The sequence below is a fragment of the Serratia liquefaciens genome, from assembly GCF_027594825.1.
In the GTDB taxonomy this organism is placed as follows: Bacteria; Pseudomonadota; Gammaproteobacteria; order Enterobacterales; family Enterobacteriaceae; genus Serratia; species Serratia liquefaciens_A.
The window spans coordinates 1,498,112-1,555,053 of record NZ_CP088930.1; the positions used below are offsets into that span (position 1 = coordinate 1,498,112).

General features: G+C 56.7%; 54 protein-coding genes (2 of these 54 running past the window's edge). 25 read left to right on the forward strand and 29 right to left on the reverse strand.

The genetic code is table 11. The features are described from left to right. The 6 genes from nudK to napF form a co-directional block, all read right to left on the reverse strand. Positions 1-149: the beginning of a GDP-mannose pyrophosphatase NudK gene (gene nudK / locus LQ945_RS06835; RefSeq protein ID WP_044554682.1), read on the reverse strand. It extends 427 nt beyond the left edge of the window; only the first 149 of its 576 coding nucleotides appear in the window; it begins with the start codon at positions 147-149; its stop codon lies beyond the left edge, outside the window. Positions 150-279: 130 nt separating this feature from the next. Further along, positions 280-897, reverse strand: coding sequence for a cytochrome c-type protein NapC (gene napC, locus LQ945_RS06840; RefSeq protein ID WP_020828029.1), 618 nt, complete (start codon positions 895-897; stop codon positions 280-282). 11 nt (positions 898-908) lie between these two features. Further along, positions 909-1,358: a nitrate reductase cytochrome c-type subunit gene (gene napB, locus LQ945_RS06845; protein ID WP_041414810.1), complete on the reverse strand. Its 450-nt coding sequence runs from the start codon at positions 1,356-1,358 to the stop codon at positions 909-911. Between the two features lie 54 nt (positions 1,359-1,412). Then, complete coding sequence (gene napA, locus LQ945_RS06850) at positions 1,413-3,899, reverse strand: nitrate reductase catalytic subunit NapA (protein WP_270102561.1); 2,487 nt, start codon at positions 3,897-3,899, stop codon at positions 1,413-1,415. Then, entirely contained in the window at positions 3,896-4,162 is a 267-nt protein-coding gene (gene napD, locus LQ945_RS06855) for a chaperone NapD (protein WP_044554680.1), read from the reverse strand. Before napD ends, napA begins: the two co-directional genes overlap by 4 nt. Next, a complete protein-coding gene (napF, locus tag LQ945_RS06860; RefSeq protein WP_270102562.1) occupies positions 4,152-4,652 on the reverse strand; it encodes a ferredoxin-type protein NapF in 501 nt (166 codons plus the stop codon). Before napF ends, napD begins: the two co-directional genes overlap by 11 nt. Positions 4,653-5,054: 402 nt before the next feature. Between napF and narQ the strand changes: the two genes are divergently transcribed. Beyond that, entirely contained in the window at positions 5,055-6,737 is a 1,683-nt protein-coding gene (gene narQ, locus LQ945_RS06865) for a nitrate/nitrite two-component system sensor histidine kinase NarQ (RefSeq protein WP_270102563.1), read from the forward strand. 161 nt (positions 6,738-6,898) lie between these two features. Further along, positions 6,899-7,531, forward strand: a complete 633-nt coding sequence (gene narL / locus LQ945_RS06870) for a two-component system response regulator NarL (RefSeq protein WP_044554677.1) — start codon at positions 6,899-6,901, stop codon at positions 7,529-7,531. 26 nt (positions 7,532-7,557) lie between these two features. On the opposite strand, the gene LQ945_RS06875 is transcribed toward narL, so the two are convergent. Continuing rightward, complete coding sequence (locus tag LQ945_RS06875) at positions 7,558-7,836, reverse strand: winged helix-turn-helix domain-containing protein (RefSeq protein ID WP_269935476.1); 279 nt, start codon at positions 7,834-7,836, stop codon at positions 7,558-7,560. A 280-nt stretch (positions 7,837-8,116) separates the two neighbouring features. Here LQ945_RS06875 and acrD point away from each other — a divergent pair, with 280 nt between their 5' ends. Continuing rightward, entirely contained in the window at positions 8,117-11,254 is a 3,138-nt protein-coding gene (gene acrD, locus LQ945_RS06880) for a multidrug efflux RND transporter permease AcrD (RefSeq protein WP_044554676.1), read from the forward strand. Between the two features lie 120 nt (positions 11,255-11,374). On the opposite strand, the gene ypfM is transcribed toward acrD, so the two are convergent. Both ypfM and LQ945_RS06885 read right to left on the reverse strand, forming a co-directional pair. Then, on the reverse strand, positions 11,375-11,434 hold the full coding sequence (gene ypfM / locus LQ945_RS24890; RefSeq protein WP_100396732.1) for a protein YpfM: 60 nt from the start codon (positions 11,432-11,434) through the stop codon (positions 11,375-11,377). A gap of 237 nt (positions 11,435-11,671) precedes the next feature. After that, on the reverse strand, positions 11,672-13,711 hold the full coding sequence (locus LQ945_RS06885) for a TonB-dependent receptor domain-containing protein (protein WP_269935475.1): 2,040 nt from the start codon (positions 13,709-13,711) through the stop codon (positions 11,672-11,674). Positions 13,712-14,107: 396 nt separating this feature from the next. Between LQ945_RS06885 and LQ945_RS06890 the strand changes: the two genes are divergently transcribed. From LQ945_RS06890 to LQ945_RS06905, 4 genes are all read left to right on the forward strand, one after another. Then, complete coding sequence (locus tag LQ945_RS06890; protein ID WP_269935474.1) at positions 14,108-15,178, forward strand: YncE family protein; 1,071 nt, start codon at positions 14,108-14,110, stop codon at positions 15,176-15,178. 9 nt (positions 15,179-15,187) lie between these two features. After that, positions 15,188-17,359, forward strand: coding sequence for a TonB-dependent siderophore receptor (locus LQ945_RS06895; RefSeq protein ID WP_270102564.1), 2,172 nt, complete (start codon positions 15,188-15,190; stop codon positions 17,357-17,359). Positions 17,360-17,492: 133 nt separating this feature from the next. Beyond that, positions 17,493-17,972, forward strand: coding sequence for a tetratricopeptide repeat protein (locus LQ945_RS06900; RefSeq protein WP_182825685.1), 480 nt, complete (start codon positions 17,493-17,495; stop codon positions 17,970-17,972). 9 nt (positions 17,973-17,981) lie between these two features. Then, positions 17,982-18,422, forward strand: a complete 441-nt coding sequence (locus LQ945_RS06905) for a GNAT family N-acetyltransferase (protein WP_270102565.1) — start codon at positions 17,982-17,984, stop codon at positions 18,420-18,422. A 131-nt stretch (positions 18,423-18,553) separates the two neighbouring features. Here the strand turns inward: LQ945_RS06905 and LQ945_RS06910 are convergent, their stop codons facing one another. Then, positions 18,554-18,979, reverse strand: a complete 426-nt coding sequence (locus tag LQ945_RS06910; protein ID WP_041415576.1) for a GNAT family N-acetyltransferase — start codon at positions 18,977-18,979, stop codon at positions 18,554-18,556. 232 nt (positions 18,980-19,211) lie between these two features. On the opposite strand from LQ945_RS06910, the gene LQ945_RS06915 reads away from it, so the two are divergent. From LQ945_RS06915 to LQ945_RS06930, 4 genes are read left to right on the forward strand one after another with little or no spacing between them, the layout of a single operon-like run. Continuing rightward, positions 19,212-19,577, forward strand: a complete 366-nt coding sequence (locus tag LQ945_RS06915; RefSeq protein WP_044554670.1) for an ArsC family reductase — start codon at positions 19,212-19,214, stop codon at positions 19,575-19,577. Continuing rightward, on the forward strand, positions 19,574-20,701 hold the full coding sequence (gene dapE, locus LQ945_RS06920) for a succinyl-diaminopimelate desuccinylase (protein ID WP_269935469.1): 1,128 nt from the start codon (positions 19,574-19,576) through the stop codon (positions 20,699-20,701). Before LQ945_RS06915 ends, dapE begins: the two co-directional genes overlap by 4 nt. Continuing rightward, complete coding sequence (locus LQ945_RS06925) at positions 20,698-21,372, forward strand: M15 family metallopeptidase (RefSeq protein WP_270102566.1); 675 nt, start codon at positions 20,698-20,700, stop codon at positions 21,370-21,372. Before dapE ends, LQ945_RS06925 begins: the two co-directional genes overlap by 4 nt. A gap of 2 nt (positions 21,373-21,374) precedes the next feature. Next, positions 21,375-21,560 carry a YpfN family protein gene (locus LQ945_RS06930; RefSeq protein ID WP_020828048.1) on the forward strand — a complete coding sequence of 62 codons (186 nt, stop codon included), beginning with the start codon at positions 21,375-21,377 and terminating at the stop codon, positions 21,558-21,560. 28 nt (positions 21,561-21,588) lie between these two features. Here LQ945_RS06930 and ypfH read toward each other — a convergent pair whose 3' ends face one another. The 6 genes from ypfH to dapA all read right to left on the reverse strand — a co-directional run bounded on the left by ypfH (position 21,589) and on the right by dapA (position 28,338). Beyond that, complete coding sequence (gene ypfH, locus LQ945_RS06935) at positions 21,589-22,278, reverse strand: esterase (RefSeq protein WP_269935467.1); 690 nt, start codon at positions 22,276-22,278, stop codon at positions 21,589-21,591. Positions 22,279-22,395: 117 nt separating this feature from the next. Further along, entirely contained in the window at positions 22,396-24,408 is a 2,013-nt protein-coding gene (locus LQ945_RS06940; protein ID WP_270102567.1) for a tRNA(Met) cytidine acetyltransferase TmcA, read from the reverse strand. A gap of 54 nt (positions 24,409-24,462) precedes the next feature. Then, on the reverse strand, positions 24,463-25,329 hold the full coding sequence (locus LQ945_RS06945; RefSeq protein ID WP_012146218.1) for a neutral zinc metallopeptidase: 867 nt from the start codon (positions 25,327-25,329) through the stop codon (positions 24,463-24,465). Positions 25,330-25,482: 153 nt separating this feature from the next. Then, on the reverse strand, positions 25,483-26,196 hold the full coding sequence (gene purC / locus LQ945_RS06950) for a phosphoribosylaminoimidazolesuccinocarboxamide synthase (RefSeq protein ID WP_020828051.1): 714 nt from the start codon (positions 26,194-26,196) through the stop codon (positions 25,483-25,485). Positions 26,197-26,387: 191 nt separating this feature from the next. Next, the gene (gene bamC, locus LQ945_RS06955; RefSeq protein WP_020828052.1) at positions 26,388-27,440 is read right to left on the reverse strand and encodes an outer membrane protein assembly factor BamC; all 1,053 of its coding nucleotides are present in this window, start codon (positions 27,438-27,440) and stop codon (positions 26,388-26,390) included. A gap of 16 nt (positions 27,441-27,456) precedes the next feature. Beyond that, complete coding sequence (gene dapA / locus LQ945_RS06960; protein WP_020828053.1) at positions 27,457-28,338, reverse strand: 4-hydroxy-tetrahydrodipicolinate synthase; 882 nt, start codon at positions 28,336-28,338, stop codon at positions 27,457-27,459. A 110-nt stretch (positions 28,339-28,448) separates the two neighbouring features. Between dapA and LQ945_RS06965 the strand changes: the two genes are divergently transcribed. Both LQ945_RS06965 and bcp read left to right on the forward strand, forming a co-directional pair. Beyond that, on the forward strand, positions 28,449-29,054 hold the full coding sequence (locus LQ945_RS06965) for a glycine cleavage system transcriptional repressor (RefSeq protein ID WP_270102967.1): 606 nt from the start codon (positions 28,449-28,451) through the stop codon (positions 29,052-29,054). Between the two features lie 2 nt (positions 29,055-29,056). Beyond that, positions 29,057-29,521, forward strand: a complete 465-nt coding sequence (gene bcp / locus LQ945_RS06970; RefSeq protein WP_044554664.1) for a thioredoxin-dependent thiol peroxidase — start codon at positions 29,057-29,059, stop codon at positions 29,519-29,521. 43 nt (positions 29,522-29,564) lie between these two features. Here the strand turns inward: bcp and LQ945_RS06975 are convergent, their stop codons facing one another. From LQ945_RS06975 to LQ945_RS06985, 3 genes are all read right to left on the reverse strand, one after another. Next, positions 29,565-30,635 (reverse strand): AI-2E family transporter, encoded by a 1,071-nt coding sequence (locus tag LQ945_RS06975; RefSeq protein ID WP_044554663.1) that lies wholly within the window; start codon positions 30,633-30,635, stop codon positions 29,565-29,567. A gap of 259 nt (positions 30,636-30,894) precedes the next feature. Then, complete coding sequence (locus LQ945_RS06980; protein ID WP_270102568.1) at positions 30,895-33,093, reverse strand: TonB-dependent receptor; 2,199 nt, start codon at positions 33,091-33,093, stop codon at positions 30,895-30,897. Between the two features lie 60 nt (positions 33,094-33,153). Beyond that, complete coding sequence (locus LQ945_RS06985; RefSeq protein WP_270102569.1) at positions 33,154-34,239, reverse strand: YncE family protein; 1,086 nt, start codon at positions 34,237-34,239, stop codon at positions 33,154-33,156. A gap of 350 nt (positions 34,240-34,589) precedes the next feature. Between LQ945_RS06985 and LQ945_RS06990 the strand changes: the two genes are divergently transcribed. Further along, positions 34,590-35,018: a TOBE domain-containing protein gene (locus LQ945_RS06990; RefSeq protein ID WP_270102570.1), complete on the forward strand. Its 429-nt coding sequence runs from the start codon at positions 34,590-34,592 to the stop codon at positions 35,016-35,018. 59 nt (positions 35,019-35,077) lie between these two features. On the opposite strand, the gene LQ945_RS06995 is transcribed toward LQ945_RS06990, so the two are convergent. Further along, positions 35,078-35,695, reverse strand: coding sequence for a LysE family translocator (locus LQ945_RS06995; protein WP_182824636.1), 618 nt, complete (start codon positions 35,693-35,695; stop codon positions 35,078-35,080). Between the two features lie 200 nt (positions 35,696-35,895). Here LQ945_RS06995 and LQ945_RS07000 point away from each other — a divergent pair, with 200 nt between their 5' ends. Together LQ945_RS07000 and LQ945_RS07005 are read left to right on the forward strand one after the other, a co-directional pair. Further along, positions 35,896-36,351 (forward strand): Lrp/AsnC family transcriptional regulator, encoded by a 456-nt coding sequence (locus tag LQ945_RS07000; RefSeq protein ID WP_020828061.1) that lies wholly within the window; start codon positions 35,896-35,898, stop codon positions 36,349-36,351. 29 nt (positions 36,352-36,380) lie between these two features. Further along, on the forward strand, positions 36,381-36,587 hold the full coding sequence (locus LQ945_RS07005; protein ID WP_020828062.1) for a DUF2767 family protein: 207 nt from the start codon (positions 36,381-36,383) through the stop codon (positions 36,585-36,587). A gap of 106 nt (positions 36,588-36,693) precedes the next feature. On the opposite strand, the gene LQ945_RS07010 is transcribed toward LQ945_RS07005, so the two are convergent. After that, positions 36,694-37,902: an NAD(P)/FAD-dependent oxidoreductase gene (locus LQ945_RS07010; RefSeq protein ID WP_270102571.1), complete on the reverse strand. Its 1,209-nt coding sequence runs from the start codon at positions 37,900-37,902 to the stop codon at positions 36,694-36,696. Between the two features lie 145 nt (positions 37,903-38,047). After that, on the reverse strand, positions 38,048-38,590 hold the full coding sequence (locus LQ945_RS07015) for an RrF2 family transcriptional regulator (RefSeq protein ID WP_044554708.1): 543 nt from the start codon (positions 38,588-38,590) through the stop codon (positions 38,048-38,050). Positions 38,591-38,973: 383 nt separating this feature from the next. Here LQ945_RS07015 and LQ945_RS07020 point away from each other — a divergent pair, with 383 nt between their 5' ends. Both LQ945_RS07020 and arsC read left to right on the forward strand, forming a co-directional pair. Then, on the forward strand, positions 38,974-40,443 hold the full coding sequence (locus LQ945_RS07020) for a M48 family metalloprotease (protein ID WP_420136151.1): 1,470 nt from the start codon (positions 38,974-38,976) through the stop codon (positions 40,441-40,443). Positions 40,444-40,465: 22 nt separating this feature from the next. Continuing rightward, positions 40,466-40,819 carry an arsenate reductase (glutaredoxin) gene (arsC, locus tag LQ945_RS07025; protein ID WP_270102572.1) on the forward strand — a complete coding sequence of 118 codons (354 nt, stop codon included), beginning with the start codon at positions 40,466-40,468 and terminating at the stop codon, positions 40,817-40,819. Between the two features lie 42 nt (positions 40,820-40,861). Here arsC and hda read toward each other — a convergent pair whose 3' ends face one another. Beyond that, the gene (gene hda / locus LQ945_RS07030; protein WP_044554653.1) at positions 40,862-41,563 is read right to left on the reverse strand and encodes a DnaA inactivator Hda; all 702 of its coding nucleotides are present in this window, start codon (positions 41,561-41,563) and stop codon (positions 40,862-40,864) included. A 229-nt stretch (positions 41,564-41,792) separates the two neighbouring features. On the opposite strand from hda, the gene LQ945_RS07035 reads away from it, so the two are divergent. Both LQ945_RS07035 and LQ945_RS07040 read left to right on the forward strand, forming a co-directional pair. Then, the gene (locus LQ945_RS07035; RefSeq protein ID WP_270102573.1) at positions 41,793-42,308 is read left to right on the forward strand and encodes an E3 ubiquitin--protein ligase; all 516 of its coding nucleotides are present in this window, start codon (positions 41,793-41,795) and stop codon (positions 42,306-42,308) included. 29 nt (positions 42,309-42,337) lie between these two features. After that, a complete protein-coding gene (locus LQ945_RS07040) occupies positions 42,338-42,586 on the forward strand; it encodes a GlsB/YeaQ/YmgE family stress response membrane protein (protein WP_002487967.1) in 249 nt (82 codons plus the stop codon). A 62-nt stretch (positions 42,587-42,648) separates the two neighbouring features. On the opposite strand, the gene uraA is transcribed toward LQ945_RS07040, so the two are convergent. After that, complete coding sequence (gene uraA, locus LQ945_RS07045; protein ID WP_262240870.1) at positions 42,649-43,938, reverse strand: uracil permease; 1,290 nt, start codon at positions 43,936-43,938, stop codon at positions 42,649-42,651. Positions 43,939-44,175: 237 nt separating this feature from the next. Next, positions 44,176-44,802 (reverse strand): uracil phosphoribosyltransferase, encoded by a 627-nt coding sequence (upp, locus tag LQ945_RS07050; protein ID WP_020828072.1) that lies wholly within the window; start codon positions 44,800-44,802, stop codon positions 44,176-44,178. A 255-nt stretch (positions 44,803-45,057) separates the two neighbouring features. Here upp and purM point away from each other — a divergent pair, with 255 nt between their 5' ends. The 3 genes from purM (at position 45,058) to speG (ending at position 47,420) form a co-directional block, all read left to right on the forward strand. Then, positions 45,058-46,098: a phosphoribosylformylglycinamidine cyclo-ligase gene (gene purM, locus LQ945_RS07055; protein ID WP_270102574.1), complete on the forward strand. Its 1,041-nt coding sequence runs from the start codon at positions 45,058-45,060 to the stop codon at positions 46,096-46,098. After that, positions 46,095-46,733: a phosphoribosylglycinamide formyltransferase gene (gene purN / locus LQ945_RS07060; RefSeq protein ID WP_270102575.1), complete on the forward strand. Its 639-nt coding sequence runs from the start codon at positions 46,095-46,097 to the stop codon at positions 46,731-46,733. The genes purM and purN overlap by 4 nt, the downstream gene beginning before the upstream one ends. A gap of 132 nt (positions 46,734-46,865) precedes the next feature. Beyond that, positions 46,866-47,420 (forward strand): spermidine N1-acetyltransferase, encoded by a 555-nt coding sequence (gene speG, locus LQ945_RS07065; protein ID WP_044554649.1) that lies wholly within the window; start codon positions 46,866-46,868, stop codon positions 47,418-47,420. Positions 47,421-47,501: 81 nt separating this feature from the next. On the opposite strand, the gene pstB is transcribed toward speG, so the two are convergent. The 3 genes from pstB to LQ945_RS07080 are packed head-to-tail and all read right to left on the reverse strand — an operon-like array spanning position 47,502 to position 52,154. After that, positions 47,502-48,314: a phosphate ABC transporter ATP-binding protein PstB gene (pstB, locus tag LQ945_RS07070; RefSeq protein WP_044554648.1), complete on the reverse strand. Its 813-nt coding sequence runs from the start codon at positions 48,312-48,314 to the stop codon at positions 47,502-47,504. A gap of 28 nt (positions 48,315-48,342) precedes the next feature. Beyond that, a complete protein-coding gene (gene pstA / locus LQ945_RS07075; protein ID WP_270102576.1) occupies positions 48,343-49,995 on the reverse strand; it encodes a phosphate ABC transporter permease PstA in 1,653 nt (550 codons plus the stop codon). Further along, positions 49,992-52,154 carry an ABC transporter permease subunit gene (locus LQ945_RS07080; protein WP_270102577.1) on the reverse strand — a complete coding sequence of 721 codons (2,163 nt, stop codon included), beginning with the start codon at positions 52,152-52,154 and terminating at the stop codon, positions 49,992-49,994. The genes pstA and LQ945_RS07080 overlap by 4 nt, the downstream gene beginning before the upstream one ends. Positions 52,155-52,550: 396 nt before the next feature. On the opposite strand from LQ945_RS07080, the gene ppk1 reads away from it, so the two are divergent. Then, the gene (gene ppk1, locus LQ945_RS07085) at positions 52,551-54,614 is read left to right on the forward strand and encodes a polyphosphate kinase 1 (protein ID WP_020828079.1); all 2,064 of its coding nucleotides are present in this window, start codon (positions 52,551-52,553) and stop codon (positions 54,612-54,614) included. Between the two features lie 10 nt (positions 54,615-54,624). Further along, a complete protein-coding gene (gene ppx / locus LQ945_RS07090; protein ID WP_269935450.1) occupies positions 54,625-56,175 on the forward strand; it encodes an exopolyphosphatase in 1,551 nt (516 codons plus the stop codon). A 31-nt stretch (positions 56,176-56,206) separates the two neighbouring features. Here the strand turns inward: ppx and LQ945_RS07095 are convergent, their stop codons facing one another. Next, on the reverse strand, positions 56,207-56,942 hold the final stretch of the coding sequence (locus LQ945_RS07095) for an EAL domain-containing protein (RefSeq protein ID WP_269935449.1). It continues 1,412 nt past the right edge of the window; 736 of the gene's 2,148 nt are visible here — the last part of the coding sequence; its start codon lies off the right edge, out of view; it ends in the stop codon at positions 56,207-56,209.

The following is a 56,942-nucleotide window of genomic DNA, read 5'->3' on the forward strand; positions in this document are numbered from 1 at the left end:
ATGGTTGCGCCATTGCCACGATCGTAGACTTCGCGCATCTGCTGAACGGAGCCGCCATCCTTACGCTTCAGATCAAAAGTATATTTGTGCAGGACATACCAGTTATCCGAAAGCAGCTCTTTCTTCACATTCTCAATTTTCGCCGACATGAACCCTTCTTCTTTTCCGTTAGCTGAAACGCAAAAATGATACCGCGATTAAACGCCAAAGGGGCAATGGATTTGCAACAAAAAGCCCCGTGACTCATGGAGAGAAACGGGGCTTTTGGCCGCAAAGGGTTTAGAACCCGTTAGGAACGTCGCGCATGTCCGGCAGCTTGTGCGCAATCCCCTTGTGGCAATCGATACAGGTCTTGCCTTCCGTTACCGCCTTGTCGTGCATCTTCGCCGCCACGGTTTTCTGTGCGGTAAAGTCCATATATTCGAAGTTGTGACAGTTACGGCACTCCTGCGAATCGTTGGCCTTCATTCGCGCCCATTCGTTGCTCGCCATCGCCAGCCGATGCTGGTCAAACTTCTGCGGCGTGTCGATCAGGCCGAACGCCTTGGCGTACAGCTCCTTGCTGGCCTTTATCTTGCGCAGCATTTTCGGCGCCCATTCATGAGGCACATGGCAATCAGGACAGGTCGCACGCACGCCGCTGCGGTTGTTGTAATGAACCGTGCCCATGTACTCCTCGTAGACGTTTTCACGCATTTCATGGCAGCCGATACAGAACTGTTCGGTATTTGCCGCCTCCATGCCGGTATTGAAACCGCCCCAGAAGATAATCCCGGCGCCAAAGCCCAGCAACAGCAGCGTGCCCAACGCCAGGCGGCTCGGCCTGCGCCACCAGCGCCATAGCCGCAACAGCAGGCCGGGCTTTTTCTCAGTCGTGGTGTGTTTGCGTTCGCTCATAGCTCCCCCGCTTAGCGCCCAAAGCCCGGCATGGGCTGGAAGTCATTGCCGACAATCGGCGCCGCGTCGGTTTGCGGTACGTGGCACTGCAGGCAGAAGTAGCGACGCGGCGCGACATCGCTCAGCACCTTGCCGTCCCGATCCATAAAGTGCGTCGGGCTGATGCGTGGTGCGCCGGTGGTGCGGTAGTGCTCCACCCCGTGGCACTGCAGGCAACGGTTGGTGTTCTTGCTGATCTGGTAACCGTCAACGCTGTGCGGGATCATCGGCGGCTGATTGACGTAGTTCAGCGCCATACGTTCCTGCTGTTTCGGCATCGAAATCGGCCCGCCGACCGAGGCGGACACTTCCGGGGACTTGCTGAGATCAACATCACCCGCGGCAAACGCCAGACCGGCGAACGCCAGCGACAATAAGGTCACCCACAGGGCAAGCGTCTTTTTCATAACAGGGCTTTTCATTTTTATTTGGCTCCCGGGTAATAAAATGGGGTCTTCATTGGCCATGGGTCAGCCTCACACCTTCTGCAACTTCACGGCACATTTCTTGAAGTCGACTTCTTTAGAAAGCGGATCGGTGGCGTCCAGCGTCAGGTTGTTCACCAACTGTGCCGCATCGAAGAACGGCATGTACACCAGCCCTCTTGGCGGGCGGTTACGGCCGCGGGTTTCGACAGAGCTGAGCACTTCACCACGACGCGACAGCACCTTGACCTTGTCGCCACGTCGCAGGCCACGGCTTTTGGCATCGAGCGGATGGATGAACAGCACCGCCTGCGGGAAGGCGCGATGCAGTTCCGGTACCCGTCGGGTCATGGTGCCGGTGTGCCAATGTTCCAGCACCCGGCCAGTGGAAAGCCAAAGATCGTATTCGCCGTCCGGACTTTCCGCCGCCGGTTCAAACGGCAGCGCAAAGATCACCGCCTTGCCGTCAGGTTTACCGTAGAAACGCACCGCTTCGCCCGCTTTCACGTACGGATCCGTTCCTTCGCGGTAGCGCCACAGCGTTTCTTTGCCGTCCACCACCGGCCAACGCAGACCACGCGCCTGGTGGTAGCTGTCGAACGGCGCCAAATCGTGACCGTGACCACGCCCGAAACCGGCATATTCCTCAAACAGGCCTTTCTGCAGATAGAAACCGACTTCCCGCGCCTCATCGTTGAGCTGGTCCGCCGGGATTTCCGACAGTGGATACTTATTGACCTGGCCGTTGGCGAACAGCACGTCGTACAGCGTTTTACCGCGATACTCCGGTTTTTGCGCCAGCAGATCGGCCGGCCACACTTCCTCAACCTTGAAGCGTTTGGAGAACTCCACCAGTTGCCACAGATCGGATTTCGCCTCACCCGGCGCTTTCACCTGCTGGCGCCAGAACTGAGTACGACGCTCCGCATTACCATAGGCGCCCTCTTTCTCCACCCACATGGCGGTCGGCAGGATCAGATCGGCGGCCAACGCGCTGACGGTCGGGTAGGGATCGGACACCACCACAAAGTTGCGCGGATCGCGCCAGCCCGGCATCCTTTCTTCATTGATGTTCGGCCCGGCCTGCATGTTGTTGTTACACATCACCCAGTAAGCGTTCAGCTTGCCGTCTTTCAGCGCACGGTCTTGAGCCACCGCATGCAAACCGACTTTCGCCGGGATGGTGCCGGCCGGCAGTAGCCATTTCTGTTCGGCGATTTGGCGGTGCTTCTCGTTGGTGACCACCATGTCAGCCGGCAGACGGTGAGAGAAAGTCCCGACCTCACGCGCGGTACCGCACGCAGAAGGCTGGCCGGTCAGGGAGAACGGCCCGCAGCCGGGTTTGGAGATCTTGCCGGTCAGCAGATGCAGGTTGTAGCACAGGTTATTGGCCCACACGCCGCGCGTATGCTGGTTGAAGCCCATGGTCCAGTACGACACCACCTTGATGTTCGGGTCGGCATACAGCTTCGCCAGCGCTTCCAACTGGTCTTCCGGCACGCCGCTCATTTGGGCCGTTTTTTCCAGCGTGTATTCCGCCACGAAGGCTTTGTACTCTTCGAAACTCATCGGCTCGGAGGCATCTGAACCCGGGTTTTTCGCCTTTTTTTCCAGCGGGTGGGTCGGACGCAAGCCGTAGCCGATATCCGTCGCGCCGCGGCGGAAGTTGACGTGCCGATTCAGGAAGTCCTGATCCACCGCGTTGTTTTGAATGATGTAGTTGGCGATGTAGTTCATGATCGCCAAATCGGTCTGCGGCGTGAACACCATGCCGTTGTCCGCCAGCTCGAAGCTGCGGTGCTCGAAGGTGGACAACACCGAGACATTGACGTGCTCGTTGCTCAGGCGACGGTCGGTAATGCGCGACCACAGGATCGGGTGCATCTCGGCCATGTTGGAGCCCCACAGCACGAAGGCGTCCGCCTGCTCGATATCGTCATAGCACCCCATAGGTTCGTCCATGCCGAAAGTGCGCATAAAGCCCACCACCGCCGACGCCATGCAGTGGCGTGCGTTCGGATCCAGGTTATTGGAACGCAGCCCGGCCTTGAGCAGCTTGGCAGCGGCGTAGCCTTCCCACACCGTCCACTGGCCGGAACCAAACATGCCGACCGCTTCTGGGCCCTTCTCTTTCAAAGCCTGCTTGAACTTGTCGGCCATGACGTCGAAAGCCTGTTGCCAACTGATCGGGGTAAATTCGCCTTCCTTATGGTACTGGCCGTCTTTCATGCGCAGCAGCGGCTGAGTCAGTCGGTCTTTTCCGTACATGATTTTTGGCAGGAAATAGCCTTTGATGCAGCTCAACCCACGGTTGACCGCCGCGTCCGGATCGCCCTGCGAGGCAACGATACGGCCATTCTGAGTGCCGACCAGCACCCCGCAGCCGGTGCCGCAGAAACGGCAGGGAGCCTTGTCCCATTTAATAGCGTCAGCACTGCCCGCCACCGCCTGTGCCACCGTGGGAATAGTCAGCCCGGCGGCGGCCGCAGCGGCTACCGCGGCATTAGCTTTCATGAAGTCTCGACGACTGAGTTTCATGGCGTTACCTCACCTTGAGTGTCCTGCTGGTGATAAACCAGCGATACCGCCAGCACGCCTTCCAGATTGCGCACCGACTCAATTTTTTCCAGCAGCCCTTGCGAGCATGCCGCCTGCATCACTACCACCAGCTTGCCGTTCTGCTGATCCTGCGCCGGAATTTCCGTGTCAGCGATCGCCAGTAAGGCCGTGACGAGTTGGGGAAAGCTTTCCGGTCTCGCCTGCACGACCAGACCGCTGACATGCCATTCGCTATTCATCATTATTATTTTCGCTCTGGGTTAAGGTGACGGCACCGGTCGGGCAACCGGCGACGCAGGCGCCACAGCCGTTGCAGGCTGCCACATCCAGCATCGGCTGCGCCATTTCGCCTAAGCGGGGCCGAAAGCGGATCGCCTGGGGCTCGCAGTTGTCCTGACAGCTGCGGCACTCCACGCCCCGTTGTGCCAGGCAGGCAGTACCGAATACCGCATAGTGCCGCCAGGGGGTTTCCGTCAGTGGACGAAACACGGGTTCCGCGCAGGCCTGCGCACAACGCCCGCAAAACGTGCACTCCGCTCGTTGGAAATCGATTTCGGGAAAACCGCCGCTGCCGCTGATGAGCACCCCGGTGTCACAGGCGCGAACGCAGGCCTGACAGCGGGTGCAATCGGTAATAAAAAGGGATTGTTGCCGCGACCACGGGGGGCGGATCGCAGCGGTTGGCTGACGCCATTGTCCTCCGAGCAGTTTGCGTCGCGACAATATGGTCATGCTGGTTATCCTTGACATTGCAAACACGGCATCGCGTGTAAATAGAACCTGTTTTTGTATTGTTATTGTTGCTGCTGCGCCCAATGGGTTTCATCATGCTGACAGGTATAAACCCCTGAGAAAGACGGGGGTAAGATAAGGGGAGCGCGGGGGGTATATAATCCCCCTAAAGGGGTAAATACGGGGGTAGCTTGCGCCAGATCAATCTATTAATGGGGGCCGCGAGGTTTTCGCCGCCGATCTGCCGTCAAACGCTATCTAGCTGATTATATAACGTAGGCTGCTTACCGCTGCGGTGAACGACCTGGCGCACAATGCCGCGCATTTTAGTTGCAAAAGTTATAATTTTGCTTTCGAATGAAACCCGGCAATGCCCATTGCCTGTGAGAGAAGGATAGAGGATTGCTTGTTAAACGTTCAGTGACCAGCAGCCTGGCCAAGGCGCTGTTTTGCATTGTGATTCTGTCCGTGCTCTCTACCGGGTTGGCGCTGACTACCGTCGCGGACAGCCTGCGCGATGCCGAAGCGGTCAACATCGCCGGTTCACTGCGCATGCAGAGCTACCGGCTGGCCTATGATCTCACCCGCCCCGCCCCGGAGCTGGAACACCACCTGTTGCAGTATCAGGAGTCTCTGCAGGCCCCGGCATTGCAAAAGCTCGATCGTTTTTACGTGCCCGCGGACGTGCAGGAAAAATACCTGTCGCTGCAGCACGCCTGGCAACCGCTGGCACAGCAGATCCGGACCGGCCAATCGGCAGATTATCAGGCCAACGTTGCCGGCTATGTGAACCAGATTGACCATTTCGTGTTGGCGCTGCAGCGTTATTCCGAGCTGAAACTGACCATCGTCGCCACCATCAGCGTAGTAGGCTATATCGCCATCATCGGCCTGGTGCTGTTTTGCATCCGTTTTATGCGCCGACAGGTGGTGACGCCGCTCAAGCACCTGGTGGACGCCAGCCAGCGCGTGCAACAACGCGACTTTAACCATCCCCCGCTGGATACCGCACTGCCGAACGAACTGGGCGTGCTGTCGCAGGCCTTTACCGCCATGTCCGGAGACCTGGCCAAACTTTACCAGTCGCTGGAGCAGAAAGTGCAGGTGAAAACCCAGCGCCTGCAGCAGGCGAACAAGACGCTGGAGGTGCTGTACAGCTGCTCGCAGGCGCTGAGCGTGCGGCAGATAGATCAGCAGGCCTTCGAGAAAATCCTGCATATCGTGCGTCAAAGTGAAGATTTGCACTGCATCCGCTTAAAAGTGGCGGACAGCCTCAGCGAATGGCAGTTGCACAGTGGTCTGCCTTCGTCGACGCTGGACTGGCAATCGTTGACCATCATCCAGGGCGACAAACCGCTGGGGGAACTGAGCTGGCAATATCAGGAACACCCGCCGCACCCACACCTGATGCAGAGCGTGGCCAACATGCTGAGTCGTGGGGTTTATTTTAACCGCGCCCAGAAACAGCACATGCAGTTCTTGCTGATGGAAGAACGAGCCACCATCGCCCGGGAGCTGCACGACTCTCTGGCACAGGCCCTGTCGTTTTTACGCATTCAGCTCACCTTGCTCAAACGCACGCTGGCAGGCAGTGCTCCCGATGCGCAAGAGATTATCGCCGATTTTGATCGGGCCCTGGCCGATGCTTACCGCCAACTGCGAGAGCTGTTGACCACCTTCCGCCTGAATATTCAGGAGGCCGATTTGAACACTGCGCTGAACCAATTGTTGGCGCCATTAAAGGTTCTTACCGGCGCACGGATTCAGTTACACTGTCGGCTTTCTTCCCAGGCGCTCAATGCTCAGCAGCAGGTGCATGCGCTGCAAATTGTGCGTGAAGCTGTGCTCAATGCCATCAAACATGCCGATGCGCGGGAGATCGTGATTCGTTGTGAGGTCACGGCCGAGGGTGACAACAGGATCAGCATCGCTGACGATGGCTGTGGCATTGCCAGCCTGAATGAACCTGAAGGTCACTACGGGCTGACCATCATGAGCGAGCGCGCTGCGCGGCTGGGAGGAACGCTGCGCATCCAGCGGGGAGAGCCAGACGGCACGGAAGTCCGCCTGACGTTTCCGCCATAAAACCAGGACTGTTCACCCTTCGTTACGGTTTAGCGAAGCCCGAAGGTCATTTCAGGATGTTCGTGGCGCCAATTACCACTATTTTATAAGAGTCAGTCCCACTGTGAAGCGTGCTGGACAGCGCGTTTGAGTGGCTTTACTCGCTACAGGGAGCATATTTCATGGTGATGAAGAATTACCGAGTGATGATCGTCGACGACCACCCGCTGATGCGCCGAGGCATCAAGCAACTGCTGGGGCTGGATCCGCTGTTCAACGTGGTAGCCGAAGCCAGCAACGGCAACGAAGCCATCACTTTCGCGTTGCAGCAGACACCGGACGTGATCCTGCTCGATTTGAATATGAAAGGTTTGTCCGGTCTGGACACGCTGAAAGCGCTGCGCAATGAAGGCGTCGATGCTCGGATCATCGTGCTGACGGTATCAGACTCGCGCAACGACGTTTATGCGCTTATCGACGCCGGTGCCGACGGTTACCTGCTGAAAGACAGCGAACCGGAACAGCTGTTGGAACATATTCGCGCAGCCGCAGAAGGGCAAAACGTGATCAGCGATGCGGTAGCGGACTATCTGTTATCCCGCAGCGAACAACACAATCCCTTTGCCGAGCTGACCGAACGCGAGCTGGACGTATTGCAGGAAGTGGCGCGTGGCCTGTCGAATAAGCAGGTGGCGGCGCAACTGCACATTTCTGAAGAGACGGTGAAGGTGCACATCCGCAACATGCTGCGCAAACTGGACGTTCGTTCACGCGTGGCCGCGACGGTGATGTATCTGGAACACCGGAGTCAATAACGCTTCCCCGGCATGCCGGGGAGGGTTTATTCGATGGCGGCAAGCAGCGCCTGATGGTGCTGGTGAACCCAGCTCTTGTTGATCGGCCCCCAGCTTTCCAACTGGTAAAAACCGTCGTTATTGCGCACGCCCTGCTGAACAAACTGCAATGTCACTCCCAAGCCCGGCAAGGCTTTCAACACGTCTTGCAGGGTGCGACGCGGCCAGCCGGTCAATTCCATCAGCCGCGGGACGTTTGGCCGTTCGCTGTGGCTGATTAACCAGCACAGATAAAGACGACGGGCAAATACCGGGTTAATTTCCATGCCTTGCTCCTGCTCTAAAGTGAGTCCTGATGACTTTCCGGGAACCCCAGCGGTCAGGTCCTTGATTGCAATAAAATTGTCTTAATGACGTTTTTAACGGCAAGGATGGCAATATTGCGTGTTTCTCCTACCGTTATTTACATTATCTCCTTTTTTTCTCCACGCTTTACTCCCTCTTCCCGAGTAAAGTGCATAAGCGCCGGAATCCTTCCCAGCCGCTGATAAACGCAATTCAGATGCGTCTTAAAGATAGAACAAGTCACAACGAGGTTCGCGCTGCATGGCCAATTTTTTTATTGATCGCCCGATTTTCGCCTGGGTTCTGGCAATTATTCTTTGCCTGACCGGCGCCTTGGCGATTTTTTCATTACCGGTGGAACAGTACCCGAACCTCGCGCCGCCGAACGTTCGCATCAGCGCCAACTATCCTGGCGCCTCTGCGCAAACGCTGGAAAACACCGTCACCCAAATCATCGAACAGAACATGACCGGTCTGGACAACATGATGTATATGTCGTCGCAGAGCACCAATACCGGCCGGGCTACGGTGACGCTGACCTTTGAGGCCGGCACCGATCCCAACGAGGCGATGCAACAGGTGCAAAACCAGCTGCAGGCGGCCATCAAGCGGCTGCCTCAGGCGGTGCAGACTCAGGGCGTGACGGTGTCGAAATCCGGCGATACCACGCTGATGATGGTGGCCTTCGTCTCCACCGACGGCAGCATGGACAAGCAGGACATTGCCGATTACATCGTTTCCAACCTGCAGGATCCGCTCAGCCGTATCAACGGCGTGGGCAGCATGGACGTTTATGGCTCGCAATACGCCATGCGCATCTGGCTCGATCCCAACAAGCTCAACAGCTACCAGCTCACCACCCAGGATGTGGTCAGCGCGATCCAATCGCAGAATGCGCAGGTGGCCGTCGGTCAGCTCGGCGGCACGCCGTCCGTCGACAAGCAGGCGCTCAACGCCACCATTAACGCTCAGTCGCAGTTACAAACGCCGGAACAATTCAAACAAATCACCCTGCGGGTCAATCAGGACGGCTCACTGGTGACGCTGGGCGATGTTTCCACCATCGAACTGGGTGGCGAAAACTACGATTACCTCAGCCGCTATAACGGCATGCAGGCCGCCGGCATGAACATCAAGCTGGCGTCCGGGGCCAACGAGCTGCAAACCGATCAGTTGGTGAAAGACAAAATTGCCGAACTGTCGCAGTATTTCCCGCACGGGCTGGAGGCGAAAGTCGCCTATGAAACCACCCCGTTCGTTAAGGCCTCAATCAAAGACGTGGTGAAAACCCTGCTGGAAGCCATTGTCCTGGTGTTCCTGGTGATGTACCTGTTCCTGCAGAATTTCCGCGCCACGCTAATCCCTACCATCGCCGTGCCGGTGGTGCTGATGGGCACCTTTGCCATCCTTTCCGCCTGCGGATTCAGTATCAACACCCTGACCATGTTCGCCATGGTGCTGGCCATCGGGCTGCTGGTGGATGACGCCATCGTGGTGGTAGAAAACGTTGAACGCGTGATGAGCGAAGAAGGCTTGCCACCCCGGGAAGCTACGCGCAAATCCATGGGCCAAATCCAGAGTGCGCTGGTCGGTATCGCCATGGTGCTGTCGGCGGTGTTTATCCCGATGGCGTTCTTCGGCGGCACTACCGGCGCCATTTACCGCCAGTTCTCCATCACCATCGTTTCCGCCATGGTGCTGTCGGTGCTGGTGGCGATGATCCTGACCCCTGCCCTGTGCGCCACCCTGCTCAAACCCATTGCCAAAGGCCACCATCACGGCAAGCGTGGCTTCTTCGGCTGGTTCAACCGCATGTTCAACCGCAACGCCGACCGCTACGAACGTGGCGTGGCGCGGGTGCTCCATTCCAGCCTGCGTTATATGCTGATTTACGTGTTGCTGCTCGGCGGGATGGCGCTGCTGTTCATCAAGCTGCCGACCTCCTTCCTGCCTCAGGAGGATCGTGGGGTGTTCACCGTTCAGGTGCAGCTGCCGCCAGGATCGACCCTGCAGCAAACCACCAAGGTCGTGGAAAAGGTGGAAAACTATTTCCTGACCCAAGAAAAAGAAGATGTGCTGTCGGTGTTCTCCACTATCGGTGCGGGGCCGGGCGGTAACGGACAGAACGTGGCGCGCATGTTTATTCGTTTGAAAGACTGGGATCTGCGCACCTCCGGCGCCAACAGCTCTTTCGATATCATCGATCGCGCGACTCAGGAGTTTAATAAGATTAACGAGGCTCGGGTGATCGCCAGCAGCCCGCCGGCCATCACCGGCCTGGGCAACTCATCCGGTTTCGATATGGAACTGGAAGACCACGCCGGGCTGGGCCACGACAAACTGATGGCGGCACGCGATCAACTGCTGAAACTGGCGGACGCCAATCCGCTGCTGGCCCGGGTGCGCCACAATGGCCTGGACGACAGCCCGCAGTTGCAAATCGATATCGACCAACGCAAGGCGCAGGCGCTGGGTGTCTCTATCGATGACATCAACAACACCCTGTCGACCGCCTGGGGTTCCACCTACGTCAACGACTTCGTCGATCGCGGCCGGGTGAAGAAGGTGTATGTGCAGGCCGCCGCACCGTTCCGCATGCTGCCCGGCGACATCGACAAATGGTATGTACGTAACAGCGCAGGCGGCATGGTACCGTTCACCGCCTTTGCCACCTCGCATTGGGAATACGGCTCACCGCGCCTTGAACGCTATAACGGCAGCTCAGCGCTGGAGATTGTCGGCGAAGCGGCTGAGGGCGTCAGCAGCGGCACCGCGATGGCGGAAATGGAGAAAATCGTCAGCCAGTTACCGACCGGATTCGGCCTGGAGTGGACCGCCATGTCCTATCAGGAACGCCTTTCCGGTTCACAAGCGCCGGCGCTGTACGCTATCTCGCTGTTGGTGGTGTTCCTGTGCCTGGCGGCGCTTTATGAAAGCTGGTCGATTCCGTTCTCGGTGATGCTGGTGGTGCCGCTCGGCCTGATTGGTGCCGTTGCCGCCACCTGGATGCGCGGGCTGGAGAATGACGTTTACTTCCAGGTGGGGATGCTGACCATCATCGGGCTGTCGGCGAAGAACGCCATTCTGATCGTCGAATTCGCCAACGAGTTGAACCAAAAAGGGCAGGATTTGATGTCCGCCACGCTGGATGCCTCACGCATGCGTTTGCGGCCGATTCTGATGACTTCGCTGGCCTTTATCTTCGGCGTATTGCCGATGACCATCAGCAGTGGCGCCGGCTCCGGTAGCCAGCACGCGGTGGGCACCGGGGTGATGGGAGGGATGATTTCCGCCACCCTGCTGGCAATCTTCTTCGTGCCGTTGTTCTTCGTGCTGGTGCGCCGCCGGTTCCCAGGCAAGCAACCCCTGGCCGCCGAAACGGAAGATGCCGGGAAATAACGGGCATAAAAAAGCAGCGTCGGGAGACCGATGCTGCTTTATTTCGAACCAGAGGTTCGATCCCAAGGTGTTTCAATGACCCACAAATAAACCAACCTTGCTATCAACTTTACCGCAGTGTCAGTTGCCTAACATCTCATCGATGAAGTCTTTCCAGTTTCCCAACTCACGATCAACCATAATAATTCACAACCTCAATTAATAGACGAAGCGAATTCTACGCCTGTTTTTTGAGCAAGTGAAGCGGTTAGGGAACGATACCACCCGCGAAAACAGGGGATAGTGCACATTTTCGTACTTATCTTATCGAGCAAGAACTGCGGCTATTCCCTTCCGATATCAAACCAGCAAATGGGATAGATAAAAGATCTAAACCGGCCGCCAAGGCACAGCGGCCGATCTTTGACTCAGTTAGCTCTAGAAATCGACGCGCAGACCAAGGTTATAGTGACGACCTTCCAACTGCGGATAGGCGCCCCAATTGGTGGTGCGTTTAGGGGCAGTATCGAAGATGTTATACACGCCGGCCATCACCTGAGTGTGCTTATCCAGGCGATAAATCACGCCGGCGTCCAGCAAGGCATAAGCGTTATATCGAGTATGATCGCCGGTATCCTCGTTACGGCTGCGATAATTGACCTTGGACCAGACGTCCAATGCCGAAGCCGCAGCCCACTTGGCGGATAAATTGGCCATGTGTTTCGGGAAGTCATTCAACGCAAAGCCCTTGTTGGCGCCGTTTTTCTGTTCACTCTTGTTAAACGTATAGTTTGCGCTGAGGTTCAAACTGTCGGTCGCCTGCCACTCGGCATTGAGCTCCACGCCGTACACATTGGCCTTGCCGATATTGAAATACTTATCAATGGTGTCGGCGTTATAACCGTTAACCACGCAAGGGTGATTTTCACTCGCCTCGCAAATGTTAACTTCGGCGATTTTGTTCTTGAAGTCGGTATAGAACACCGTGCCGTCGAAAGACAAATCGCGGTTGTTGTTCCAGTACAGGCCCAGCTCGGTATTCACGCTGGTTTCCGGCTTCAGCTCGCTGTTCCCTACCGACAGATAGGGATAAGGCGGGTTGCTGCCACGCGGCGTAATGAATTGATCCGAGTTTTCACGCAGCGACGGTTTTTTATAGCCGGAAGAGACCCCGCCCTTCAGCGCCCAGGCTTCGTCTAAAATCCAGTTGCCATAAAGTTTGGGGCTGATGTGGGTGCCGAAGTAGTTGTCCCGATCCATACGCGCAGAGGTGGTCAGCGAGAAGTCATCGATATTCCACTGCCCTTCGGCAAACAGCGCCCAGCCGTCACGCGAGATTTTGGTTACCGGATCGACACCCGGCGCTTTTTTACTGTCGGCGTAGAAATCGTCATTGAGCGTTTCACGGCTGTAATTGGCGCCGAGGGTCAGATTATGCTCGCCGAGGCTCAGCCTGGCCTGACTGTTCAGCACGTAATTTTCGGTTTGGATATGCTGCGGCGCCAGGCTGACGGAGCGATATACCGACTCGCCTTTTTCGTACTGGAAATAACTGGTGGTGGCGATGCTGTCATCCGCGTACCAGCCCGAATGGGTCAGGCTCAGAGCATCGCGATCGAAATCCCAGCCCCAGGGCATACCGCCGCCTTTGGTCGAACGACTGCGTTTTTTCTCCCCTTTGGCCAGATTGAGATCGAACAGGTTAGTTTCATTGGCCGCGAAGCCCAGCGTCATGTCGAGCGCCTTTTTGTTGTTCTTGCTGAAGGCGTTAGGCTTTTCATCTTCACGACGATCGAGGTAGTCCGCCGACAGGCTGAGGCCCAGTACGTCGGGTACCAAAGGCCCCATCAGAAACAGGTTCGCTTGCTGAGTGTTGCCGAAGTCCTGATGCTGTTGCAGGAAGCTGTTGCCGGCAATCGAGCCAATCCACTCCCGTACGCCAAACGGCTTTTTGGTGATCACGTTGACCACGCCGCCAATGGAGTCGGAACCGTATAACGATGACATAGGGCCACGGATCACCTCAATGCGGTCGATGGCCGCCAGCGGCGGTAAAAAACCGGCTTCGGTACCGATATTCTGACCGTACGGGCGCGACTCGCCGGTATTTTGTTTGATGCTGTTGACCATGAACGAGGTGTAACTCGAGTCCATACCGCGGATCATCACATCGCCGGACACTTCGCTCCCGGCCCCGTTGCTGACGAACACTCCGGAGACATCCTGCACCGCTTCGGCGACATCCCGGCTGTTCTGCTTTTCGAAGGTCTTTTTATCGATAACGGAGATACTGGCGGGGGCATATTTTTTATTCTGCTTGAACCCGGAGGCGGTCACCACGACCTGATCCTCTTGCAAGGCATCCTTGTCTTTTTCTGTCCCGCTTTCCTGCCCGTAAGCCTGAGGCGCGCACATCAAAGCCAGCGCTATCGCCGTGGCGATGCGCGATCCCTTTCCCATGGAGGGTTGATTGATCATTTCCTTTCCTAAATAAAGCCTGTTTCCGGTGGGTGTTGTAGCCCACAAAGCCTTTCCAAAACGGCTAACGCCATAAAACGCAGCACGGCACTCAATGCCACTGCAAGCGTCGCCGTAGCGACCTGTCGTTATGATTTTTTATTTACACTTCTTAACGGTCGCCGGGCGAATATAGCGGATATTTCTCGATATTAAAACGAAATGAAAATCATTACAGATTTTAAACATACCGGAAACATCGTTATTCAATAACATGATTTTATAAGGGATATTTAATAAATCATTATATTTCAACGCCAAACACTCATATCTTCATATGATTAATTAAATGATATTGATATTAATAATCAATATCATTAGCATCGGCGAATCGTAAACTGATGTAAAGGAATGTATATGAAGTTGCACCTGTCCACTTCAGGCAAAGGTTTCTCCCTCAGCGCCCTGGCGTCTGCCGTGCTGCTGCTGTCTTGTTCAACGCTGGCCGCCGATCTTCCCGAGAGTCAATTCCAAACCAAACCGGTCGGGCATGGCCTGTATGAACTGGCTTTTGATGGCACCAGCAACACCCTGTTTGCCGCCTCAACGCCTTCCTTCGCCAAAGAAAAAAACGGCGGTATCGTCTTCAGGGTCAACCCAGCCACGCTGGCCACCGACGCCAATATCGTCACTAAGCGCCGTGCCTTCGCCACTGCCCTGGATGAGCAACGCCATCTGTTGTACATCGGCAACACCGTCGACGGTTCGGTCACGGTGATCGATACCCAGACCGGTAAAGAACTCGCCACTATCCAACTCAACGAAAGCGTGAAAGAAGATCAGTTCGTCCCTACACGCGAACTGGTACTCGATAAGAAAAATCAGCGTCTTTATGTTTCCGGTACTGCGCAGAAAGGCGTGCTGTGGGTTATCGATACCGCCAAGCGGGAAAAAATTGCCACGCTGGGCAACATGGGTGAATACCCGACCGGCATTGCGCTGGACAGCGAACGCGGCCATATCTACTGCGTTAACGGTCGCGGCGAGCTGATTACGCTGGACGCTACCAGCCATAAGATCCTCAAACGCGTGGTGGTCGAACCGACCAAGAAACACTTCTTCCTCAATATCGCTCTGGACAGCAAAACCGGTCGTGCGTTTATCACCGATCCGGACTTGCCAAACGTACTGGTTGTGGACGTCAACAGCGGGAAAATCCTGCACCAGATTGACGTAATCAATTCTCTGGCGGTGTTATTTAACCCGCTACGCAGCGAGATCTACATCACTCACCGTGAAGCCAAGCGCATCAGCATCGTCGACAGCAACAGCTATCAGGTGAAAAACAGCATCACCACCCAGGCACTGCCTAACAGCCTGGCGCTTTCTTCCGACGGCCAGCAGCTGTTTGCCAGCATCAAGCAGTCCAAGGAAGAGATGGAGAAAAAACAGGATTACCTGATCAAAATTAATCTCGGCGGATTGTGAGGCACGTCCATGGCTAGTTTTATGATTCGCCTCTCCGGCGGCGTGCTGCTGTGCGTCCCGGTGATGATGGCGCAGGCGGCGGGCACCGAGCAGACCACCCGCAGCCAAAAAGAAGAAACCCTGGAGGTGGTCGCTTCCCCCTTCAGCGATGACGGCAGCACCGAGAATACCGGCTCCTACACCACCAAACAGATGACCACGGCAACCGGGTTACCGTTGAGCATCAAGGATACGCCGCAGTCGGTTTCGGTGATCTCGCGCCAATTGATTGACGATCTCAACGCCAACTCGCTGAAGGAAATCTTGCGCTGGTCTACCGGCGTCAGTGAAAGCAACTACGATAGCGAACGTTCTTCGTTCAACTACCGTGGCTTCAGCGTTGATAACTATCAATACGATGGCGTGCCCACTTTCTTTGACTCCGGCTTCTCTGGCGGGGAATCCGAGATTGATTCGATCACGCTCGATCACGTGGAGATCGTCAGAGGGGCAGCAGGATTATTGAACGGCGTCGGTAACCCGGGCGCGGCGATCAACCTGGTCAGGAAGAAAGCCTCCAGCCTTTCTCCTTTTGCCCGTACCGAGCTTTCCGCCGGTTCATGGGACCACTACCGCACCACCATCGATGCCGGTACTCCGCTTAATGATGAAGGCACCGTCAGGGTGCGCGTCGCCGCCTCCGGTGAACGCAGCCACTCTTTCATGGAACGTCATCAGGAACGCAAAGGGACGGTTTACGGCACCCTGGAAGCCGATCTGACCAGCGCCACCCTGCTGCGTCTGGGGGCTGACTATCAGCAAAATCGGCCAAAAGCTTCCACCTGGGGCGGCGCACTGCCAACCGGCTGGTTCAGCGACGGCAGCGAGATCAACTGGGATCGCCACTACAGCGGGGCTTCTGACTGGTCAAGCTGGGATACTACCCTCAGCACCCAGTTCGCCACGCTGGAACACCAGTTCGCTAACGACTGGAAAGGCGTAGCCAACTACACCCACAGCCGTCAGGCCTTCGATGCCAAAATGGCGATGAGCCTCGGCGGGCTGATCGACCCGGACTCCTGGGCGGTGAAACCTTCAACCCCTTACGCCGGACGCTATGAAGGCTACCGGGATCAGCACGCGGTAGACCTGAAGCTGAACGGGGACTTTCCACTGCTGGGCCGCACCCACAAATTTGTGGTGGGCAGCTCCTCCGCCTGGCAACACAGCTACAGCACCTATCGCAGTGCCAGCACTACGCAGCTGTTTAGCGGCAGCCTGAGGGATTGGAACGGCGGCCTGGGTGAGCCTACGTGGTCAGACAAAATGCCGCAGCAGGATTTCCGTACCCGGCAAATCGGGATTTACAGCAGCGCCGACTTCTCGGTGACGGATCAACTTGATCTGGTGCTCGGCGCCCGTTTCAACAGCTTTAAAAACACCACCACCACCACGGCGAACAAAGTGACCCCGTTCCTGGGGGCGGTGTATAAGCTGACCGATCAGGTTTCTGCCTATGCCAGCTACACCGATATCTTCAAGGACCAGAGCCTGCTCGACAGCAGCGGCCACTATCTGGCACCGATCGAAGGGGTCAATAAAGAGGTAGGTATCAAGGCTGCGCTGCTGGATGAGCGTCTCAACGTTTCGATGTCGGCGTTCCGTATCACTCAGGATAATCTGGGCGTACTGGATGAAAATCCGGAAAACATCAATTCACTGCAACAGACCTATCATGAGAGCCAGGGCGCAACCAGTAAAGGGGTGGAGTTCGAGCTGAGCGGTGAACTGGCGCAGGGCTGGAATGCCCAGTTGGGCATCACCCATTTCACCTTGAAGGACAAGGATAAGGTTAATCTCAACACCGAGCAGCCGCGTACCCGCATCAATCTGTTCACCACCTATCAGTTGACGGGCACGCTGCGCGATCTGACGCTGGGCGGTGGCGCACGCTGGCAGAGCAATGTTTATGCCAACGTCCAGGGCGCCAGCAACGGCGAATTTGTCGAGCGCAAAGCCGAGCAAGGGTCCTACGTGCTGGTCGATGCGATGGCACGTTACAAGCTGACGCCGCAAACCTCGGTGCAGTTGAACCTGAACAACGTTTTCGACCAGAAATACTACTCGCAGGTGAATTTCTACAGCACCCGCAACTATGGCGAACCACGTAACTTCATGGTGACGCTGAAGCACGAGTTCTGATCGTCCTACAGGATTAATCGGCCCCGGATAACGGGGCCGATTTATTTCTAATCTCTATATCCCTTGTATGAGGAATTCTTCCGTAGTAGCGTGCCAATGGTATAAAAAACCCCCATTTCTCTGAGGCCATGTCATGTCCCCTACGCTGACCATCGAACAACTGAAAGAGCTGGGCCGTTATCAAGATGCCACCGAACTGGCGCAACAGCAGCTCCGCCAACGGCCGGAAGACGCGGCGCTGCACTATCAGTTAGCCTGTCTGTACGACGTGCAAGGGTTTGAGCAACAGGCAATCCCCTGTTACCTGGCGGCGCTGGCGCGCAATTTACCGGCACCTCAGCGACAGGAAGCCTGGCTCGGGCTGGGCAGTACCTACCGGGCGCTCGGCCTGTATCAGCAATCGCTGGCCACCTTCGACCAGGGACTGGCCGAATTTCCCGAAGCCAAAGAGATCACCCTGTTTCGCGCCATGACTTTGTACAACCTCGGTGAAACCAAACAGGCGGTGGCCGATCTGCTGCTATTGCTGGCGGAAACCTCCTCGCATAGCGACATCAGCAGCTACCAACGCGCCATCCGTCAATACGCTGCCGATCTGGACCGTATCGGTTAGGAGGAAAACATGGAGATTGTCACCGATCCAAAAAGCTATGGCGTCGACTGGTCGCAATTGGCCAGGCTGCTGGAAGCCGCGGGGCTGGGCCAGCGTGACCCGCAGGTGCTGCAACGCGTTTATCAGCACAGCCAATTTTGCTACTGGGGCTACCGCGACGGCCGATTGATGGCCACCGCCCACGCCATCAGCGACATGACCTCGGTAGCCTATCTGGCCGACGTGGCAATCCATCCGGACTTTCAGGGGCTGGGACTGGGGCGACAGCTGATGGATCGGGTGATGCAGGATTTGGCGCCGCTCGGCAAAGTGTTTATCTACTCGGTTCCCGACAAGCTGGCATTCTACAAAAAATACCGCTTCCGCGAGCTGACTACCGGCATGGTCTATGCCGACAGCGCGGCGTTGGAACGCCTGGAGCAGAATGGTTACCTGCGCCCCCCTCTTTAATGAAGCATCGGCCTAAAGACCAAAGTGAATCTCACGGGGTTTTCTTCCCCCTCTCCCCCGAAGGGCCGATGGTGAAAAAGAACCTGGGTTATAAATTGCGACAGGTCAGAGACGAGTAACGGTCCGCTAAGCTACAGCGTCTTCATCATGAAAACGCGGCTGGTGCCCGCCGGCAGGCAGGGCACCTCGCCAAAACGCGTCCAGCCGTTCAGTTCATAAAACTTCGGCGCCTGAAAGCTGATGGTGTACAGCACGGCGGAAACGCAGCCCCTGCGCCGGCCCTCCAGCTCGAAACGGCGCAGCAGTTCGCTGCCCAACCCCGATCCGCGTAGCGATTTTGGCAAATGAAACAGATCCACAAACAGCATACCCAACGATGAACGTCCGCTGATGCCGCCCAACACTTCACCGCTGGCCGGATCTCGCACCACCACCGCCAACGGGCGACGATCGTTGGTACCGGTCACCTCGTCGTTATATTGATTCAGCCCGGCTTCGATCAGGGCTTCTATTTCTTCCGTCGCATTTTCGGCAACTTCAATCAGATATTTTTCCATGTTGATCTTCTTCTTATGTAGGGTGACTGAATAGCGCACTAAGATTAGCAAAATTCGCCGCACTGATTGCACGCCGTTTTTTTTCAGCTTTTCCCCGGCTTTCAGACCATTGGACGGTGGAACTCCCCGCCATTTTTCGGCATGCTGGTCGCTGGTTTTCATTTCACCGCCACCGGCGGTTTACCACCGGCCACACGCGCCGGTGTTGGATTGCAGAGAAGGTTCTTACTCCATGACGTTGACCATGTACGGCATCAAAAATTGTGACACCATCAAAAAAGCACGCCGCTGGCTGGAAGAACAGGGTGTGGCTTATCACTTTCACGACTACCGCGCCGACGGGCTGGACGAACAGCAGCTGCGCGCTTTCGTCGAACTTTTGGGCTGGGAACCGCTGCTGAACACCCGCGGCACCACCTGGCGCAAACTGGACGAAGCGCAGCGCAACGCCTGTGACAATGCCGATGCGGCCATCGAACTGATGCTGGCCCAACCGGCCATCATCAAGCGCCCGCTACTGAGCGACGGCAAGGGGCATGCTCTGCTCGGTTTCAACGCCGACAGTTATCAGCAATTTATTTCCGAGGTGGCCGCATGATTTGCCCGGTAATCGAACTGGCCCAACAGCTGATCAAACGCCCTTCCCTCAGCCCGCACGACGAAGGCTGTCAGGCGTTGATGATTGAACGTCTCGAGGCCATCGGCTTTACCGTTGAGCCCATGCCTTTCGGCGATACCCTGAATTTTTGGGCCTGGCGTGGCGAGGGGCAAACCCTGGCATTTGCCGGCCACACCGACGTGGTGCCGACCGGCGACGAAAAACGCTGGGACAACCCGCCGTTTGAACCGACTATCCGCGACGGCATGCTGTATGGCCGCGGCGCGGCAGACATGAAAGGTTCACTGGCGGCCATGGTGGTGGCGGCCGAGCGGTTTGTGGCGGCCAATCCACACCATCAGGGGCGTTTGGCATTCCTGATCACCTCCGATGAAGAGGCCAGCGCAACCCACGGCACGGTTAAAGTGGTCGAAGCCCTGATGGCGCGCAACGAACGCCTGGATTACTGCCTGGTTGGTGAGCCATCCAGTACCGAACGCGTCGGTGACGTGGTGAAAAACGGCCGTCGCGGCTCAATCACCGCCAACCTGCACATTCACGGGATTCAGGGCCATGTCGCCTATCCACACCTGGCGGATAACCCGGTACATCGTGCCATGCCGGCACTTAATGAGCTGGTGGCGATAGAGTGGGATCGCGGCAATGAATTCTTCCCGCCGACCAGCATGCAGATTGCCAACGTGCAGGCCGGCACCGGCAGCAACAACGTGATCCCGGGCGAGATGTTCGTCCAGTTCAACTTCCGTTTCAGCACCGAATCGACCGACGCGACGATCAAACAACGCGTGGAAGAGCTGCTCGAGCGTCATCAGCTGAACTACAGCATCGAATGGCGTCTGTCCGGTCAGCCGTTCCTGACCTCACGCGGCGCATTGGTGGATGCGGTGGTTAACGCCGTCGAACATTATTCCGAACTGACGCCGCAGCTGCTGACCACCGGCGGGACTTCGGACGGTCGCTTTATCGCCCAGATGGGGGCTCAAGTGGTTGAACTGGGGCCGGTAAATGCCACCATCCATAAGGTTAACGAATGCGTACACGCCGCCGATCTGCAACTGCTGAGCCGCATGTATCAGCGCATCATGGAGCAATTGATCGCATGATCACGCCAGAAATGCTGACCGGGCGATCGACCGACCATCTGGCACCGTTGAGCGGTAACCACCGCATGCAGCCTGCCGCCGTGACCGCGTTTCTCGCCATGCAGCAGACGGCGCTTGCCGCCGGGTTTAATCTGCAACCTGCCAGCACATTTCGTGATTTCGAGCGGCAACAGGCGATCTGGAATGGAAAATTCTGCGGCGAGCGACCAGTATTAGATAAGGACAGTCGACCGATCGACATCATGCCGCTGTCTGCCGCCGAGCGCTGCGAAGCGATTCTGCGCTGGTCGGCCTTACCGGGAGCCAGCCGCCATCACTGGGGCAGCGACCTGGATGTCTACGATCCCTCGCTGTTGCCCGAAGGGCAAAAGCTGCAGCTGGAGCCGTGGGAATACGAGCAGGGCGGCTACTTTTACCCGCTCAATCAGTGGCTGACGGCACACATGGCCGAATTTGGCTTTTATCGCCCGTTCACCGAAGACGGCGACGGCGTGGCGGTGGAACCCTGGCACCTGAGCTACCGCCCGCTGGCGCAGGAAGCCGAACATCTGCTGACGCCGGCGCTGCTGTTGGCGGCCTGGAAAGATAAGGATATTGCCGGCGCTCAATGGCTTGAAGCCCATCTGCCAGCGATATTTTCGCGTTTTATACGCGCTGAAGGAAAGGAGTGAATATGGAATGGTTAGCGGACTACTGGTGGATTATCCTGCTGATTCTGGTGGGAATGATCATCAGCGGGATCAAAGAGCTGCGCCGCGTCGACGTGAAAGGCTATCTGGCCGATAAGCCGAAGCTGCCGCCACACCGCGACAATAACGCCGAGTGGGACGACGAAGACGACTGGCCGAAGAAAAAATGACATCAGGGCGCATCATGCGCCCTGAAGCTTATTTAAAGGCGATCAAATCGCCACGCTTGCCAAACAACGCTTCTTCCCAGTAACGCTGCGGCACATAATAATGCAGCCGTTCAAGCGCGCTGTCCATCATGCCCTGGTTAATGGCGTGCCCTACATCCTCTTCCACATCCAGCGTAAAATCGACGCCGTTGGCCTGCAGCCTTTCTGCCGCCGCCTGGGCATGTTGCACCGAAATCACCGCATCCTGTTCGCCGTGGATCAAATGCACCACGCTGTCACCGAACGCCTGGTCGGGCAGGCTGGCAAAGCGCCCGCTGAAAGCCACCACCCGGCCGGCCAACCTGGGCTCCACCTTCAGGGCTTCCAGCGCCATGATAGACCCCTGAGAGAAGCCCACCAACGCCGTGCCGGCGTCATTCACGCCGCTGTGTTGCTGCCAGTAACGCACGGTTTCGACAAACTGCGGCATCACTTCGGCAATGCGCTCGGCGCGGTTTTCTTCGGTTACGTCCTGTACTGAAAACCACTGGCGGCCGCTGCCGTTACCAAAAGCAGAGGGGCCACCCACGCTGACCACCAGCGCCTGCGGGAATTCTTTGGCGAAATAACGGCCAATCTCCCCCATCGCTACCGGGGTATCGCCGACACCGTGAAACAGCAGGATCAGCTGCGCAGCCGGTGTTGCCGGGCTCTGGACAACGAAATGCTCATGTTTCATCAGTGACTCCTCGCGTGATTAAGATCCAGTCCGGCGCCAGATGCCCCGGTTTCTGCCAGCTACTATACGCCGCTGAGAAATCAGGAAAATCGGGTTTTATTGAGCAACATCTTCAATTTATTGCAACGACTGCGACCACGCTTTCCAGCGCAGACCGTGCTGAGCATCCAGCTGTTCGAGCGCCAGTCCCGCCTCCTGACGCCAGCGGCGCAGTAGCAGTTTCTGTCCGCTCAAGCCAAGCAGCTCCACGCAAATTGCCGCCGTCAACTGCTGCTGCAGGTGCATGCGCAGCGCGGGCAGCGGCAACGGACTGGCCAACAGCAGACGTTGCAGCGCCCCCAGGCAGGCCTCCAGCGGCCGGTGAGCGAAGGCAAATCCGGCCAGCTCACGCCAGTCGTCCTCCCCCAACTGCGTATCGCCATCGTCGCCGGGGATCTCTATTTGCAGATCAATACGTGGCTGCAACCAGCGCCAGTCACGCGCCAGGTGCTTATGGGCCGCATGGCGCAACGCCTCGCCCTGTTCGCTCAACGGCAGGATGGCCATTGCGGTATAGCAACCGCTGCTGGCCTCGGTCTTGCTGCCGATGCGAACCAGTTCAAAACCGCAAGATTGCCAGAAACGCCACAGCGGCTCGGTGTAGCCAAAGCTGACCGAGAGATAATCCAACCCTTGGGCCAGCTCGCGCTGCTGTGCGATCAGGTCGCGAGCAATGCCCTGTTGGCGCAGTGCGGGTAACACCGCAATGCGGGTAATGCGCCGCGATCGTAGCGTCGGTGCCCACCATTGGCCCCCGTGTGCCGCCAGCGATTGTGCCACCAGGTTGCCACGTGGACGCCGTCGACCGGCCCAGACTTCGTGCGCCAGTTCGGCGCTCAACCCGCCTTCTTCCACCAGCCACAGGGCACCGACAACTTCATCGTCTACCTGAGCCAGACCAAAGTGCATGCCCGGCGCGTCCATCAACCGCCGTAAATCCAGCGGTGAAGTACGGTAATGGGCGCTGCTCAACAAAGCGTAAAAACGCGCTAGCCTTTGCGGGTCGGCGCACAGCATGGCTTGCTCAGCCCCGCTGATGCTCACCGGCTTATCCGTTACCTGCCAGGAAGGTTGCTCGTTAAACAGCAACGCGTTATCTATGATGCGCTCCAGCGCATCGCCCTGCGCCCAACGCATCGGTTGATCTAACCCCAATGACTGATACGCGGGCAGTCCGGCGCAGAATTTAAGTAAAAAACCACGGCCGGTGCCTTCATAACCCTGCACCGTGGTGGTCAGCAAAACGCGCGGGAAATAGCTCACCAGTTGCTGCAGCTGCGGGCCGGGTATCGCCGCCGCTTCGTCCACCAGCAGCCACCCTACGTCGCTGACGTCCTGTTCACGGCAATGGGCCAACAGCGCATCCGGTGCCCAGAATTGCGCACGCCCCTGCGCCCATTCGGCAGCGACTTCGGTAGCGGCGCGGCTCGGACCGACCAACCAGCAGGTCTGCGAGGTGTTCGCCACCAGCATTCCCGCCACCGTTGACTTGCCGCGCCCACGTGCGGCGGTCAAAACCCAGATGCCCGACGCCGCATTCAGTAATTGTGCCAGCAGCCGCTGCTGCTTGGCGGTGGGTTGGCCGTCCGGTGCCTGCCACTGCGGGCGCAACAGCAATGGTGCCAGCGTCAGCGCCTCACCCTGCCGCCAGACGGTGACTTCGCTGTCCGCCGCCAGATGCCGCTGCAGATGATGAATAAAATTCGAGGTAGTGATGGGCTGCGGACAATCGCTCCAGCGCAGGCTGTCGTGATCCGGTTGCTGAGGCCACTGCTGCCACGGCGGCGTCAGCAACAGCAGCCAACTGCCGGCTCGCAGCGTGCCCGACAGCGCGGCCAGGGCTTCAACATCCAGCCCTTTCGTCGCATCAAACACCGCGTGCAGGCGTTCTTGCCCCAGCAGCGTCCGCACTGCACCGCTCGCCACTGCCTGCATACCCGGCGGCGGGTTTTCCCCCACCCAGGGCCAGTCGCCCGGCAGGGTATCCGCCAGTTGTAGTGCCTGCTGGCGACACCATTGCGGCTCGCCACCGATCACCAGCAGGCGCCTGATGCCCTGCTGCTGCATAAGTTGTTGCATTGCCAGTAACATAACCGTGGATCCAGACCTGAAAAAAATGCCGGAGTCAGGCTCCGGCATTGCATGTTAACGGGATGCGAAGGTGTTGCAGGTGTTAGGATCGCCGCTGTCGAAGCCCTGTTTAAACCAGGTGTAGCGCTGCTGCGAAGTGCCGTGGGTGAAGCTGTCCGGCACCACGCGTCCCTGCCCTTGCTGCTGCAAACGGTCGTCGCCGATCGCCTGCGCAGCGTTCAGGGCCGCCTGCAAGTCGCCCTCTTCCAACATCTGCTGTTTCTCGGCGTATTTGCCCCACACGCCGGCAAAGCAGTCCGCCTGCAGTTCCATTTTCACCGACAGGCGGTTCACTTCCGCCTGGCTGGCACCCTGCTGCATCTGACGCACTTTCGGCTCGATGCCCAACAGGTTTTGCACATGGTGGCCGACTTCGTGCGCCACCACATAGGCCTGGGCAAAGTCACCGCCGGCCCCCAGCTTGGTTTTCATATCCTGATAGAACGACAGGTCGATATACACCGTTTTGTCACCCGGGCAATAGAACGGCCCCATCGCCGCCTGGCCGGTGCCGCAACTGGTACGGGTTACGCCGCGATACATCACCAGTTTGGGTGGCTGATAGGTTTTGCCCATGCGCTGGAAAACTTCTTTCCAGTTATCTTCGGTAGACGCCAGCACCACCGAGGTAAATTTAGCCAGTTCATCGTCTTTTGGACTGATGCTGGCGCTTTGTTGCTGAGTTTGCGGGCTCACGTCCCCGCCGTTCAACAGCGGCGAGAGATCGATGCCGTAATAGCCGGCCACCAACACCACCACCAGAATGGCGATACCGCCCTTGCCGCGAGGAACACGAAAACCGCCACCACCGCCACCCAGACCTGAAGACTGCCCGCGACGATCCTCAACATTGTCACTTTCCCGACGCCCTTGCCAACGCATAAATAAACTCCAGATTAGGTTTTTGTCATGTTACGTTGATCATTATAAGTGCTGAGCAGCGGAGGAAATGTAGAATTTTTCCGGAAATGCAGTCTGAGAGAAATATTGCAGGGGGATAACGGGGCCGAATGACCCCGTAGAGCGCGAAAACGCTTAGTCGAGCTTGACGCCAATACGACGAGCCACTTCTTCGTAAGCTTCGATCAGGCCACCCAGGCTCTGGCGGAAGCGGTCCTTGTCCATCTTGTCCAGGGTGTTTTTGTCCCACAGGCGGCTGCCGTCCGGCGAAAACTCATCGCCCAGCACCACTTCGCCGTTGAACAGGCCGAACTCCAGCTTGAAGTCGACCAGGATCAGGCCGGCGTCGTCAAACAGCTTGCTCAGCACGTCGTTTGCCTTGTAGCTCAGCTCGCGCATGCGCGCCAGGTGCTCTTTGTTCACCCAGCCGAAGGTTTCACAGTAGGATTCGTTGACCATCGGATCGTGCATGGCATCGTTTTTCAGGAACAGGTCGAACAGCGGCGGGTTCAGTACCAGGCCTTCTTCAATGCCCAGACGCTTCACCAGTGAGCCGGCAGCACGGTTGCGGATCACGCACTCGACCGGCACCATGTCCAGCTTCTTCACCAGCACTTCGTTGTCTGACAGCAGGCGTTCCATTTGCGTCGGGATGCCGGCCTCTTCCAGTTTGCTCATAATGAAATGGTTAAACTTGTTGTTCACCATGCCTTTGCGATCGAACTGCTCAATGCGCTGACCATCCAGTGCTGACGTATCGTTGCGGAACTCCAACACCAGTAAATCAGGGTTTTCGGTGGTGTAGACGGTTTTTGCCTTTCCGCGATACAACTCAGCTAGCTTTTGCATCTTACATACTCCAATAAGAGAATACCCTTCACCTTTCAAACGACAGCGTTGTTGGCTGCCACTTGAAATCTCTTGGGTATAGAATTTATACAATTAATTCTTTAACAACACACATGGGTATATTGTGCCAAACCTGCGACGCAAACGATACCGTATTAGACAAAGAAAAAGGGGCCGTAGCCCCTTTTCAATCAGTTAACGCTGGTTTTACTGAATGCTGCCTGGAAGGCCGCCACCAAGCCGTCGTTTTGCGACTGGGTCAATGGCTTCCCTTTAGGATCGATAAATTGCAGGCTGGTGCGGTTGTTCAAGTCCCCGACCTGCAGTTTGTAGTCGCCCTCTTTCAGTTCAGGATCTTTGGCGCCCAACGCATCCCAATCGCTTCCGCTCAGGGATTTGTAAGTTACGGCGACGGTGCCCTGCGGACGGCTGCGGTCACCCACTTTCATCCCCAGTTTTTCCAACGCCGCAGGCAGGCGATCCCACACTACGGTGTAAGGGCCGCGTACGACCAGCATCGGCAGGCCGGTGTCATCGGCGCTGCTCTGCACGTCCAGCGCGCCGAAGCGGTTGGCCGTCTGGCTGCTTGCCAGGTTGTCCTGCTTGTCCAGGCCTTCGACGATGGTGTTCATCATCATGCCGTTGTAGCGCTGCACTTCAGACGGGTCGGTAATCTGTTCGGTTTTACCCTGCTGCTGCAGGCCCACGGTTTTCACCGTCAGCGCCTGCTGGTAACCCTGCTGTTGCACGCTGATCTGGTAGCGGCCTTCGTACTGGTTGTCTTCATCCAGACGGTTCCACTTCACCCAGTCGGTGGTCAGCGTCTGACCGGCGTCCTGACGTGAGGCGATTGCGATATTTTTCGTCTGCAGCATGCTGACAACGCGCGACCACAGGTTCTGGTTCTGCGGGTTGTTTTCCAGCAGCAGCGTACCGCTGTCGCCGGCATATTGCGCGCGTGAACCGCTCAGCAATGCCAGTGGCTGCACCGGCGGACGAATATCCAGTTGCTTGCCGACGCCGCCTTTCAGCGTGGTTGCCGGAACATCATAATTACCGCTTTGCACCGGCAGGATCATACCGGCTGGTGCGTTCAGTGGCTTGAGCACCGACGCATCGAGGTAAGACTCATCGCCGCTCACCTGGCGCTTGTAACGCTGATCGGTGGTGCAGGCGGCCAGCATCATAACCAGCGAAATACCCACGACTTTTGCTACCGTCGACTTTTGCAATGAATAAACCATCAAATTTCCCTTAGAGTTACAGCAAACCGGCGCTTTTCAACGCGCGTTCCACTACCGGACGGGCAGCGTCGGTCAACGGCGTCATAGGCAGACGCATCGTATCGGTTGCCATCAATCCCAATGCCTTACAGGCCCATTTCACCGGAATTGGGTTTGCTTCTACAAACAAATCCTGATGCAACGGCATCAAGCGCTGATTTAAGCGGCGTGCCTCAGCAAAGTCGCCCTGTGCTGCCAGCGCGCAAAGCTGCGCCATTTCACGCGCCGCCACGTTGGCCGTCACGGAAATCACCCCTTTGCCACCCAGTTGCATGAAATCCAGACCGCTGGCGTCATCGCCGCTCAGCAAAATGAAATCTTCATCATCAACCAGCACTTGGATCTGACTTACACGACTTAAGTTCCCTGTTGCCTCTTTAACAGCAACAATATTCTTAATTTTTGCCAAACGCGCAATCACCGGCGGCAGCATGTCACACCCGGTGCGCGAAGGCACGTTATAGAGGATCTGCGGCAATGCGGTGCTTTCGGCAATCGCCTTGAAGTGCTGGTACAGCCCTTCCTGAGTAGGTTTGTTGTAGTAAGGCGTGACCGTCAGGCAACCCACTACGCCGGTATTTTCAAAGCGCTGGGTCAGCGAAATGGCTTCGGCGGTGGCGTTGGCGCCGGTACCGGCGATCACCGGAATACGGCCAGCGGCCAGTTCCAGCGTCTGCAATACCACGTCAACGTGCTCGTCATGGGCAAGCGTTGCGGACTCGCCGGTAGTCCCTACGGAAACGATGGCCGCAGTTCCACTGGCTACATGATAATCAATCAATTTTTTTAGGCTCGCGCGATCGACAGCACCTGTGTCGTCCATCGGCGTAACCAGTGCAACAATACTTCCCGTAAACATTGGCCGTCCCCTCCACAAACAAGTCACTCATGGTACTTTTGCTGCCTATCCAAAAGCAAGCAAACAACGGCGTTGTAAGCGCTTGGCAGGCGGTTTTTTTTATGTTTACCATGGTAACCCCATTGAGCACGACAGGAAGCTCCATTTTGCCTAAGCCAGATGAACACTATCTCGTGATTACCGCGCTCGGCGCCGATCGCCCCGGAATCGTCAATGCCATCACTCGCCACGTCAGCAGCTGCGGGTGCAATATCGAAGATAGCCGTCTGGCCATGCTGGGTGAAGAGTTCACTTTCATCATGCTGCTTTCCGGCAGTTGGAACGCCATTACCCTGATCGAATCAACCCTGCCGCAAAAAGGCGCGGAGCTGGAACTGCTGATTGTGATGAAGCGCACCAACTCGCACGAAAGACCGCCGATGCCGGCTACGGTGTGGGTGCAGGTGGAAGTGAAAGACTCGCCGCACATCATCGAGCGCTTTACCGATTTGTTCGACTCCAGCCAGATGAACATTGCCGAGCTGGTATCGCGCACCCGGCCTGCGGAAGGCGACCTGCCGCCGCAGCTGTATATCCAGATCACCGCGCACAGCCCCGGCAATCAGGATGCCTCAAATATTGAACAAGCCTTTCATCGCCTATGTACAGAATTGAAAGCACAAGGCAGTATTAGCGTTGTGAACTATCCACAGCATGATGAGAAAGATGGAGAGTAGTGATGAGCCCATTGAAAGCCGGTGACACAGCGCCGAAGTTTAGTTTGCCTGACCAGGACGGTGAGGAAATTAATTTGGCCGACTTCCAGGGACAGCGAGTGCTTGTTTATTTTTATCCCAAGGCGATGACGCCGGGCTGTACCGTACAGGCCTGCGGTTTGCGGGATAACATGGATGACTTGAAAAAAGCGGGTGTCGAAGTTCTGGGCATCAGCACGGATAAACCAGAGAAACTGTCGCGTTTTGCCGAGAAAGAGTTGTTAAATTTCACGTTGTTGTCTGATGAGGATCATCAGGTAGCGCAGCAGTTCGGCGTTTGGGGTGAGAAAACCTTCATGGGGAAAACCTATGACGGCATTCACCGCATCAGCTTCCTGATCGACGCCAAAGGCAAGGTTGAAAAAGTGTTTGATGATTTCAAGACCACCAATCATCACGACATCGTTCTGGATTACCTGCAACAATAATTATCACGAAGCGCAGCGGCCTGCTGCGCTTCGTTATCCCCGCTTATTCCTGTTCCGTCTCTACCCGCAGTTCGTCCGGCCAGGCATGGATCACCGCCTTCACCAAGGTTGCCAGCGGGATAGCAAAGAACACCCCCCAGAAGCCCCACAGCCCGCCAAAGACAATCACCGACAGAATAATCACCAGCGGATGCAGGTTGACCGCTTCAGAGAACAGAATCGGCACCAGCAGGTTGCCATCCAGTCCCTGCACCACCAGATAGGCGACGATCAGCGTCCAGAAATCGGCGCCGACGCCCCATTGGAACATCGCCACCACCACCACCGGAATGGTCACCAGTACCGCGCCGATATAGGGGATCAGCACCGAGAAACCGACCAGCACCGCCAGCAACAGCGAATAACGCATATCCAGCACCGCGAACACCAGATAGGTCGCCACCCCGACGATCACCATCTCCAGCACCTTACCGCGAATGTAGTTGGTGATCTGCTGGTTCATTTCGATCCACACCTGCCCGGCCAGCCCGCGGTTGCGTGGCAATACCCGGCGCACCGCATTGAGCATCTGTTCCTTGTCCTTCAACAGGAAGAACATCATCATCGGAACCAGGATCAGATAAATCGCCAGCGTCAGCAGACCGACCAACGACGCCAGCGAGAATTTCACCACCGACTCGCCCATGCCAGACAGGCGTCCGCGCAGGTTCTCCGCCATCATGTCGATGATGCCGGCATCCACCAGCGCCGGGTAACGCTTCGGCAACGTCGCGGCGAAGTTATAGAACTGGTTGAGCATGCCCGGCAGATCGGTCATCAGGTTGATGCCCTGTTGCCAGGCGGTCGGCGCCACCACGAAGACCAGCAGCATCGCGATACCGGCAAACAGGATCATCACCATGCTTGCCGCCCAATTACGCGAACAGCCGATGCGCTGCAACCGCGCGGTCGGCCACTCCAGCAGGTAAGCCAGCACTATGGCCACCAGCAGCGGGGTCAGAATGCCATGCAGAAAATAGAGAATGAGGAACCCGGCGAGCAGAATCACCAACAGCGCGATGGCTTGCGGATCGGTAAAGCGGCGGCGGTACCACTGTAATAACATCTCCAGCATCAGAGAGGGCTCCTAGAGGTTTGACTGGCAGGCATTGCTGTTCCTGTAATAAGTATTATTGACCCTACGCTGGCTAAGCCAAAAGAGGAAAGGCTGAAGGCCGGGTATTCAGCGTATGGTTGTACCATGCCGCCCCTTCGCCATCCAGCGATTGTCAGCACAGACAGGGGGGGAAAGAAAATGATCGATTTGCTGCAGGGAAAATCGCGGCGGTTTAGCTGTAGGCCAAACCGCCGCTATGCCATCAGGCCTGAGAAGATCAGAAGTCGTAAGTCAGCGAGGCTTTAAGGGTGCGCGATTGCCCCTGGAAGATATAGGTGCCGTTGCTCTCCACGCTGGACCAGTACTTCTCGTTGGTGACGTTATCCACGCCAACACGCCAAACCATGGTGTTTTGATCCGCGTTCATACGCATGCGGTAGCGCACCCCGAGATCCAGCGTGGTGTAACTGTCGAGTTTCTTGGTGTTCGCCGCATCGGCAAACTGCGAGCCGGTATGGCGAACCCTGGCGGTCGCAGTCAGACCTTCAACCGGTTGAATGTCATACTCGGCGCCCATCACCATATAGAAATTCGCAACGCCAATAGCGTCCTTGCCGTCGTTGGTGCCGTTTTTGGTTTTGGTCAACTCGGGTGACAACCAGGTGGTGCTGCCGTTAAGGCGTAACCCGAGCATCGGCTCACCGAACACGTTCAGTTCCACACCGCGGTTACGTTGCTCACCATCCAGCGCATAATAATTCTCGCTGTTGAGCATGGCCGAAGGTTTCTTGATTTCAAACAGCGCCAGCGAACCGCCCACACGTTCGAAATCAACCTTCACCCCCACTTCATTTTGTTTGGAACGGGCGATGCCGGTGCTCTGGCCGAAGTTAGTGGCTTCCTTCGGCGCATTGTCCCCCGGCTGCAACGCTTCGGTATGGTTGGCGTAGAACGACACCTCCTCCCACGGCTTGTACACCAGACCCAAGGTGGGCATCCAGCGGCTTTGGGTATAACGGGACGAGGTATCCTCCAGGCCGGTGGCGTTGCTGTAGTTGCGTACCACCACTTTTTGATGGCGCGCCGCTGCGGTTAACAGCACCCGATCGCTAAAGAACCCCAAAGTATCGCTGAACAGCCAACCCTGGGTGCGATTACGGGCGGTGGTTAACGGATCGGAATAGTTGCCGCCAAAGTAAGCGTTATCCGGCACCGCCACATCGTGATTGTCATAAATATTGGTCGTCGGGTTGTTGGCCGACATGCGCCAGGCGGTTTTATCGCGTTTGATTTGCGCAGAGTAACCCACGTTTACTTTGTGCGAGACATCCCAGGTATTGAATTCGCCGCTGACCCCGGCCATGCCGCTGAACGCATCGATAATACGGTTGGTGTCCAGACGCCCTACCGTGGCGTCACCGTTGGTATTAATCAGCTTGGGTGCACTGTAGAGCCCGGTTTCATGGGCATGCTGCGCGCCCAGCCCTGTGTAGACCTTCCAGCGTTGAGTGAGGTCATATTCCGCCTTCACCATACCGAATTCGTTTTCGATATCGCTGTAACCCCATTTCTGGCTGTAATTCTTGGCCGGATCCGGCACCGCAGGAATAAAATCAACGCCGCTGATGTTGACCCCCATGGTACCGCCATGGAAAGTTTTTTTCTGATAACCGAAATCCAGCGAGGTGCGGAAGCGATCGCCACGGTAATCCAGCCCCACCGAGGCCAGCGTGGTACGGCGTTTATCGTCGCTAGCTACCGCTTCACCTTCGCGGTGCACCAGGTTCACCCGCGCGCCAAACTGGTTGTCGTCACCAAAACGGCGGCCTACATCCAGCTTGCCACCGACCTGAGAGTCAGAGGTGTAATCGATGCCCACCTGCGTGGTAGGCGTCTCTTCCGCACGTTTGGGTTCGAGGTTTATCATACCGCCCACCCCACTGGTGGCTACGCCGTTGAGCAAGGCGTTAGCGCCTTTGAACACCTCCACGCGCTCCAGCATTTGGGTATCCATAACCTGACGCGGTACCACGCCCGACAGACCGCCCATGGTCATGTCGTCGCCATCCAGTTGGAAACCGCGAATGCGGTAGGTTTCGGCGAAGTTGCCGTAACCCTGCACCGCCTGAACGCCCGCGTCATTGCTGATGACATCGGCAATGGTTTTCGCCTGTTGATCCTGCACCAGCTTCGCGGTGTAGCCGACCACGTTAAAAGGTACGTCCATGGCTTTTTGTTCGCCCAGCATCCCCAGACGTCCGCCATGCGCGATTTGCCCATCGAGATAAGCGGGAATCAGATCTTCGCCGCCGGCTTTAAAGTCGCTCTCTTTGGTGGCCTGAACCACCAGGGTTTCTTCTTGATTTTTTTTGCTGCTTTCTGCCGGAGCGGCCAGCGCCCCCTGGCTTACCGCACCGATGGCCAGCGCCAATAACGTCAGGCGCTGCGGAAATGATGTTGAACTGGTGTTGTGCATAATTCACTCATGTACGAGGAGAAGTGGAACAAAAATGGCCCGTTGCCGGGCCGGTGTGGCTTATTTATTTAAATCAATGCGAACGACGCTGTCCGGCCCCTGAGTAGAGTGATCCTTATTAAAGGGCTGTTTGACGGTGACAAACAGCACCTGGCCGTCGGCCGAGAGTTGCAGGCTGTTTGGATTTGGCGTTACCGCCCAGCTCTGTTTCACGGCATAGGTTGTGGCATTGAGGCTCAGCACCTTGCCGGACTCACGCTGCGAGAGGTAGATTTCATTGCGTTTGGCATTGAACACCACCGCCAGAGAGTCGCCAACATCCAACTGCTTGAGCAGTTTTCCAGTGTGGATATCCAGCACCAGCGTGGTTTTGGCTTTGGAATTGTCGGTCACAAACAGGCGTCCGGTTTCGCTGTCTTCCGCCAGGTTAAGCAGCAGCGCCGGCTTATCGCCCAGCGGCTTCCAGCGTTTTTCGATTCGGTTGTTTTTCGGGTTGATGACCAGAATTTCACCGCTGCCGTTCGCGGCGTACAAACGCTGGGTTTGTTCCGAGTAATGCAGGCCGGTCATCCATTTGCCGGTGTTTTTGATCCGCGCTTTTAATTTCAGCGTGTTGGCGTCAACCACCCAAATCAACGCCGGGTCGGCCACTGCGCCTATGTACAGCGTATCTTTGTGCAGCAGAATTTGACGCGCGCCATACGGCAGGCCTTTCTCGTTTCGTTCACTAAACAGCAAGCGGCCTTTCACTTTGCCGTCGGCGGTATTGATCGCGCTGATTCCGCCGTCCAGGGAATTAGTGACATAAAGAGTTTTGCCATCAGGGGAGATCTGCATAGCGAAGTTTTTCAGGTCGGTGTGGGTAGCGCCGAGCGTTTTCAGCGTTTTCGCATCCAGCTTATAAACCACCCCGCCCTGCACATCTTTAAAACCTTCGGAACTGGCCACGTACAAGGCATCGCCCACCGGCGTCAGCGCCATCTCGTACAGACCCTCCGCCAGATCGCGTCTAACCACGTTGTCGACAGATTGAGCCGCCGGAGCGGCAGGTTGGGCAACCGGGGAAGCAGCGTTTTGCTTAGGGGCGACACAGCCGCTCAACGCCAGTGTCATCACCACGGCGAGCGCAGAAACTTTCATCTTCATCAGGAAATCCTTGGCCATATAAACTGATTGAGTGGAGGCTCTTGCGGATTATTTTTGGCTTTCTCAACAGGAGAAATGAGCTCCACCGTACTTCTCAATGTTTCCTTGTGACTGGGGGTCACTTTATCGCAGGCGGCTGGACCGCCTCAGTTACGAATAACAAAGAGAATAATAATCATACTCATTACTTTTTTGGCAGGCAAATGCAATTGGTCCGCTTAATCATGCGAAAGCACCATAAAGCGAATACACCCATCGTTCACATAATTATTCCGCTGCATTGGCAAACGAGACAATAAATGGTCATGCTGTAAGGCCATCTCATCCTCATGTCTGACCAAGGAGAATTTATGTCAGTTTCAGCCCGTAACCAGTTATCCGGCATCGTGTCTGCCGTCGCTAAAGGCGCAGTTAATGACGAGGTGGAAATCACTTTGCCGGGCGGCGAGAAGCTAGTCGCTATTGTGACGGTGCAAAGCCAGCAGTCGCTTGGCCTGGTCACCGGAAAGGAAGCGGTGGCGCTGATTAAGGCCCCCTGGGTTATTTTGGCTTCGGAAGACTGCGGGCTGCGTTTCTCCGCCCGCAATCAATTCGCCGGAGAAGTCAGTGCAGTGGAGCAAGGGGCGGTGAACAGCACCGTGCACATTAAAACGGATGCCGGTTTCAAACTGACCTCGGTGATCACCAATGAAAGCCTGCAAGAGATGGCGTTGAAGAACGGCGCTCGTGTCATCGCTCTGGTCAAAGCCTCTTCCGTGCTGCTCGCCGTCAGGGCATAGTTTCAGCGTCCTTTCAAGCCCGCATCGGCGGGCTTTTTAGTGGGCAAGTGCCTGGGGCATTACTTTATCCCTTGCTCGACAAGCAGTCCGACGGCGATCAACACCATGGCCGCGCCGGAAAAACGGCTGACAACCCGTGCAGCCTGCGGGCGCGTCTGCAGTACCGACTGCGAGCCATACCCCACGATCAAATAAACCAACCCGCAGCTGATCAGATGCAACAGGCCAAGCGCGAGAATTTGGGTCGGGATCGACCAACTGGCGCTCGCGTCGGTGAACTGCGGCAGCAGAGCCAAAAACAACAGAAATACCTTGGGATTCAGGCCGCTGACGCAAATGCCCTTGCCGGCCCAACGCAGCCAGGAGCCGGACGCCTGCGCATCGCCGGCGCTCGGCGTCGGGGGATTGCGCAGCATGTTTATACCAATCCAGAACAGGTAGCCGGCCCCCAGCAGGGTGAGCGCCGTAAGGGCCATAGGATTGCCTGTCACCAAAGCGCCCACGCCTGCCGCGACGATCGCAATAGCGATAAGGTGCCCACACAGCAACCCTGCCACCGCAGGCAGCACTACCCGCCCACGAATGCCGGCCGAGATGATATACGCCCAGTCCAGACCCGGCGTAATCACGAACAGAATCGAAACGGCCCAGAAAGCTGCAAAAATGGCCGGCGTCATAAATATCCCCCCCGCCACCGACACCCGGCAGTTTGGCTTATCCATTTAATCACTTGGCGTTCCTCCGGTGGACAGCGTTAACAGGCCGAAAGCCATTTATGTCCAAAGTTGTTCAATTATTGAAAAGAATATCCCCAAGTTGTTAGAATGTGGTTTCAATTATTTGCTTATAAATCGCAAATTGAGGGAAATTTTTCCAAATGGACAAGATTGACCGCAAAATCCTTGCTGAACTTCAGTTTGATGGGCGTCTTTCTGTTACCGACCTGGCTGACCGAATTGGGCTGAGCGTTTCCCCCTGCCACCGCCGGGTGCGAGCGCTGGAACAATCTGGCGTGATCAGAGGCTATCGTGCCCACCTCGATCCCGGCAGTCTGGGCTTTAACTTTTCCGCGCTGGTTTTCGTCACCATGCGGGAAGGGGATCGCCAGGCTGTTGAAGCCTTCGAAAACGCCATGGTGGATATTCCCCAGGTTATCCAGGCGCAGCGATTGTTCGGCGATCCCGACTACCTGTTGCATGTCATCGCCCGCGATTTACCGGCTTTTCAGCGGCTTTACGACGAACAGCTTTCCGCCCTGCCAGGCGTTCAACGCCTGACCTCCACGCTGGTGATGAAAAGCGTGGTGCAGGACCGGCCCTTTCTGCCGTTGTAGATCCCAATCAAATCCAGAAGGATACAGTTATGAACAGTGGTTTCGAGGACTCAAAGGCCTTGTACATCGGCATATGCACGGTGGTAGGCGATGCCTTCCTGGCGTTGGCCAATGAAGAGCATGAAACGCAAAAAGCGGACGTGATTAATGAGCTTAAAACGGCGATTACCCGCGAAGGTAGGGATGTCAATTTGGATGAAGCGCGCGAATTGGCGATTGAGTGGCTGGAACGATAGGTAACGCCGGTTACCTTGCTTTTAGGGGTGTTACCAGGGCCATAACCGCCTTCCGGGTTGCCGTTCTGGCGACAAAAATGGGAGCGTTTCCGCTCCCATCGGCTATTCAGGGCACAATCACGTAATCGGGATTGGCAACGGCGAACAACGCCTGCCGATCCGCTGCCGGTGGATAAATCCACTGCGTATTGATTTCCTGTTTGATCTTTTTGCCCTCTTCGCGCGTAAAGCGCACCTGGCGATCCCAGCCTTCGGTGTAGAGCGCGCCCCAGGGACCAAGATCAAGGCAGGTAACATACTTCGGCTGGCTGTAAGGGTGCAGCGGCAAACCTAACAGTTCCGCAGCAGCATTGTGACCGGCCACGCGCCCCAGACTCATCGCATGCTGACAGGTCATCAGGTTATGATTGCCCAGCTCGTCGGTCGCCGCTTTGACCGTGTCCCCGGTGACAAAAACGCCGTCCATCGCAGGCGCATGCAGGAAAGCATCACCGACAATACGTCCGGCACTGTCGCGCTCACCCGGGATTTGTTCAACCAAGGGATGCGCCCGCACGCCGGCGGCCAAAATCACCGTATCGGTGGCGATGCGCTCACCGCTCGACAAGGTCACGCTGCCTGCGTCAATCCCCGTAACGCGAACCCCGGCTCGAGATTCAACGCCACATTCTTCCAGCGCCTGGCGGATCACCACCGCAGGTTCAGCCCCCATGCCGGCGCCCACTTCGGCCGCCGTATCGACAATCACCACGCGAATATCGGCTTGGTTGCCCAAAATGGCACGTAAGCGCATCGGCATTTCAGCGGCGCTTTCCAGCCCGGTAAGCCCCCCGCCGACCACCACCACGGTATTGCGTGCCGGGGTATCCGGTTGAGTCGCCAGCGCTTTTAAATGGGCATCCAGCCGTTGTGCACTTTGCAGCGTATCGACATTAAAACCATGCTCGGCAAAACCGGCAACCGCAGGCACGAACAGTTTGCTGCCGGTTGCCACTACCAGGCGGTCATACGCCAACTGAAGTTTTTTCCCCTCGGCGCTCTCCACCACCAGCGTCTTGTTTTCGCCGTCTATCTGCTCAACCAGACCGGCCAGATGACGAACACCAATCGCAGCGAGCTGTGCCGAGATGTCCGGACTCATATTTTCCAGTACGGCCTCGTACAATCTTGGGCGGATCGTGACGTTCGGGGTCGGCGAAACCATCGTTACCTCAACGCTCTGTTCCTTACCGGCAAGCGCTACGGCTCGCATGGCGGAGACGGCGGCCCAAAACCCGGCAAAACCAGAACCGGCGATCACTATTTTCTGCGTCATGGAATGACTCCTTCAAATACCTGTTGTCGAGCGCCTGAGGTGTTTTTCAGGCGAATTTTACCGCTCCGCCCCTGAAAAAGGGTGCAGAAGGGTGACCGCCTGTGGCACACAGGCGGGTAAAAACATCAGAGAAATTACGGGGGCGTTATTGCGACTTGACGCGGGCGGGCTTGCCGCTGCGAGTGGTGCGCTCGCTCAGGCGTTCATCAAGCCAGATGTTGACCTCGCCAAAGAACCCTTCTGGCGCCTTGCGCCCAAATCGAGAGGCGACGGTGCCCAGCGTTTGTACCGCCAGCGCATCGCGCATCGCCTTTTCGGCCTGCAGCATCACCGCATGGATCGCACACTTGCCTGATACGGCCCAGTCAGGCGGGCTGTCGTCAAACACTGCGCAGCGACCGCGGACTTCCTGGCAATCGAACAACGGCTTGTGCCCTTCAATGGCATCGATAATTTCCAGGAAGGTGATCTCCTCTGCCGGACGGGCCAGCCGATACCCACCGCGCACGCCTTCGCTGGCGGCGACGATCCCCGCCTTCTCCAGCTTGGGGAAAATCTTGGCCAGGAAACTGGGTGAAATTCCCTGCAGTTCCGCGAGATCGCGACTGCTTAGCGCACGCTGATCCTCGCCGACCAACCAAAGCAAACAGTGGATGCCGTATTCAACGCTGGTAGTGATGTAAGCCATATTAAGTTTGCGCTGCACTCTTGAATTCAATAACGCAGACTATATTAGTCCACGTTTATTCTGTCAATTAAAACGCGGACAAACTTTGTCTTTGTTTTTTCATGGTGGCGAAAAGAATGCATCAACGAGGCCGAAGGCCGTTGATCGTCAAGGGAAGATCCCTAAGTGAAAATAAAAAATTCTGTTTGATTATTGCCGAACAGAAGTTTCCTTGTCGCTGCCGGCTGACTATGATGTTATCTGCCGGCAGGGCGCCGCAACGCGTGCATTTTTGTGAGCTAACACGCTTTCGCACTGATTGTTCTGGCGAGACCGGAAGCGAAGAAGAACTCTTGTGTGATGCTGACGTCTTAGAAATGACTATTTAAGGGAAAGGCCTGACTATGACCACCCGGTTGACCAAAACAGCGATTGCAATAATGTTGCTCGGCACACTCAACGCCACGGCGCTGGCGCCGGTGCAGGCGGAAACCCAGGATCAACTGCCGGATATGGGCACCTCTGCGGGGGGGACCCTGAGCATTGGCCAGGAACTGGCGATGGGTGATTTCTACGTGCGGCAGCTTCGCGCCAGCGCGCCCCTGATCAACGACCCCCTATTGACTCAATACATTAACCAACTGGGTAACCGGTTGGTGGCGAGCGCCTATTCGGTACGCACGCCGTTTCATTTTTATCTGGTGCGCAACGACGAGATCAACGCCTTCGCCTTCTTTGGCGGTAACGTGGTGTTGCACTCAGCCCTGTTCCGCGAAACCGACAACGAAAGCCAGCTCGCCTCGGTACTGGCGCACGAAATCTCGCACGTGACTCAACGCCACCTGGCGCGAGCGATGGAAGACCAGCAACGCAACGCCCCGCTGACCTGGGTAGGCGCCCTTGGCTCCATCCTGCTGGCGATGGCCAACCCGACCATGGGGATGGCGGCGTTGAGCGGCACTTTGGCCGGCACCCAGCAAGGCATGATCAGCTTTACCCAATCGAACGAACAGGAAGCCGATCGTATCGGCATTCAGGTGCTGCAACGCGCCGGGTTCGATCCTGAAGCCATGCCCGACTTTTTGCAGAAGCTGTCCGATCAATCGCGCTACGCCTCCAAACCGCCGGAAATGTTGCTGACCCACCCCCTGCCCGACAGCCGCCTGTCCGATGCCCGCAACCGAGCTAACCAGATGCCCAAGCACCTGGTGCAGTCCACGCAGGATTATCTGATGGCCAAGGTGCGTTCGCTCGGTATGTACAGCTCAGAGGGGTACGGCCTGCGTGAAGAGCTGCTCGATACTTACAGCAAAGGGAACGTACGCGAACAGATGGCAGCCAAATATGGCCGCGCCATTTTGTTCTATGAGGCCAAAAAGTATGACGATGCCCGTAACATCATTCAGCCACTGCTGACGCAAGATCCGAAAAACGTCTGGCTGATCGATCTGATGACCGATATCGACCTCGGTCAGAAACGTGCGCCGCAGGCGATTGCCCGTCTGCAAGCCGCCAATGCCGCCCAAAGTAACAACCCGGTGCTGCAACTCAACCTGGCCAACGCCTACGTGGAAGGTAACCAACCGGCGCAGGCGTCAAAAATTCTTAACCGTTACACCTTCGCCCATCCGGACGATCCCAACGCCTGGGATCTGCTGGCCCAGGCCAGCGCCGCACAGGGGCTGCGCGATGAAGAGCTTTCCGCCCGTGCCGAGAGCCTGGCCCTGACCGGTCGTCTCGACCAGGCCATTGGTTTGCTCAGCAATGCCAGCTCACTGCAAAAACTCGGCAGCCTGAAACAGGCGCGTTATGATGCGCGCATCGACCAGCTGCGCCAGCTGCAACAGCGTTTCCGTCAGTACCAGCGCAGCTGATTTTCATAAAGGATGAAGTTAAATGAAAAACGTCACTATTTACCACAACCCGCGCTGCTCCAAGAGCCGTGAAACCCTGGCGCTGTTGGAACAGCATGGCGTGAAGCCTGACGTGGTGCTGTATCTGGAAACGCCGCCGTCGGTAGACCAGCTGAAGAAACTGCTGAAAGAACTGGGGTTCAGTTCCGCACGCGAGCTTATGCGCAAGAAAGAAGATCTGTACAAGGATTTAAAGCTGGCGGATGAAGACCTGAGCGAAGCCCAACTGTTGCAGGCGATGGTGGACAATCCAAAGCTGATTGAGCGTCCTATCGTGGTCAAAGGCACCCTGGCACGTATCGGCCGACCGCCAGAACAGGTGCTGGAGATTTTGTAAGTTTAATCAGGGCGCTCGTTTAGAGTGCCCGAGACGGCTCTGCTACAGCCCGAGGATCTCTTTGACAAAGGGGATGGTCAACTTGCGTTGGGCGGTGATCGAGGCGTGATCGAGTTGATCCAGGGTCATAAACAAGGTACGCATTTCGCGATCCAACCGCTTGAGCAGGAAACGACCGACGTCTTCCGGCAGTTCAAAGCCGCGCAGTTTGCCACGCAGTTGCAGGGCCAGCAGTTTTTCTTCATCCGACAGCGGCTGTAACTTGTAGATTTGCCCCCAGTCCAGGCGTGAAGCCAGGTCCGGCAGGTTCAAATTCAATTGACGCGGCGGACGATCGCCGGTGATGAACAGGCGCGTGCGGCCAGTTTCCAGAATGCGGTTGTAGAGATTAAAGATCGCCATTTCCCACTCTTCGTCACCGGCGATGCATTCGATATTGTCGATGCATACCAGCGCCAACTGCTCCATCCCGTCCAAGACTTCCGGCACGAAATAAGCGCGCTTGTCCAACGGCACATAGCCGACGGCTTCACCGCGCTGCGAAAGCTCCGCACAGGCCGCATGCAACAGGTGACTGCGCCCACCGCCCTCGCGTGACCAGAAATAGATATAGCTGCCATGTTCCTGACGAACGGCGGACTGGATCGCGCTCAATAGGGATGGGTTCTCCCCCGGATAAAAACTGGCAAAAGTCTCATCATCGGGAAGATAAAGTGGCAGTGAAAGCTGTGCCGGCGTATTCAGAAAAGCACCTCAACCAAAACTGGCAGGAAAACGCGGTCAGTCTATCACAGAAAACAGGCTCTGTTGAACCGGCAGGATTTTATGCCGTAATAGTGAACAACGATCGCCGATAAAGTTAAATTTCTCTACGGCCAGCGTCAGTGAAATTTGTATTTTATCTAACACTTATCCTAGTATAGAAAGGCGAAACGCAATCTCCTTAAACAAGGTTTCTACAAGGATATAGACAATGAAAGTATGGAATAAAGTGCTTTTGGCCTCAATCATTGGGCTATTGCTTGCCGGCTGCGATGACTCATCCAAGGTCGACGCCAATCTTGAAAAAGCCAAAGACAGCGCCGAGCAGATGAAAGATGCCGCACAGAAAAAAGCGGACGATCTGACCGATAAAGCCGCCGCGGTGGCCAAAGACATCAAGCAAGAGGCCACCACTCAGGCCGACCAATTGAAAGACAAGGCCTCGGCGATTAAAGACGATGCCGCCAAGCAGGCAGATGCCATTACCAATGATGCGAAAGCCAAGGCTGACGCCATCAAAGAAGATGCCAGCAAGCAAAGCCAGCAGCTGGTCGATCAGGCTAAAACCATTAAGAACGATGCCATTAATGGTGCCAACGATCTGACCGAGCAAGCCAAAGCGAAAACCGAAGCGATTAAAAACAGCGCTGAGAATAAAGCGGATGAATTAAAAAGTGATGCCGATGCAGCAGGGAAAGAAAATACCCCGCCGGCCGCACAACAATAATACTTAGCAGCAAAAGAAAGGAGCAGTAAATGGGGATTATTTCCTGGATTATCTTCGGTCTGATCGCCGGTATTTTAGCCAAGTGGATTATGCCAGGCAAAGACGGCGGCGGTTTTATTCTGACCGTCGTCCTGGGTATCGTCGGTGCCGTGGTTGGGGGCTATATCAGCACCTTCTTTGGCTACGGCAGAGTTGACGGTTTCAACTTCGGCAGCTTCGTGGTGGCGGTGATCGGCGCTATCGTGGTGCTGTTTGTATACCGTAAGATCCGCAGTTAATTTATTGCGCATCAACAAAACGGGCAGCCCATTGGCTGCCCGTTTTCCTTATTACTTCTGCACTACTTCTGTTCGGCCGACTCGTCCGGCGCTTCGATCACTTCCTCTTCCTTGCGGTACAGGCTGATGACCTTAAACAGCAGGCTGAGGCCAATGCCGACGATGGTCGCCAGCGCCATGCCTTTCAACTCGGCAGCACCGATGTGCACCTTGGCCCCGCTGACGCCGATAATCAGGATCACCGAGGTCAGGATCAGGTTTTGCGCCTTGTTGTAATCCACTTTGGATTCAATCAGCACACGAATACCTGACGCACCGATCACCCCGTACAGCAGCAGAGAGACCCCGCCCATCACCGGTACCGGCACCGCCTGGATGGCCGCCGCCAGTTTACCGACGCAGGACAGCAGAATAGCCAGAACCGCCGCGCCGCCGATCACCCAGGTGCTGTAAACCTTGGTGATGGCCATCACGCCAATATTTTCACCGTAGGTGGTGTTTGGCGTGGAGCCGAAGAAGCCGGAAATCACCGTCGAAATGCCATTGGCGAACATCGAGCGGTGCAGGCCAGGGTCACGAAGCAGATCTTTTTTGACGATATTCGCGGTCACCACCAGGTGGCCAACGTGCTCGGCGATCACCACCAGCGCCGCCGGCAGGATGGTAAAGATAGCGAACCATTCAAAACGCGGGGTGTAAAACGTCGGCAGCGCGAACCAGTGCGCCTCACGGATCGGGGTCAAATCCACCACGCCCATAAAGAATGACAGCCCATACCCCACCAGCACGCCAATCAGGATCGGGATAATCGCCAGAAAACCGCGGAACAGCACGGAACCCAGGATGGTCACGCCCAGCGTCACCAGCGAGATAGTGATGGTAGTGGTGTCTGCGCTGACGCCGTCGGCCGGCAGCAAGCCCGCCATGTTCGCCGCCACACCGGCCAGTTCCAGGCCGATGACCGCGACAATAGCCCCCATCGCCGCCGGAGGGAAGATGACGTCCAGCCAGCCGGTACCGGCTTTTTTAACCAGCAGCGCGACCAGGCAAAACAGCACCCCGCACATGATAAAACCGCCCAACGCCACTTCATAACCCAACGGCAACAGCAGCAGCACCGGGGAAATAAACGCAAAGCTGGAGCCGAGATAGGCCGGGATCTTTCCCTTGCAGATAAACAGGTACAGCAGGGTACCGACGCCATTAAACAGCAACACCGTCGCCGGGTTAATCTTGAACAAAATAGGCACCAGCACGGTCGCGCCAAACATGGCGAACAGGTGTTGGAAGCTGAGCGGAATAGTCTGGAGTAGCGGCGGGCGTTCGCTTACGCCTATCACGCGACGGGTCATGGATGTTTTTCCTCTAATGACTTTTCGAGTTTTACCCTATGAATTTCAAGTTGCAGCCAAGCGCCCGGCTCGCTCATCTCCAGGTATTGTAGGGGCGCCGCATGCTGCGCCCGCATTAATCGGGGCGAATTTATTCGCCCCCTACAGTAACTGGGGTGAGCTAGTGCAGGTAACAACGCTGTAGCTTGAAAGACGACGAGCATTAAAAAGCCGACTCATCAGTCGGCTTATTTTTGTTTATTTGGTACCAAATATCTTGTCGCCCGCATCACCCAGGCCCGGTACGATGTAGCCCTTCTCGTTCAGGCATTGATCGATGGAGGCCGTGTACAGTTCGACGTCCGGGTGCGCTTTCTCCAGCGCGGCGATCCCTTCCGGCGCGGCAACCAGCACCAGCACCTTGATGCTGTTGCAGCCGGCTTTCTTCAGCAGATCGATAGTGGCGATCATCGAGCCGCCGGTCGCCAGCATAGGGTCGACAACCAGTGCCAAACGCTCTTCGATGTTGGAAACCAGCTTTTGGAAATACGGCACCGGCTCCAGGGTTTCTTCGTCACGGTAAACGCCAACCACGCTGATACGCGCGCTAGGTACGTTTTCCAGTACCCCTTCCATCATGCCCAGACCGGCACGCAGAATAGGCACAACGGTAATTTTTTTCCCTTTAATCTGGTCTATTTCAACCGGGCCGCACCAGCCATCGATGGTGACTTTCTCTGTTTCCAGATCGGCGGTCGCTTCATAGGTCAGCAAACTACCCACTTCTGAGGCCAGCTCACGGAAGCGTTTGGTGCTGATATCATTTTCACGCATCAGGCCAAGCTTGTGTTTCACCAGCGGGTGTTTCACCTCAACGATCTTCATCATTTTTCTCCTATTAAGGTGGTTTACGGCCAAAAAAATCGCCGGATTATACCTCCTTTTGCCGACTGCGCCACCCACAATAGCCCGATCGGGATCAACAAAAGTTTGAATAACAGTATAGATGACGAAAAAGCGGAGCTGGCTCACAAGCCACTCGCAAACGTTTGCCTGCGCTGTTAGAATTGCCGCGCCTTATTCCGGAATCAATGCCGGAAGCACAGTATTCAAACCGCAAACCGTCGTGGGGATCGCGCAGTGACCGACAAAACCTCTCTCAGCTATAAAGACGCAGGTGTCGATATCGATGCTGGCAATGCATTGGTAGACCGCATCAAAGGTGTAGTAAAACAGACCCGCCGCCCGGAAGTGATGGGTGGTCTGGGCGGTTTTGGCGCCCTGTGTGCGTTGCCGCAGAAATACCGCGAGCCGATACTGGTTTCCGGTACCGACGGCGTAGGCACCAAGCTGCGTCTGGCGATGGACCTGAAACGACACGACACCATCGGCATCGATCTGGTCGCAATGTGTGTCAACGACCTGGTGGTTCAGGGCGCTGAGCCGCTGTTCTTCCTGGATTACTTTGCCACCGGTAAACTGGACGTGAACACCGCGGCCAGCGTGATCACCGGCATCGCCGAAGGCTGTAAGCAGTCTGGCTGTGCTCTGGTGGGCGGTGAAACCGCTGAAATGCCGGGCATGTACCACGGCGAAGACTACGACGTGGCCGGCTTTTGCGTCGGCGTGGTCGAAAAGTCCGAGATTATCGACGGCAGCAAGGTGCAGTCCGGTGACGCTCTGATCGCCCTGGGCGCTTCAGGCCCACACTCCAACGGCTACTCGCTGGTACGCAAAATTCTGGAAGTCAGCAACACCGACCCAACCACTACCGTTCTGGAAGGCAAACCGCTGGCGGACCATCTGCTGGCGCCGACCAAGATTTACGTGAAATCGGTGCTGGAGCTGATCGAGAAAATCGACGTGCACGCTATCGCCCACCTGACCGGTGGCGGCTTCTGGGAAAACATCCCGCGCGTGCTGCCGGAAGGCATGCAGGCCGTGATCGAAGAATCCAGCTGGCAATGGCCGGCCGTCTTCAACTGGCTGCAGCAAAACGGCAACGTCAGCCGTCACGAAATGTACCGCACCTTTAACTGTGGCGTGGGCATGGTGATCGCACTGCCGGAAGAAGCCGTGGAACCCGCCATCGCATTGTTGTCCGCAGCCGGTGAAAAAGCGTGGAAGATCGGTAAACTCACCGCTTCTTCTGACGAACAACAAGTGGTCATCAACGGATGAAAAAGATCGTGGTGTTGGTCTCCGGCCAGGGGAGTAATCTCCAGGCGCTGATTGACGCCTGCCAGCAGGGCAAAATTGCCGGCGAGATTGTGGCGGTGTTCAGTAACAAGGCACAGGCTTACGGTTTGCAACGTGCAGAAGTGGCAGGTATTGCCGCTCATGCGCTGGACGCCAAGGCCTTTGCCGACCGGGCCGCGTTTGACGTCGCCCTGGCGGATGCCATCGACCAATACCAACCGGATCTGGTGGTGCTGGCCGGCTACATGCGCATTCTCAGCCCGCAGTTCGTACAGCGCTATGCCGGACGTATGCTGAATATCCACCCTTCCCTGCTGCCCAAATACCCTGGGCTGCATACTCACCGTCAGGCCATCGACAACGGCGACAGCGAACACGGTACTTCGGTGCACTTCGTGACCGAACAGCTCGACGGCGGCCCGGTGATCCTGCAGGCCAAGGTACCGATTTTCCCCGGCGACGAGGAAGATGAGGTGGTTGAACGGGTACAGGCTCAGGAACATACCCTTTACCCGCTGGTGGTGAACTGGTTTGTCGAGGGCCGCCTGGCGATGCACGATAACGCCGCCTGGCTGGATGGCGAGCGCCTGCCCGAGCAAGGGCATGCGGCAGACTAAAGCGCCAATCTGAATCCTTGCTAAACGGTGCCGCTCACGGCGCCGTTTTTTTTTCGCCGCACCCCATCTCCGACGTTATACTTGCCCACAGTGGCAACCGCCCCCTATCTATAACGACATTAAGGAACCCCCATGTCCAGCACTACCAACGTCAGGCTACGCCCACTGGAACGGGATGATTTGACGTTTGTCCATCAGATGGACAACAACGCCAGCGTGATGCGCTACTGGTTTGAAGAACCCTACGAAGCCTTCGTAGAACTCTCCGATCTTTACGACAAACATATCCACGACCAGAGCGAACGCCGCTTTATCATCGAACACCAGGGTGCCAAGGTCGGGCTGGTGGAACTGGTGGAGATCGACCATATCCACCGCCGCGCGGAATTCCAGATCATCATCGACCCGACGCATCAGGGCAAAGGCTACGCCACTATCGCCGCCAAGCTGGCGATGGATTACGGTTTCTCGGTACTGAACCTGTACAAGTTGTACCTGATCGTCGACAAGGAAAACCCGAAGGCTATCCACATCTACAGCAAGCTGGGCTTTGAAGTCGAAGGTGAGCTGATTGACGAATTTTTCGTTAACGGCGAATACCGTACCGTGCTGCGCATGTGCATCTTCCAGCCGCAGTACATGGCGAAATTCAAAACCGCCGCCAGCGATAAACCTTTGGTTAAGTGACAACAAAAAACCCGCGAAAGCGGGTTTTTACCATCATGATGTTTGGGCTTTTCCCAACGACAGGAAAAGACAGCTGCGGCATCAACCATAGCGCCCGGTAATATAATCCTCGGTGCGGCGCTGGCGCGGTGAAGTAAAGATGTCGTCGGTGTCGTTGTATTCCACCAATCGGCCCTGGTGAATAAACGCCGTGTAATCCGAAACGCGTGCCGCCTGCTGCATGTTGTGCGTCACCAGCACCACGCTGTACTGCTGCTTCAGAGCGGAAATCAGCTCTTCAATGGTCAATGTAGAGATCGGATCCAGCGCCGAGGTCGGCTCATCCAGCAGCAGCACTTCCGGCTCGATGGCTATCGCCCGTGCAATCACCAACCTTTGCTGCTGACCGCTGGAAAGACGAAACGCATTCTCGCGCAGCCGGTCTTTCACTTCATGCCACAGTGCGGCAGCACGCAGCGAACGCTCCACCGCCTCATCAAGGATCCGTCGGTCGCGTACGCCCTGCAGACGCAGGCCGTAAACGACGTTTTCATAAATCGATTTCGGGAAGGGATTCGGCCGTTGGAATACCATACCGACCCGCCGTCTTAACGCCGCAACGTCAATCTGTGCGCCGCCAATACTTTGACCGTTCAGTTGCAAATCGCCTTCAATCCGGCAGTTGTCCACCAAATCGTTCATGCGGTTGAAACAGCGCAGCAGCGTGGATTTACCGCAGCCGGACGGACCGATCAGCGCCGTCACCCGGTGCTTGGGAATACGCAGCGAGATACCGTGCAGCACCTGTTTTTCGCCATAAAACAGGTTGAGGTCGTTTACCGCCAGCGCGGTATGTTCATCATCAAGGTGCTGGACATCCAACCGGGGCAAACTGCCTGGCGTCATCAAACTCATTAGGCACTCCCCAAGAATAACATCGTTGTTACTGCGACCATGCTCTGTACCGCTCCCTCAGCGAATGGCGAATGCCCATCGCCGCCAGATTCAAGCCCACCACAATCGCCACCAGCAGGAAGGCAGTGGCGAACACCAGCGGCCGGGCAGCCTCCACGCTCGGGCTCTGGAAAGCCATATCGTAGATCTGGAAGCTCAGGTGCATAAACTTCCGCTCCAGATGCAGATACGGGAAAATATCATCTACCGGCAGCACCGGCACGGATTTCACTACCCCCACCAGCATTAATGGCGCCGTCTCCCCGGCAGCGCGCGCCACCGCCAGGATCAGGCCGGTCATCATCGCCGGCGCCGCCATCGGCAACACAATACGCCACAGCGTTTCCGCCCGGCTGGCGCCCAGCGCCAACGAGCCCTGACGCAACGAAGCAGGAATGCGCGACAGCCCCTCTTCGGTGGCGACAATCACCACCGGCAACGTCAGCAGCGCCAGCGTCAAGGCCGCCCACAGCACGCCCGGCGTGCCAAAGGTCGGGTTAGGCAACGACTCCGGGTAGAACAGCTGATCGAGCGTACCGCCAATCATATAGACGAAGAAGCCAAGACCAAACACGCCATAGACAATCGACGGTACGCCGGCCAGGTTAACCACGGCGATGCGGATCAGCCGCGTCAGCAGATTATTGCCTGCGTATTCATGCAGGTAAACGGCGGCAATCACGCCAAACGGCATCACCACGATCGACATCAGGATCACCATCAGCACCGTGCCGAAAATCGCCGGGAATACGCCGCCTTCGGTATTGGCCTCTCGCGGGCTGTCGCTGAGGAATTTCTTCACCTGTTCGCCCCAGTGCACCAGCTTTTGCGTGGTATTCATCGCGTTGGGGTACCAGGCATCGCGCACCTGGCTTAGCGCAATGGTATGGGTCTGGCCGTGCATGTCACGCAGCAACAGCGCATCACGGTGGCGATCGCGGTTCAAACCTTCCAGACGATCGGAAAGCAACCGATATTGACGTTGCAGTTCCAGCCGCTCGGCATTGATTGACGCCTGTGCGCGGGCGTCTAGCTTATCTTCACGCAGCAAGCTTTTCTCTCGCAGGCGCAGCGTATCGAACCGCTGGTTAATGCGCGCCATATCGCGAAACTGAATATCATGAGCCTGGCGCGAAAGTGCGGCAATCTGCGGCAAACGCTGCAGCAGCGCCTGGCTAAGATTACGGCCGGTCAGCGGCTGACCATCCTCCAGCATACCGGCCAGATAACCGTAAGCGGTGCCGTTGTTATTACGTTCCAGCACCAGCAGATCGCGCGGCGTACTTTGGCGAACAATGTCACCGGCCAGCAGCGTACGGAAGTCTTGTCCTTCGCTCTCGCGGTTGCCCACCTTGATCAGATAGCGCTCAAAACTCTGCGCATTGCCCGGCGGCAGTGTAATATCGGACTCCAGCAGTTGGCGGCGCGGAATGCTTTGCTGCTGATACAGCTCGCCGATCATCGTCACCGGCCCTGCGGCGCTCTGATTCAGCTCAAACTGGTAGACCGGGCTCGGCCAGAAATAGCGCATCCCCTGCCCGGCCAGCAGCAGCATAATGCCGATCAGCGCCAACAGGCTGACGGCCACCGACCCGGCGGTCAGCCAGATCCACGGCGAACCGCTCTTCGCCCAGCGCTTCATGGCGCCTCCTGGTTCAGGGTATAGCGCTCACGCAGCCGCAGTCGGATCGCCTCCGCCAGCGTGTTGAAGACAAAGGTGAAAATAAACAGCACCAGCGCAGTAAGGAACAGCACCCGGTAATGGCTGCTGCCGGCGACCGCTTCCGGCATTTCTATGGCGATATTGGCCGCCAGGGCACGCAGGCCCTGGAACAGGCTGCCGTCGATAACCGGCGTGTTACCGGTCGCCATCAGCACAATCATGGTTTCCCCCACCGCGCGGCCAAAGCCAATCATCAGCGCCGAGAAAATGCCGGCGCTGGCCGAAGGCAACACCACGCGCATCACGGTTTGCCACTGGGTGGCCCCCAACGCCAGCGACCCTTGGCTCAGGGTTGCCGGTACGCTGAACAACGCGTCTTCCGCCAGCGAGAAAATAATCGGCACTAACGCAAAGCCCATCGCCACGCCAACCACCAGCGCATTGCGCTGGTCATAATCATCACCCAGCCAGAAATGCAGGGGCTCGCCGAACAGCTTCACTTCCAGCCAGGGCCCCACGCTAAACGTCAGCCAGACGGTCAATACGATCAGCGGCAACAGGATCAGCAGATCAACGCCCGGCGGCAGGCGCCGCGGGGCAAACCGGTTCATCAGCGCACCGCAGGCCAACACCACCGCCGCCAACAGCAAGGGCAGCGACAACACCGCCAGCAGGTAATATTCAATCACCGGCGCCAGCCAGATGCCGGCCACCAGCCCGATCACCACCGTCGGCAAGGCCCCCATCACCTCAATCGCCGGCTTAATCACCCGCCGCAGTCCGGCCGACATGAAGTAGGCGGTATAAATCGCCCCGGCCAGCGCCAGCGGAATGGCGAACAGCATGGCATAGGCCGCGGCCTTGAAGGTGCCAAAGATCACCGGCATCAGGCTGAATTTGGCCTGGTAGCTGTCCTCGCCAGAGGTGGATTGCCAGACGTAAGCCGGTTCGGGGTAATTCTCGTACCACACCTTGTGCCACAGCGAGCGCCAGGTGACGTCGGGATAAGGGTTGTCGATCGCATAATGTTGCCAGCCCTGTGCCGTTTCCAGCAGCAGGCCGTCACCGCGTGGAGCGAATGCCATCTGTTGTACCCCGGCGCTCAGCCTGCCGTTCAACAGCGGCTGCGGCTGGATGCTGGAAAACAGCGAGAAACCGCCGTCCGGTCTCAGGGTAGCGAACACCCGGCGATAAGGTTCGGCCACCAGCAAATCCTGCGGCTCGGACTGGTGGTCGAAATGCTGCACCGGCGTCAGTTGCCAGCGCCGATCTTTTTCGACATCAAACCATTCGCGTACGCTGCCGTCAGGCGCTTCGATCAGCAACGCGCTGCCGCCAGGCAACGCTGTCAGTTGATAAGGAGAATGTTCGCCCAGCGTACGCGTTTCTTTTAGCTGCAGCTGCGTGTCGTTAATTTGGTAGCGCGCCAGCCGATTCCCCGCCAGCAGATACAATTGGCGACCGTCGGGCGTCAACACCAGCTGCTGCACCGTACTGTCCAGCGTGATTTCACTTAGCTGCGGCGGGTGGTCGCTGCCGAAACGGCCAAACACCAGGCGACGATCTTCGGTCACACCGGCCAGAAGGTACTGCCCACGTCGCGCCTCGGCCAACGCCAGCAGCGTTAACGCACGCCCCTGTTTATCCAACGTCAGCGGTCGTTGCCCAAGCGGAAACAACCACTGCGGTGCCGATGCCCCGGCTGCTGCGAAGTCTGCGCTGGCGACGATAAACCGGCCGTCGGCCTGTGCCAAAGCAAACAGGTCACGTTCGCCAGCTGCCTGAGCCAGTAGTTTCGGTTTGGCCAGCAGCGTCTGTTGCGTCAGAGGATGGGCGTTCTGCTGCGTCAGAGGGTAGAACTGCCCCTGCCCCTGCGCATCGATGCGGTAGCCTATCCGTTGCTGTACATCCATACCCAGCGCCAGTGCAGGCGCGGAAGCGGCGATCGTCAGCGGTTTCGCCTGCCCCATCGCCGCCGGTTTAAACAGCGGCAGCACCGCAAACAGCAGGTAAACGAAGATCAGCATCAGCGTCATCAACACCAGCAGCCCGCTGACGGTAACCGCCGCCTGAACGCTACGGTCGATGCGCGCGCGCAGGCGATCCCGGGGATGTTGGTTTACCGTAGTTTGTGCCATGTCTCTCGCTGTCGCTGATGTAAGCAGGCTTGCGCCATAGAATAACCGGGCATCTTATGTCAGTTTTGTGACGTTTGCATGACAAAGTTGCCTACCACTCATATCGAATTTAACGCTACTTATCAGCATTATTAACCCTATATATTGCTGAAAAATGATGGCAAAGCCGATCATCTGTAGAGATATTTGGCATTATTGTCTTCATTTTATAGCGCTCCGACATAACCCACGACCCGGACGCCGCAGAGAATATTTTTACGCCTTAAAATGCCTCGCCCCAAGGTAATGGATATGTTGGACTTTCCTGTCAATCTCTCGCAATAATGATGAAGGACACTAGAGCGGCATCCGGGCGCTGCGTCCCGGATCCTTTTCTAAAATTGAACTGGAGTGGCAATGGGTCAGGAAAAGCTCTACATCGAAAAAGAACTAAGCTGGTTATCCTTTAATGAACGCGTGTTGCAGGAAGCCGCAGATAAGAGCAATCCCCTGATTGAGCGCATGCGTTTTCTGGGCATTTACTCCAATAACCTTGACGAGTTCTATAAGGTCCGCTTTGCCGATCTCAAACGACGCATTCTGATCAGCGAAGAACAGGGCTCTGGCGGGGCTTCACGCCATCTGCTGAAAAAGATCCAGGCCAAGGTATTAAAAACCGATCAAGAATTCGACAGCCTGTATAACGATTTGCTGCTGGAAATGGCACGCAACCAGATCTTCCTGATCAACGAACGTCAGGTGTCGGAAAACCAGCAAATCTGGCTGCGGCAATACTTCAAGCAGCATCTGCGCCAGCACATCACGCCGATCCTGATCAACAATGAAACCAACCTGGTGCAGTTCCTGAAAGACGATTACACCTATCTGGCGGTGGAGATTATCCGCGGTACGCGTATCGATTACGCGCTGCTGGAGATCCCGTCCGACAAGGTGCCGCGCTTCGTCAACCTGCCGCCAGAAGCCCCTCGCCGCCGCAAGCCGATGATCCTGCTGGATAACATTCTTCGCTACTGCCTGGACGATATCTTCAAGGGCTTTTTCGATTACGACGCGCTCAACGCCTATTCGATGAAAATGACCCGCGATGCGGAATACGATCTGGTTACCGAGATGGAATCCAGCCTGCTGGAGCTGATGTCTTCCAGCCTGAAGCAGCGCCTGACCGCCGAGCCGGTACGCTTTGTTTATCAGCGCGACATGCCCAATGAAATGGTGGAACTGCTGCGCGGCAAGCTCGGTATTTCCAACTATGATTCGGTCATTGCCGGCGGCCGTTACCATAACTTCAAAGACTTTATCGGCTTCCCGAACGTCGGCAAGGCCAACCTGGTCAACAAACCGCTGCCGCGCCTGCGCCATACCTGGTTCGAAAAATTCCGCAACGGCTTTGACGCCATTCGCGAGCACGACGTGCTGCTTTACTACCCGTACCACACCTTTGAACACGTGCTGGAGCTGGTACGCCAGGCGTCGTTCGACCCCAGCGTGCTGGCGATCAAAATCAACATTTACCGCGTGGCAAAAGACTCACGCATTATCGAGTCGATGATCCACGCCGCCCATAACGGCAAAAAAGTCACGGTGGTGGTAGAGCTGCAGGCGCGCTTTGATGAAGAGGCCAACATCCACTGGGCCAAGCGCCTGACGGAAGCCGGGGTGCACGTGATTTTCTCCGCGCCTGGCTTGAAAATTCACGCCAAACTGTTCCTGATCTCACGCCGTGAAGGCGACGAGATTGTGCGCTATGCTCATATCGGCACCGGTAACTTTAACGAGAAAACCGCGCGCATTTACACCGACTATTCATTGCTGACCGCCGATTCGCGCATCACCAACGAAGTGCGCCGGGTGTTCAACTTTATCGAAAATCCGTACCGGCCGGTCACCTTCGACAACCTGATGGTGTCGCCGCAGAACTCGCGCCTGAAGCTGTATGAGTTGATCGACAACGAAATTGCCAACGCCGAAGCCGGGCTTCCGGCCGGCATTATGCTGAAAATCAACAATCTGGTGGATAAAGGGCTGGTAGATCGGTTATATACCGCCTCCGGCGCCGGCGTAAAAATCCGCCTGTTGGTGCGCGGGATGTGTTCTTTGATTCCCAACCTGCCGGGGATCAGTGACAATATTCAGATAATCAGCATCGTCGACCGCTATCTGGAACACGATCGGGTTTACGTTTTCGAAAACAAAGGTGACAAACTGGTTTATCTGTCCTCTGCCGACTGGATGACCCGTAACATAGATTACCGCATCGAAGTCGCGGTCTCGCTGCTGGATCCAACGCTGAAACAACGGGTTCTGGATATTCTGGAAATCCTGTTCAGCGACACGGTCAAAGCGCGTTACCTCGATAAAGAACTGAGCAACCAGTACGTGCCGCGCGGCAACCGCCGCAAAGTCCGTTCTCAGGTTGCCATTTACGAGTATTTAAAAGCTCTGGAACAACCAGGACAGTAGGCCAGCAACTATGCCGCTAAAAAGCACTGCAACGAACAAACCGCAGGAAATCGCTGCCATCGACCTCGGGTCGAACAGCTTCCACATGGTGATTGCCCGCGTCGTCAATGGCGCCTTACAGGTATTGGGGCGTTTAAAACAGCGGGTCCACCTCGCCGATGGATTGGACAGCAACAATGTGCTCAGTGAAGAGGCAATAGAACGCGGCCTGGCTTGCCTGGCGCTGTTTGCCGAACGGCTGCAAGGTTTCCCGGCGGATAACGTCACCATCGTCGGTACCCATACCTTGCGCCAGGCGGTGAACGCTGAAGTGTTCCTCAAGCGTGCCGCCAAAGTGATCCCCTACCCGATCGAAATCATCGCCGGGCAGGAAGAAGCGCGTCTGATCTTTATGGGCGTGGAACATACCCAACCGGAAAAAGGCCGCAAGCTGGTGATCGACATCGGCGGCGGTTCAACCGAACTGGTGATCGGCGAAGATTTTGAACCCCTGCTGGCGGAAAGCCGCCGCATGGGCTGCGTCAGCTTCGCCCAACAGTTCTTCCCGGGCGGGGAAATCAGCAAAAACAACTTCAAACGCGCACGTCTGGCGGCAGCACAGAAGCTGGAAACGCTGGCCTGGCAGTACCGTATTCAGGGCTGGCAATATGCTCTGGGCGCGTCGGGCACCATCAAGGCCGCGCACGAAGTGCTGGTGGCGATGGGCGAAAAGGACGGTCTGATCACCCTCGAGCGGCTGGAAATGATGGCGGAGCAGGTGCTGCAGTTTAAAAACTTCAGCGCAATGAGCCTGCCGGGGCTGTCGGAAGACCGCCAGTCGGTGTTTGTGCCGGGTTTAGCCATCCTGTGCGGCGTGTTCGATGCGTTGGCGATCCGCGATCTGCGCCTTTCCGACGGTGCACTGCGCGAAGGCGTGTTGTACGAGATGGAGGGCCGTTTCCGTCATCAGGACATTCGCAGCCGCACCGCCAAGAGCCTGGCCGATCACTACAATATCGACCGCGAGCAGGCAAAACGGGTGCTGGATACCACCGAACTGCTGTATGCGCAATGGATGGCGCAGAACACCAAGCTGGCGAACCCACAGTTGGAAGCCTTGCTGAAGTGGGCCGCGATGCTGCACGAAGTGGGGCTGAGCATTAACCACAGCGGCATGCATCGCCATTCGGCTTACATTCTGCAAAACACCAACCTGCCGGGCTTCAACCAGGAGCAGCAGTTGCTGCTGTCGGCGTTGGTACGCTTCCACCGTAAAGGCATTAAGCTGGAAGAACTGCCGCGCCTGAACCTGTTCAAGAAAAAGCACTACCTGCCGCTGATCCAACTGTTGCGCCTGAGTACCCTGCTCAACAACCAGCGCCAGTCGACCACCACGCCGGAAACGCTGCGCCTGAGCACCGACGATAACCACTGGACGCTGCGCTTCCCGGCCGGTTATCTGGCGCAGAACAACCTGGTGCAACTGGATCTCGAACGTGAACAGGCCTACTGGAACGACGTCGTGGGTTGGAAACTGATTTGCGAAGAGGAAGGCTCGCAAGACGAGCAGCGCTCTGCCTGAATCTGTTGCCCCCGTTCTGCGGGGGCGACAATTAAGATTGTTTCGATAACAACGCCGTTAACGGCTGCGGTTCGCCAACAAAATACCCCTGCATATAGTCCACGCCCACCCCTTTCAACGCGACCAACTGCTCCAGGCTTTCCACGTATTCCGCCACAATGGTCAAGCGCTTCATTCGCGCAACTTTACAGATAGACGCGATCACCTGAAAATCCACCGCGCTGGTCAGCATGTCGCGCACGAAACTGCCGTCGATTTTCAGCATGTCGACCGGCAACATCTTGAGGCGATCGTAACCGGCATACCCGGTGCCAAAATCATCCAGCGCAATACGGCAGCCCATTTCACGCAGCGCCTGCAGGTTGGCGCCGGCGTAATCCGTATTCTGCAGCAGATGCGACTCGGTCACCTCCAACGTCAGTTGATACGGCTCGATACGGTACTGCTGCAACAGGTTGTCTACATCCTGGCTCAGCATCGGTCGGCACAGTGAAGAAGGCGTCAAATTCACCGCAAAGCGCGCGCTGGGCAGATCGATACGGTGCTGGTCCATAAACTTCAACGTATTACGCAGCACCCACAGATCCAACCGATAAGCCAGACCGAACTCATGCGCCACCGGCAGAAAATCATTCGGCGATATTATGTTCCCCAGATCATCGCGCATCCGCAGCAGAATTTCATAATACCGGTCACCGCGCAGGCCCTCGATCGGCTGCGCCATCAGGATAAATCCGTCGTTATCCAACGAACGCTGTACCCCGTGC

What these genes read in the sequence shown, in the direction of transcription:
- LQ945_RS06945 (WP_012146218.1), bottom strand. Translation starts at nt 25,329, where the DNA reads ATGCGTTGGCAAGGGCGTCGGGAAAGTGACAATGTTGAGGATCGTCGC.
- ypfH (WP_269935467.1), bottom strand. Translation starts at nt 22,278, where the DNA reads ATGAAACATGAGCATTTCGTTGTCCAGAGCCCGGCAACACCGGCTGCG.
- LQ945_RS06910 (WP_041415576.1), bottom strand. Translation starts at nt 18,979, where the DNA reads ATGGAAAAATATCTGATTGAAGTTGCCGAAAATGCGACGGAAGAAATA.
- pstB (WP_044554648.1), bottom strand. Translation starts at nt 48,314, where the DNA reads ATGAGTTTGATGACGCCAGGCAGTTTGCCCCGGTTGGATGTCCAGCAC.
- ppx (WP_269935450.1), top strand. Translation starts at nt 54,625, where the DNA reads ATGCCGCTAAAAAGCACTGCAACGAACAAACCGCAGGAAATCGCTGCC.
- LQ945_RS06940 (WP_270102567.1), bottom strand. Translation starts at nt 24,408, where the DNA reads ATGTTACTGGCAATGCAACAACTTATGCAGCAGCAGGGCATCAGGCGC.
- LQ945_RS07015 (WP_044554708.1), bottom strand. Translation starts at nt 38,590, where the DNA reads ATGGCTTACATCACTACCAGCGTTGAATACGGCATCCACTGTTTGCTT.
- LQ945_RS06885 (WP_269935475.1), bottom strand. Translation starts at nt 13,711, where the DNA reads ATGATCAATCAACCCTCCATGGGAAAGGGATCGCGCATCGCCACGGCG.
- bamC (WP_020828052.1), bottom strand. Translation starts at nt 27,440, where the DNA reads ATGGTTTATTCATTGCAAAAGTCGACGGTAGCAAAAGTCGTGGGTATT.
- LQ945_RS06975 (WP_044554663.1), bottom strand. Translation starts at nt 30,635, where the DNA reads ATGCTGGAGATGTTATTACAGTGGTACCGCCGCCGCTTTACCGATCCG.
- LQ945_RS06995 (WP_182824636.1), bottom strand. Translation starts at nt 35,695, where the DNA reads ATGACGCCGGCCATTTTTGCAGCTTTCTGGGCCGTTTCGATTCTGTTC.
- LQ945_RS07040 (WP_002487967.1), top strand. Translation starts at nt 42,338, where the DNA reads ATGGGGATTATTTCCTGGATTATCTTCGGTCTGATCGCCGGTATTTTA.
- LQ945_RS06905 (WP_270102565.1), top strand. Translation starts at nt 17,982, where the DNA reads ATGGAGATTGTCACCGATCCAAAAAGCTATGGCGTCGACTGGTCGCAA.
- LQ945_RS07020 (WP_420136151.1), top strand. Translation starts at nt 38,974, where the DNA reads ATGACCACCCGGTTGACCAAAACAGCGATTGCAATAATGTTGCTCGGC.
- napC (WP_020828029.1), bottom strand. Translation starts at nt 897, where the DNA reads ATGAGCGAACGCAAACACACCACGACTGAGAAAAAGCCCGGCCTGCTG.
- purC (WP_020828051.1), bottom strand. Translation starts at nt 26,196, where the DNA reads ATGCAAAAGCTAGCTGAGTTGTATCGCGGAAAGGCAAAAACCGTCTAC.
- LQ945_RS06980 (WP_270102568.1), bottom strand. Translation starts at nt 33,093, where the DNA reads ATGCACAACACCAGTTCAACATCATTTCCGCAGCGCCTGACGTTATTG.
- speG (WP_044554649.1), top strand. Translation starts at nt 46,866, where the DNA reads ATGTCCAGCACTACCAACGTCAGGCTACGCCCACTGGAACGGGATGAT.
- LQ945_RS07005 (WP_020828062.1), top strand. Translation starts at nt 36,381, where the DNA reads ATGAACAGTGGTTTCGAGGACTCAAAGGCCTTGTACATCGGCATATGC.
- bcp (WP_044554664.1), top strand. Translation starts at nt 29,057, where the DNA reads ATGAGCCCATTGAAAGCCGGTGACACAGCGCCGAAGTTTAGTTTGCCT.
- dapA (WP_020828053.1), bottom strand. Translation starts at nt 28,338, where the DNA reads ATGTTTACGGGAAGTATTGTTGCACTGGTTACGCCGATGGACGACACA.
- upp (WP_020828072.1), bottom strand. Translation starts at nt 44,802, where the DNA reads ATGAAGATCGTTGAGGTGAAACACCCGCTGGTGAAACACAAGCTTGGC.
- LQ945_RS06890 (WP_269935474.1), top strand. Translation starts at nt 14,108, where the DNA reads ATGAAGTTGCACCTGTCCACTTCAGGCAAAGGTTTCTCCCTCAGCGCC.
- acrD (WP_044554676.1), top strand. Translation starts at nt 8,117, where the DNA reads ATGGCCAATTTTTTTATTGATCGCCCGATTTTCGCCTGGGTTCTGGCA.
- LQ945_RS06930 (WP_020828048.1), top strand. Translation starts at nt 21,375, where the DNA reads ATGGAATGGTTAGCGGACTACTGGTGGATTATCCTGCTGATTCTGGTG.
- ppk1 (WP_020828079.1), top strand. Translation starts at nt 52,551, where the DNA reads ATGGGTCAGGAAAAGCTCTACATCGAAAAAGAACTAAGCTGGTTATCC.
- LQ945_RS06990 (WP_270102570.1), top strand. Translation starts at nt 34,590, where the DNA reads ATGTCAGTTTCAGCCCGTAACCAGTTATCCGGCATCGTGTCTGCCGTC.
- LQ945_RS06875 (WP_269935476.1), bottom strand. Translation starts at nt 7,836, where the DNA reads ATGGAAATTAACCCGGTATTTGCCCGTCGTCTTTATCTGTGCTGGTTA.
- LQ945_RS07035 (WP_270102573.1), top strand. Translation starts at nt 41,793, where the DNA reads ATGAAAGTATGGAATAAAGTGCTTTTGGCCTCAATCATTGGGCTATTG.
- napB (WP_041414810.1), bottom strand. Translation starts at nt 1,358, where the DNA reads ATGAAAAGCCCTGTTATGAAAAAGACGCTTGCCCTGTGGGTGACCTTA.
- LQ945_RS06895 (WP_270102564.1), top strand. Translation starts at nt 15,188, where the DNA reads ATGGCTAGTTTTATGATTCGCCTCTCCGGCGGCGTGCTGCTGTGCGTC.
- narL (WP_044554677.1), top strand. Translation starts at nt 6,899, where the DNA reads ATGGTGATGAAGAATTACCGAGTGATGATCGTCGACGACCACCCGCTG.
- napD (WP_044554680.1), bottom strand. Translation starts at nt 4,162, where the DNA reads ATGATGAATAGCGAATGGCATGTCAGCGGTCTGGTCGTGCAGGCGAGA.
- pstA (WP_270102576.1), bottom strand. Translation starts at nt 49,995, where the DNA reads ATGAAGCGCTGGGCGAAGAGCGGTTCGCCGTGGATCTGGCTGACCGCC.
- LQ945_RS06965 (WP_270102967.1), top strand. Translation starts at nt 28,449, where the DNA reads ATGGTAACCCCATTGAGCACGACAGGAAGCTCCATTTTGCCTAAGCCA.
- LQ945_RS06900 (WP_182825685.1), top strand. Translation starts at nt 17,493, where the DNA reads ATGTCCCCTACGCTGACCATCGAACAACTGAAAGAGCTGGGCCGTTAT.
- arsC (WP_270102572.1), top strand. Translation starts at nt 40,466, where the DNA reads ATGAAAAACGTCACTATTTACCACAACCCGCGCTGCTCCAAGAGCCGT.
- uraA (WP_262240870.1), bottom strand. Translation starts at nt 43,938, where the DNA reads ATGACCCGTCGCGTGATAGGCGTAAGCGAACGCCCGCCGCTACTCCAG.
- LQ945_RS07000 (WP_020828061.1), top strand. Translation starts at nt 35,896, where the DNA reads ATGGACAAGATTGACCGCAAAATCCTTGCTGAACTTCAGTTTGATGGG.
- LQ945_RS06985 (WP_270102569.1), bottom strand. Translation starts at nt 34,239, where the DNA reads ATGAAGATGAAAGTTTCTGCGCTCGCCGTGGTGATGACACTGGCGTTG.
- napF (WP_270102562.1), bottom strand. Translation starts at nt 4,652, where the DNA reads ATGACCATATTGTCGCGACGCAAACTGCTCGGAGGACAATGGCGTCAG.
- purN (WP_270102575.1), top strand. Translation starts at nt 46,095, where the DNA reads ATGAAAAAGATCGTGGTGTTGGTCTCCGGCCAGGGGAGTAATCTCCAG.
- napA (WP_270102561.1), bottom strand. Translation starts at nt 3,899, where the DNA reads ATGAAACTCAGTCGTCGAGACTTCATGAAAGCTAATGCCGCGGTAGCC.
- LQ945_RS06915 (WP_044554670.1), top strand. Translation starts at nt 19,212, where the DNA reads ATGACGTTGACCATGTACGGCATCAAAAATTGTGACACCATCAAAAAA.
- LQ945_RS07080 (WP_270102577.1), bottom strand. Translation starts at nt 52,154, where the DNA reads ATGGCACAAACTACGGTAAACCAACATCCCCGGGATCGCCTGCGCGCG.
- dapE (WP_269935469.1), top strand. Translation starts at nt 19,574, where the DNA reads ATGATTTGCCCGGTAATCGAACTGGCCCAACAGCTGATCAAACGCCCT.
- LQ945_RS07010 (WP_270102571.1), bottom strand. Translation starts at nt 37,902, where the DNA reads ATGACGCAGAAAATAGTGATCGCCGGTTCTGGTTTTGCCGGGTTTTGG.
- LQ945_RS06925 (WP_270102566.1), top strand. Translation starts at nt 20,698, where the DNA reads ATGATCACGCCAGAAATGCTGACCGGGCGATCGACCGACCATCTGGCA.